This window comes from Arthrobacter sp. GW460-12-1-14-TSB2 (genome assembly GCF_059423525.1).
On record NZ_JBWKYC010000001.1, the window covers coordinates 427,707 to 482,529 of the forward strand.

57 protein-coding genes and 1 riboswitch (2 of these 58 only partly in view) are annotated in these 54,823 nt (G+C 65.7%); of the genes, 31 read left to right on the plus strand and 26 right to left on the minus strand.

Going from position 1 to position 54,823, the window contains the following annotated elements:
- A protein-coding gene (gene pdxT / locus AC07YR_RS02020; RefSeq protein ID WP_436057785.1) for a pyridoxal 5'-phosphate synthase glutaminase subunit PdxT crosses the window boundary here: on the minus strand, nt 1–458 show its 5' portion. 253 nt of this gene lie to the left of the window's left edge; the window shows 458 of its 711 coding nt (coding positions 1–458); the start codon lies at nt 456–458; its stop codon lies beyond the left edge, outside the window.
- A gap of 90 nt (nt 459–548) precedes the next feature.
- On the opposite strand from pdxT, the gene AC07YR_RS02025 reads away from it, so the two are divergent.
- From AC07YR_RS02025 to AC07YR_RS02050, 6 genes are all read left to right on the plus strand, one after another.
- Nucleotides 549–1,838, plus strand: coding sequence for a Mur ligase family protein (locus tag AC07YR_RS02025; RefSeq protein WP_055803335.1), 1,290 nt, complete (start codon nt 549–551; stop codon nt 1,836–1,838).
- Nucleotides 1,835–2,575: a type 1 glutamine amidotransferase gene (locus AC07YR_RS02030; protein ID WP_436057787.1), complete on the plus strand. Its 741-nt coding sequence runs from the start codon at nt 1,835–1,837 to the stop codon at nt 2,573–2,575. The genes AC07YR_RS02025 and AC07YR_RS02030 overlap by 4 nt, the downstream gene beginning before the upstream one ends.
- Before the next feature lie 87 nt (nt 2,576–2,662).
- Entirely contained in the window at nt 2,663–3,172 is a 510-nt protein-coding gene (locus tag AC07YR_RS02035; protein ID WP_055803340.1) for an NUDIX domain-containing protein, read from the plus strand.
- 110 nt (nt 3,173–3,282) lie between these two features.
- Complete coding sequence (locus AC07YR_RS02040) at nt 3,283–4,266, plus strand: S1C family serine protease (protein ID WP_436057788.1); 984 nt, start codon at nt 3,283–3,285, stop codon at nt 4,264–4,266.
- 611 nt (nt 4,267–4,877) lie between these two features.
- Nucleotides 4,878–5,207: a hypothetical protein gene (locus AC07YR_RS02045; protein WP_494732875.1), complete on the plus strand. Its 330-nt coding sequence runs from the start codon at nt 4,878–4,880 to the stop codon at nt 5,205–5,207.
- A 158-nt stretch (nt 5,208–5,365) separates the two neighbouring features.
- On the plus strand, nt 5,366–5,800 hold the full coding sequence (locus AC07YR_RS02050) for a protein-tyrosine phosphatase family protein (protein ID WP_494732876.1): 435 nt from the start codon (nt 5,366–5,368) through the stop codon (nt 5,798–5,800).
- Between the two features lie 171 nt (nt 5,801–5,971).
- Here the strand turns inward: AC07YR_RS02050 and AC07YR_RS02055 are convergent, their stop codons facing one another.
- Nucleotides 5,972–7,258 carry a CapA family protein gene (locus AC07YR_RS02055; protein WP_494732877.1) on the minus strand — a complete coding sequence of 429 codons (1,287 nt, stop codon included), beginning with the start codon at nt 7,256–7,258 and terminating at the stop codon, nt 5,972–5,974.
- A gap of 82 nt (nt 7,259–7,340) precedes the next feature.
- Here AC07YR_RS02055 and AC07YR_RS02060 point away from each other — a divergent pair, with 82 nt between their 5' ends.
- Complete coding sequence (locus AC07YR_RS02060) at nt 7,341–9,353, plus strand: M3 family metallopeptidase (protein ID WP_494732878.1); 2,013 nt, start codon at nt 7,341–7,343, stop codon at nt 9,351–9,353.
- Between the two features lie 150 nt (nt 9,354–9,503).
- On the opposite strand, the gene pdxS is transcribed toward AC07YR_RS02060, so the two are convergent.
- From pdxS to AC07YR_RS02095, 7 genes are all read right to left on the minus strand, one after another.
- Entirely contained in the window at nt 9,504–10,430 is a 927-nt protein-coding gene (gene pdxS, locus AC07YR_RS02065) for a pyridoxal 5'-phosphate synthase lyase subunit PdxS (protein WP_011692158.1), read from the minus strand.
- Nucleotides 10,431–10,595: 165 nt separating this feature from the next.
- The gene (gene pgsA, locus AC07YR_RS02070) at nt 10,596–11,219 is read right to left on the minus strand and encodes a phosphatidylinositol phosphate synthase (protein WP_494732879.1); all 624 of its coding nucleotides are present in this window, start codon (nt 11,217–11,219) and stop codon (nt 10,596–10,598) included.
- Nucleotides 11,212–11,802 carry an HIT family protein gene (locus AC07YR_RS02075; RefSeq protein ID WP_055803721.1) on the minus strand — a complete coding sequence of 197 codons (591 nt, stop codon included), beginning with the start codon at nt 11,800–11,802 and terminating at the stop codon, nt 11,212–11,214. Before AC07YR_RS02075 ends, pgsA begins: the two co-directional genes overlap by 8 nt.
- Nucleotides 11,803–11,824: 22 nt before the next feature.
- The gene (gene thrS, locus AC07YR_RS02080; RefSeq protein ID WP_494732880.1) at nt 11,825–13,834 is read right to left on the minus strand and encodes a threonine--tRNA ligase; all 2,010 of its coding nucleotides are present in this window, start codon (nt 13,832–13,834) and stop codon (nt 11,825–11,827) included.
- 143 nt (nt 13,835–13,977) lie between these two features.
- A complete protein-coding gene (locus tag AC07YR_RS02085) occupies nt 13,978–17,478 on the minus strand; it encodes a DNA polymerase III subunit alpha (protein ID WP_494732881.1) in 3,501 nt (1,166 codons plus the stop codon).
- Nucleotides 17,475–17,801 carry a DUF6504 family protein gene (locus AC07YR_RS02090; protein WP_436057795.1) on the minus strand — a complete coding sequence of 109 codons (327 nt, stop codon included), beginning with the start codon at nt 17,799–17,801 and terminating at the stop codon, nt 17,475–17,477. The genes AC07YR_RS02085 and AC07YR_RS02090 overlap by 4 nt, the downstream gene beginning before the upstream one ends.
- 194 nt (nt 17,802–17,995) lie before the next feature.
- Nucleotides 17,996–18,565: a GNAT family N-acetyltransferase gene (locus tag AC07YR_RS02095; RefSeq protein WP_494732882.1), complete on the minus strand. Its 570-nt coding sequence runs from the start codon at nt 18,563–18,565 to the stop codon at nt 17,996–17,998.
- Between the two features lie 173 nt (nt 18,566–18,738).
- Here AC07YR_RS02095 and AC07YR_RS02100 point away from each other — a divergent pair, with 173 nt between their 5' ends.
- The gene (locus AC07YR_RS02100; protein ID WP_055803370.1) at nt 18,739–19,125 is read left to right on the plus strand and encodes a hypothetical protein; all 387 of its coding nucleotides are present in this window, start codon (nt 18,739–18,741) and stop codon (nt 19,123–19,125) included.
- A gap of 40 nt (nt 19,126–19,165) precedes the next feature.
- On the opposite strand, the gene AC07YR_RS02105 is transcribed toward AC07YR_RS02100, so the two are convergent.
- On the minus strand, nt 19,166–19,492 hold the full coding sequence (locus AC07YR_RS02105) for a chorismate mutase (protein ID WP_055803374.1): 327 nt from the start codon (nt 19,490–19,492) through the stop codon (nt 19,166–19,168).
- Nucleotides 19,493–19,506: 14 nt separating this feature from the next.
- On the opposite strand from AC07YR_RS02105, the gene AC07YR_RS02110 reads away from it, so the two are divergent.
- The gene (locus tag AC07YR_RS02110; protein ID WP_494732883.1) at nt 19,507–19,929 is read left to right on the plus strand and encodes a VOC family protein; all 423 of its coding nucleotides are present in this window, start codon (nt 19,507–19,509) and stop codon (nt 19,927–19,929) included.
- Nucleotides 19,930–19,950: 21 nt separating this feature from the next.
- Here the strand turns inward: AC07YR_RS02110 and AC07YR_RS02115 are convergent, their stop codons facing one another.
- The gene (locus tag AC07YR_RS02115; RefSeq protein ID WP_082506873.1) at nt 19,951–20,697 is read right to left on the minus strand and encodes an SOS response-associated peptidase; all 747 of its coding nucleotides are present in this window, start codon (nt 20,695–20,697) and stop codon (nt 19,951–19,953) included.
- A 170-nt stretch (nt 20,698–20,867) separates the two neighbouring features.
- Between AC07YR_RS02115 and AC07YR_RS02120 the strand changes: the two genes are divergently transcribed.
- The gene (locus AC07YR_RS02120; protein ID WP_011692168.1) at nt 20,868–21,125 is read left to right on the plus strand and encodes a mycoredoxin; all 258 of its coding nucleotides are present in this window, start codon (nt 20,868–20,870) and stop codon (nt 21,123–21,125) included.
- On the opposite strand, the gene AC07YR_RS02125 is transcribed toward AC07YR_RS02120, so the two are convergent.
- The gene (locus tag AC07YR_RS02125; protein ID WP_055803383.1) at nt 21,122–21,874 is read right to left on the minus strand and encodes a lipoate--protein ligase family protein; all 753 of its coding nucleotides are present in this window, start codon (nt 21,872–21,874) and stop codon (nt 21,122–21,124) included. The genes AC07YR_RS02120 and AC07YR_RS02125 overlap by 4 nt on opposite strands.
- 16 nt (nt 21,875–21,890) lie before the next feature.
- Between AC07YR_RS02125 and AC07YR_RS02130 the strand changes: the two genes are divergently transcribed.
- Nucleotides 21,891–22,280: a DUF2177 family protein gene (locus tag AC07YR_RS02130; RefSeq protein WP_436057798.1), complete on the plus strand. Its 390-nt coding sequence runs from the start codon at nt 21,891–21,893 to the stop codon at nt 22,278–22,280.
- 29 nt (nt 22,281–22,309) lie between these two features.
- Here the strand turns inward: AC07YR_RS02130 and AC07YR_RS02135 are convergent, their stop codons facing one another.
- Nucleotides 22,310–23,113 (minus strand): thioesterase family protein, encoded by an 804-nt coding sequence (locus AC07YR_RS02135; RefSeq protein WP_494732884.1) that lies wholly within the window; start codon nt 23,111–23,113, stop codon nt 22,310–22,312.
- A gap of 137 nt (nt 23,114–23,250) precedes the next feature.
- Between AC07YR_RS02135 and AC07YR_RS02140 the strand changes: the two genes are divergently transcribed.
- The 7 genes from AC07YR_RS02140 (at nt 23,251) to AC07YR_RS02170 (ending at nt 31,135) form a co-directional block, all read left to right on the plus strand.
- Nucleotides 23,251–24,225, plus strand: coding sequence for a phosphodiester glycosidase family protein (locus AC07YR_RS02140; RefSeq protein WP_494732885.1), 975 nt, complete (start codon nt 23,251–23,253; stop codon nt 24,223–24,225).
- Between the two features lie 9 nt (nt 24,226–24,234).
- Nucleotides 24,235–25,329, plus strand: coding sequence for a GtrA family protein (locus tag AC07YR_RS02145; RefSeq protein WP_436057801.1), 1,095 nt, complete (start codon nt 24,235–24,237; stop codon nt 25,327–25,329).
- 75 nt (nt 25,330–25,404) lie between these two features.
- Nucleotides 25,405–26,091: a DUF4956 domain-containing protein gene (locus AC07YR_RS02150; RefSeq protein ID WP_436057802.1), complete on the plus strand. Its 687-nt coding sequence runs from the start codon at nt 25,405–25,407 to the stop codon at nt 26,089–26,091.
- The gene (locus AC07YR_RS02155; RefSeq protein WP_494732886.1) at nt 26,088–26,876 is read left to right on the plus strand and encodes a polyphosphate polymerase domain-containing protein; all 789 of its coding nucleotides are present in this window, start codon (nt 26,088–26,090) and stop codon (nt 26,874–26,876) included. Before AC07YR_RS02150 ends, AC07YR_RS02155 begins: the two co-directional genes overlap by 4 nt.
- 73 nt (nt 26,877–26,949) lie before the next feature.
- Complete coding sequence (locus AC07YR_RS02160; protein WP_494732887.1) at nt 26,950–28,533, plus strand: carbohydrate-binding domain-containing protein; 1,584 nt, start codon at nt 26,950–26,952, stop codon at nt 28,531–28,533.
- A gap of 179 nt (nt 28,534–28,712) precedes the next feature.
- Nucleotides 28,713–29,411, plus strand: coding sequence for an endonuclease/exonuclease/phosphatase family protein (locus tag AC07YR_RS02165; protein WP_055803404.1), 699 nt, complete (start codon nt 28,713–28,715; stop codon nt 29,409–29,411).
- A 32-nt stretch (nt 29,412–29,443) separates the two neighbouring features.
- A complete protein-coding gene (locus tag AC07YR_RS02170; RefSeq protein ID WP_494732888.1) occupies nt 29,444–31,135 on the plus strand; it encodes a SulP family inorganic anion transporter in 1,692 nt (563 codons plus the stop codon).
- Between the two features lie 5 nt (nt 31,136–31,140).
- On the opposite strand, the gene AC07YR_RS02175 is transcribed toward AC07YR_RS02170, so the two are convergent.
- The gene (locus AC07YR_RS02175; RefSeq protein ID WP_494732889.1) at nt 31,141–32,853 is read right to left on the minus strand and encodes a DUF5671 domain-containing protein; all 1,713 of its coding nucleotides are present in this window, start codon (nt 32,851–32,853) and stop codon (nt 31,141–31,143) included.
- Entirely contained in the window at nt 32,850–33,332 is a 483-nt protein-coding gene (locus AC07YR_RS02180) for an LpqB family beta-propeller domain-containing protein (protein WP_082506874.1), read from the minus strand. Before AC07YR_RS02180 ends, AC07YR_RS02175 begins: the two co-directional genes overlap by 4 nt.
- A 95-nt stretch (nt 33,333–33,427) precedes the next feature.
- On the opposite strand from AC07YR_RS02180, the gene AC07YR_RS02185 reads away from it, so the two are divergent.
- Together AC07YR_RS02185 and AC07YR_RS02190 are read left to right on the plus strand one after the other, a co-directional pair.
- Nucleotides 33,428–34,873, plus strand: coding sequence for a DUF5129 domain-containing protein (locus tag AC07YR_RS02185; protein WP_494732890.1), 1,446 nt, complete (start codon nt 33,428–33,430; stop codon nt 34,871–34,873).
- Nucleotides 34,874–35,074: 201 nt separating this feature from the next.
- The gene (locus tag AC07YR_RS02190; protein ID WP_055803417.1) at nt 35,075–35,452 is read left to right on the plus strand and encodes a cupin domain-containing protein; all 378 of its coding nucleotides are present in this window, start codon (nt 35,075–35,077) and stop codon (nt 35,450–35,452) included.
- Between the two features lie 73 nt (nt 35,453–35,525).
- Here AC07YR_RS02190 and AC07YR_RS02195 read toward each other — a convergent pair whose 3' ends face one another.
- A complete protein-coding gene (locus tag AC07YR_RS02195) occupies nt 35,526–35,720 on the minus strand; it encodes a DUF1918 domain-containing protein (RefSeq protein ID WP_055803420.1) in 195 nt (64 codons plus the stop codon).
- Between the two features lie 133 nt (nt 35,721–35,853).
- Here AC07YR_RS02195 and AC07YR_RS02200 point away from each other — a divergent pair, with 133 nt between their 5' ends.
- Complete coding sequence (locus AC07YR_RS02200) at nt 35,854–36,459, plus strand: hypothetical protein (protein ID WP_494732891.1); 606 nt, start codon at nt 35,854–35,856, stop codon at nt 36,457–36,459.
- 109 nt (nt 36,460–36,568) lie between these two features.
- Here the strand turns inward: AC07YR_RS02200 and AC07YR_RS02205 are convergent, their stop codons facing one another.
- Nucleotides 36,569–37,321 carry an NlpC/P60 family protein gene (locus AC07YR_RS02205; protein WP_494732892.1) on the minus strand — a complete coding sequence of 251 codons (753 nt, stop codon included), beginning with the start codon at nt 37,319–37,321 and terminating at the stop codon, nt 36,569–36,571.
- A gap of 3 nt (nt 37,322–37,324) precedes the next feature.
- Nucleotides 37,325–37,517: riboswitch (cyclic di-AMP (ydaO/yuaA leader) on the minus strand.
- 340 nt (nt 37,518–37,857) lie between these two features.
- On the opposite strand from AC07YR_RS02205, the gene AC07YR_RS02210 reads away from it, so the two are divergent.
- Both AC07YR_RS02210 and AC07YR_RS02215 read left to right on the plus strand, forming a co-directional pair.
- Complete coding sequence (locus AC07YR_RS02210; RefSeq protein WP_494732893.1) at nt 37,858–39,396, plus strand: polysaccharide deacetylase family protein; 1,539 nt, start codon at nt 37,858–37,860, stop codon at nt 39,394–39,396.
- Between the two features lie 58 nt (nt 39,397–39,454).
- Complete coding sequence (locus AC07YR_RS02215; RefSeq protein WP_494732894.1) at nt 39,455–39,709, plus strand: hypothetical protein; 255 nt, start codon at nt 39,455–39,457, stop codon at nt 39,707–39,709.
- Here AC07YR_RS02215 and AC07YR_RS02220 read toward each other — a convergent pair.
- Nucleotides 39,676–40,194: a DNA alkylation repair protein gene (locus tag AC07YR_RS02220; RefSeq protein ID WP_494732895.1), complete on the minus strand. Its 519-nt coding sequence runs from the start codon at nt 40,192–40,194 to the stop codon at nt 39,676–39,678. The genes AC07YR_RS02215 and AC07YR_RS02220 overlap by 34 nt on opposite strands.
- A 134-nt stretch (nt 40,195–40,328) precedes the next feature.
- Here AC07YR_RS02220 and AC07YR_RS02225 point away from each other — a divergent pair, with 134 nt between their 5' ends.
- Nucleotides 40,329–41,378, plus strand: a complete 1,050-nt coding sequence (locus AC07YR_RS02225; protein WP_494732896.1) for a ribonuclease Z — start codon at nt 40,329–40,331, stop codon at nt 41,376–41,378.
- Here the strand turns inward: AC07YR_RS02225 and AC07YR_RS02230 are convergent.
- The 5 genes from AC07YR_RS02230 to AC07YR_RS02250 all read right to left on the minus strand — a co-directional run bounded on the left by AC07YR_RS02230 (nt 41,274) and on the right by AC07YR_RS02250 (nt 45,505).
- The gene (locus AC07YR_RS02230) at nt 41,274–42,119 is read right to left on the minus strand and encodes a CPBP family intramembrane glutamic endopeptidase (RefSeq protein ID WP_436057816.1); all 846 of its coding nucleotides are present in this window, start codon (nt 42,117–42,119) and stop codon (nt 41,274–41,276) included. The genes AC07YR_RS02225 and AC07YR_RS02230 overlap by 105 nt on opposite strands.
- Nucleotides 42,112–43,098, minus strand: a complete 987-nt coding sequence (locus AC07YR_RS02235; RefSeq protein ID WP_494732897.1) for a dienelactone hydrolase family protein — start codon at nt 43,096–43,098, stop codon at nt 42,112–42,114. The genes AC07YR_RS02230 and AC07YR_RS02235 overlap by 8 nt, the downstream gene beginning before the upstream one ends.
- A gap of 111 nt (nt 43,099–43,209) precedes the next feature.
- Nucleotides 43,210–43,995 (minus strand): amino acid ABC transporter ATP-binding protein, encoded by a 786-nt coding sequence (locus AC07YR_RS02240; RefSeq protein ID WP_494732898.1) that lies wholly within the window; start codon nt 43,993–43,995, stop codon nt 43,210–43,212.
- Nucleotides 43,982–44,647, minus strand: a complete 666-nt coding sequence (locus tag AC07YR_RS02245) for an amino acid ABC transporter permease (RefSeq protein ID WP_494732899.1) — start codon at nt 44,645–44,647, stop codon at nt 43,982–43,984. The genes AC07YR_RS02240 and AC07YR_RS02245 overlap by 14 nt, the downstream gene beginning before the upstream one ends.
- A gap of 36 nt (nt 44,648–44,683) precedes the next feature.
- Nucleotides 44,684–45,505, minus strand: coding sequence for an amino acid ABC transporter substrate-binding protein (locus AC07YR_RS02250; RefSeq protein WP_494732900.1), 822 nt, complete (start codon nt 45,503–45,505; stop codon nt 44,684–44,686).
- 122 nt (nt 45,506–45,627) lie between these two features.
- On the opposite strand from AC07YR_RS02250, the gene AC07YR_RS02255 reads away from it, so the two are divergent.
- Entirely contained in the window at nt 45,628–46,338 is a 711-nt protein-coding gene (locus AC07YR_RS02255) for a maleylpyruvate isomerase family mycothiol-dependent enzyme (protein WP_494732901.1), read from the plus strand.
- Between the two features lie 44 nt (nt 46,339–46,382).
- Here the strand turns inward: AC07YR_RS02255 and AC07YR_RS02260 are convergent, their stop codons facing one another.
- Entirely contained in the window at nt 46,383–46,703 is a 321-nt protein-coding gene (locus AC07YR_RS02260; protein WP_436057822.1) for a putative antibiotic biosynthesis monooxygenase, read from the minus strand.
- A gap of 85 nt (nt 46,704–46,788) precedes the next feature.
- Between AC07YR_RS02260 and AC07YR_RS02265 the strand changes: the two genes are divergently transcribed.
- The 6 genes from AC07YR_RS02265 to AC07YR_RS02290 all read left to right on the plus strand — a co-directional run bounded on the left by AC07YR_RS02265 (nt 46,789) and on the right by AC07YR_RS02290 (nt 53,098).
- Nucleotides 46,789–47,379 (plus strand): TetR/AcrR family transcriptional regulator, encoded by a 591-nt coding sequence (locus tag AC07YR_RS02265; protein WP_494732902.1) that lies wholly within the window; start codon nt 46,789–46,791, stop codon nt 47,377–47,379.
- A 166-nt stretch (nt 47,380–47,545) separates the two neighbouring features.
- Nucleotides 47,546–48,655, plus strand: coding sequence for a cytochrome P450 (locus AC07YR_RS02270; RefSeq protein WP_436057824.1), 1,110 nt, complete (start codon nt 47,546–47,548; stop codon nt 48,653–48,655).
- Between the two features lie 865 nt (nt 48,656–49,520).
- On the plus strand, nt 49,521–50,186 hold the full coding sequence (locus tag AC07YR_RS02275) for a peptidase dimerization domain-containing protein (RefSeq protein WP_436057826.1): 666 nt from the start codon (nt 49,521–49,523) through the stop codon (nt 50,184–50,186).
- A 191-nt stretch (nt 50,187–50,377) separates the two neighbouring features.
- Complete coding sequence (locus AC07YR_RS02280) at nt 50,378–50,776, plus strand: nuclear transport factor 2 family protein (RefSeq protein ID WP_436057827.1); 399 nt, start codon at nt 50,378–50,380, stop codon at nt 50,774–50,776.
- Nucleotides 50,777–50,857: 81 nt separating this feature from the next.
- Nucleotides 50,858–51,382, plus strand: a complete 525-nt coding sequence (locus AC07YR_RS02285) for a DUF2087 domain-containing protein (RefSeq protein ID WP_436057828.1) — start codon at nt 50,858–50,860, stop codon at nt 51,380–51,382.
- A 78-nt stretch (nt 51,383–51,460) separates the two neighbouring features.
- Nucleotides 51,461–53,098, plus strand: coding sequence for an HNH endonuclease signature motif containing protein (locus tag AC07YR_RS02290; protein WP_494732903.1), 1,638 nt, complete (start codon nt 51,461–51,463; stop codon nt 53,096–53,098).
- Nucleotides 53,099–53,136: 38 nt separating this feature from the next.
- Here the strand turns inward: AC07YR_RS02290 and AC07YR_RS02295 are convergent, their stop codons facing one another.
- Together AC07YR_RS02295 and nrdF are read right to left on the minus strand one after the other, a co-directional pair.
- Nucleotides 53,137–53,964 carry a VOC family protein gene (locus AC07YR_RS02295; RefSeq protein ID WP_494732904.1) on the minus strand — a complete coding sequence of 276 codons (828 nt, stop codon included), beginning with the start codon at nt 53,962–53,964 and terminating at the stop codon, nt 53,137–53,139.
- Between the two features lie 240 nt (nt 53,965–54,204).
- Nucleotides 54,205–54,823, minus strand: partial view of a class 1b ribonucleoside-diphosphate reductase subunit beta gene (nrdF, locus tag AC07YR_RS02300; protein ID WP_028269034.1) — the 3' portion only. Its footprint extends 356 nt past the window's final position; 619 of the gene's 975 nt are visible here — the last part of the coding sequence; its start codon lies beyond the right edge, outside the window; its stop codon occupies nt 54,205–54,207.

A 54,823-nucleotide genomic window follows, 5' to 3' on the forward strand; every position in this document is an offset into this window, starting at 1 on the left:
GCGCCCGTGTCACTGAACTCAAGCCCCTTGAATTCGAGGTCGGTCTCAAACGATTCCCGCTGGCGGCCGAACGCGTTGCGGCGGACCGTGATGTCCAGGCCGCCGAACGTCTGCTGCGGGTTGCCCGCCAGGTCGGTGGCGGGGTCCGCGATTTCGTCGGCGAGCAGGATCATGCCGGCGCAGGAGCCGTAGACGGGCAGGCCGTCGGCGATGAGCTTGCGCAAGGGGTCGGCGAGTTCAAAGGCCCGGGCGAGCTTGTCGATCGTGGTGGATTCGCCGCCGGGAATGATCAGGCCGTCGATGCCGTCAAGTTCGGACGGGCGCCGGATTCCGACGCCCGTGGCGCCGGTTGCTTCTGCCGCACGCAGGTGCTCCCGGAAGTCGCCCTGGAGCGCCAGGACACCGATTCGCAGGCCTGCGCCCGCGCGGGAATAGTCCGTGGAAGGGGGGTTGGTCATCCAATCAGCATAGTGCTCCCCATGGCCGGAGGCTTGCCGAACCCGGCCGGCCGGCCGGGTTCCATGCCGTGACTGGGATATATTCAGAGCATGCTTTACTTCAGCGTTCCGCTCGGCAAGCTCGTCCGCCGGGTTTCCCGGCTCAGGGGCGGAGGCTCTGCCCTCCCCGGCCTCGTAGTGGAGAAAATCGACCCCGGTTTCATGCAGCGGACGCTGTCCACGCTGCCCCTGGGTGTAGCCGTGGTCAGCGGGACGAACGGCAAGACCACCACCACCAAAATGGTGGTCGAGCTGCTGGAGAGCCAGGGGCTGAAGGTCTTCACGAACCGCACCGGAAGCAACTTCACGCGCGGAGTCGCCGCAGCCCTGCTGGGCGACGTGGACTGGCGGGGCCGGCTCGACGCGGACATCGCGGTGCTGGAACTCGATGAGGCGCACGCAGTGCACTTCGTCAACAGGGTTCCGCCGCGCTACAGCCTGTTGCTCAACGTGCTCCGTGACCAGCTGGACCGCTTCGGCGAGATCGACAAAACCGCCCAGCTCCTGCAGCACATCGCCTCCAAAACCACGGGAACGGTCGTCCTGAACCGGGAGGATCCGCGCGTCGCCCGCATTGCGGACACCCTGGACGGACCCGAGGTCCGCTATTTCGGCCTCGACGATTCCCTGCTCAGCACGTTCCCGAACGACGACGACCTCCGCGCCGGGCCCGGCAGCCCGGTGCCGGCGCTCCCCGCAAAGCCGCACGCCGACGTCGTGCTGCGCCGGGTGGGCACCGATGACGCCGATTTTGAGTACGACGGCGCCACGGTCACCACCGGGATGAAGCTGCGCGGCGTCTACAACATCTTCAACGCTGCAGCCGCGCTTGTCCTGGCACGCTGCATCGCCGGGAACGGCGCCGCGCCGACGGATCATGACGGCTTACTCAAGGCCCTGTCCGAGGTTGCGCCCGCCTTCGGCCGCGGCGAGAGCCTGGTGGTTGACGGGCTGCCGCTGGATCTGGTGCTGGTCAAGAACCCCAGCGGCTTCCGGCTGGGCCTGAAGTCCTTCCCGGCCGGCGGCTACGCCACGATGGTGGCCATCAATGACAACTACGCCGACGGCCGCGACATGTCCTGGCTTTGGGACGTGGAGTTTGATTCCCTGCGTGAAGGCGGCGTGGACCAGTTGTCCGGTTCCCGGGCCTACGACATGGCCCTCCGGCTGCAGTACGACGAGGTGGCAATCGGCGCGGTAAACCCGGAGATCGCGCCGGCACTTGCCGCGTTCATCCAGGGCGCCAAAGACAAGCCCAAGCGTATTTTCTGCACCTACACGGCAATGCTGGCCATCCGCCGCGAGCTGTCCAAAATCACCACAGTGGAGGTGGTCTCGTGAGCCCGGCGTCCGAAGAAAGCAAGGGAACCATCCGGGTCCTTCAGCTCTATCCCCGCGACATGAACATCTACGGTGACTGGGGCAACGCCCTGGTGCTCCAGCAGCGCCTCCGCTGGCACGGCTACACCCCGGAACTCCTCGAATACAACGTCGGCGACGACTTTCCATCCGACGTGGACCTGATCGTGGGCGGCGGCGGGCAGGACAGCGGACAGCTGGTGATCCAGGACGACCTGCTCTCCCGTGAATCGACGCTCAAGGAGCTGGCCGAAGGCGGAACGCCCATGCTGCTGATCTGCGGGCTCTACCAGCTTTTCGGACGGTTCTTCAAGACCCGCACGGGATCGGTCATTCCGGGCATCGGCGTGCTGGACGTCGAGACGCACGGCACCGACGAACGCCTGATCGGCAATGTCACGGTGTCCTCTCCCGAGTTCGGGGACATCCTGGGCTACGAAAACCACAGCGGCCAGACAACGCTGGGCCCGGGTGTCCAGCCACTGGGCACCACCCCCAAGGGCACCGGCAACAACAGCAGCGACGGGAAGGAAGGGGCGCGCTACCGGAATATCGTGGCGAGCTACCTGCACGGATCACTCCTGCCGAAGAACCCGGCCATTGCCGACTTCCTGATCCGCACCGCCGTCGAGCGCAAGTACGGAAGCTTCACCGCCGGCGCGCCGGACGACCGTTACGCCGTACTGGCGCGGGAACACGCCGCCCGGCGGCCCCGCTAGAACCCTACGGTTCTTCCACGCACCTGCAACGACTTACCGGTGACGCTTTGTGACCGACCGGACAACGGACCGTGGGAAACTGGTCCCATGGACACTGCAGCCGCCAGCCTCCCGGAACACCTCCGCCACCCGTCCGGCCCGCGCGATCCTGGCGATGCCTGGGTCGAAGGCGCAGTGGGCAAATTCTGGGGCCGCTTCGGATCAGCCGGCCTACTGGTCCAGGATCCTGCCAAAGGCATCCTGTTGCAGCACCGGGCCGCGTGGAGTCATCATGGCGGAACCTGGGGCCTGCCCGGCGGTGCCCTCCACCACGGCGAAGACGCCATCACGGGCGCCCTGCGCGAAGCCCACGAAGAAGCCGCCGTGCCCCCGGAGAACGTCCGCGTGCTGTTCACGTCTGTGTTCGACGTCGGGTACTGGTCCTACACCACGGTGGCCGTCCGCGTCGTTGAATCCTTCGACCCGGCCATCAACGATGCAGAGAGCATCGAGCTGAAGTGGGTTCCGGCAGGTTCCGTTCAAGACAGGGACCTGCACCCGGCGTTCGCAACGGCCTGGCCGGACCTCTGGCGGCGGCTGCAGCGGGACCACCGCTGATTCCTCAGGCGGATTCCCCTGACGGATTTCTCTGAAGGCGTAGCAGCAGCCGGAGTACCGCCGGGTGCCGAACCGTTGACATAGGTAAGCATCTTCTCAGGAGGCGCACCATGGAGGCAGTCAGCAGCGGATTCAACGGAGCGAACGCTACCGAAGACCCCCTGGATTCCTATTCCGCCACGGTTATCCGCGTGGCCGAAACCGTCACCCCGCACGTGGCCGCCGTCGAAATGACCGGCAATGGGCGCAACGGCCGGTACCGCGCGGGCGCAGGCTCGGCAGTCCTGTTCACGTCCGACGGCTACCTGGTGACCAACGCCCACGTGGTGGGCTCGGCGGGAAAGGGCCACGCGGTCTTTGCCGACGGCACCCGAACGGCCGTGGAAGTGGTGGGCGCCGATCCCCTGTCCGACCTCGCTATCGTCCACGGCAAGGCACCGATTGCCCAGCCGGCCGAATTCGGCGACGCCGAACTCCTGAAGGTCGGTCAACTGGTGATCGCTGTGGGCAACCCGCTCGGGCTTTCGGGCTCCGTGACGGCGGGAGTCGTCAGCGGCCTGGGACGTTCCATACCGGTGTGGTCCGGACGCAACCGCCGCGTGATCGAGGACGTCATCCAGACCGATGCCGCGCTAAATCCCGGCAGCTCCGGAGGGGCCCTGGCAGACGCCCGCGGCCGGATCGTGGGCATCAACACGGCCGTCGCCGGTGCCGGACTGGGGCTTGCGGTACCGATCAATGCCACCTCGCGCCGAATCATCGCCTCGCTCCTCTCGGACGGACGGGTCCGGCGCGCCTACCTCGGACTGGTGAACACCCCGGTGCAACTTCCGGTGAGCTCGGTGGTCCGGACCGGTCACCGTGATGGACTCCTGGTGGTGGAAGTCCTTCCGGGATCGCCTGCCGACCGTGCAGGCCTCCGCGCCGGGGACGTGCTGCTAAGTGTCGGCCGGAAGTCAGTTTCGAACGCGGAGAGCCTCCAGAAGTTGCTCTTCTCGGAAGCCATCGGGGCGCCGTTGGACATTTCGGCACTCCGGGACGGAACGGAACTGCACGTAGTGGCCGTCCCGGAAGAAATGACCGACAAGGGCTAGGCCGAAACAATGGGAGCGGCGACGGTCATATTCCCGTCCCGCTGGGTGCAGTGTCGCATCGCGCGAAACACGGATGCCGCAGGGGGCGTTAGAGGCGCGTCCCAGCAAGGAGGCAGTGCTATTTGCGCAAAAAATAACCCATTGCGCCTATTCTGATTTCGGCCATCGCGCTATCGTTGTTGGTGAACAAGCCCTCCAATCACACAGACGTGGCAGACGGGTTTTGTTCAAGAACTACAGACCGGCCGCCGGACTAGAGTTGCCGGAGCCGGGATTGTGGATATTGGGGTAGGCACGGGGGGTGCCCTCATATCGTTCTCCGTGCGCTTATCACACGCACCGTGGGGCACGGAGGTTCCCAAATGCGGCTGGGGCTCTGCGCCGCCGCTTGAATCAGTCACTGCAAAAATGGGGCAATGCGCCGATTCACGGAACGTATCGCCGCTTAAATTTGGGGCCATCAACCGCAGACAACGTTCGACTGGAATCCTATCCGTCGCCGCCATCAGCGTGGCGCGCTGGAGCCCACACACTGATCGACTATGGGCGATTCCGCATGCCCGCCATCTGCGGCCTACACCTGGGAATGAACCACAAGATAGGAAGATCTCATGAAGAGGTCAATGGGATTGCTCGCATCCACCCTGCTGGCCGCAGGACTCGGTGTTGGGGGTACGGCAATGGCTGCCGGACCTGCCGCAGCGGATACGGGACTGAAGTCCGTCACGATTTCGGCTGAGAACTACCAGGGTTACACGGACCACTACAACAGGGACTATGACCACAAGTACAAGGACAATGATTTCAAGAAGAAGTGGCGCGAGAATTGTGAGAAGCGCGACCACGACAACTATGGTGGCCACAACCGCCACGCTGGCTTCTGGTTCCACGGAAAGTGGATACGGTGTGACAGCGACAATGGGCGACGCGGCTGGCACTAAGCCATCAGCCGCCGCCTGACCAACCGGTCCGCAAGAACCGGTGCGAGGCGGCAGGGAGGGGCATCGCTCGCCGCGATGTCCCTCCCTTTATGCCCCTTTTCGCCCGCCTCGGGCAGTACGCCCTTCCCGTGCCGGCAATCCGATGCCAGAGTCAATCCATGAGCACATGGGATCCAGGTGATGACGGCGTCGTCAGTTTTCCCTCTGGCCGGCGAATCCGAGGCCGGCCACTTCGCCGGCCAGTTCCACCGGGTCCCGACCCCGACTTCGCGGTCTACCTCCTTGGCAGGCGCCCGGCCCGGACCCCGTGGGAACAACGGTGGGTGCGCTGGCCGGACTTCTGGTTACCCCTCAACGAAGACGACGCCATGGATGCCCTGGGGGAAGCATGGGTGCGGGCAGAATCGGAGCGCGTTGAAATTGCCTGCCAGGGCGGCCACGGCAGGACCGGCACGGCCCTTGCCTGCATCGCCATCATCGACGGCGTCGCACCGGGACAGGCTGTGTCCTACGTCCGGCAGCACTACGGGCCGGCGGTGGAGACCCCCTGGCAGCACTGGTACGTCAGGCATGTTGCCCGCCGGATCACGTGAGACGGATCACGTGAGACGCTGCCCGCCTTCGGACAGCCGCTTGAGGTTGGCGGACTGCCGGGCCTGCAGCCCGCAACGGTTTTGACAGCCATAGGGGCTACTATCGTCCCGGCCGGTGGGCGGCACAATGTTGGCCCGTGCCACGGCTAACCAATCCTGCTGCGGCTGCCTTCACGGTTTGTTGGAAAGGATCAGTTCCCGGGCACCCGCAGCGGCTGCGCCCATGGATTCCACGACGGTCCTCGTGCGCAGGCGCGTCGCTGCATCGGCCTCCGCCCCTGCACACGGCCCCTGCGGCGCGTCGGCCGCCACGGAACACCACCGGTACGGATTCCGGACTATGACAGATGGCACCCAGGCGAGGTCGGAGGCCGACCATTTCCCGGCCGGGTCCTGGCTGAACTGGGCCCGCACCAGCAGGCCCTCATTGTTTACCTGGTACCACGGGGACAGTTCCGTGACGCCATTGCCCAGCCCGTAAACAATCCACGTCCCTTTGTAGTTCTCAACGGGCAAGACCGAGTGCGTGTGGTGGCCGTAAATCATGCTGAACTCGCCGCTGTCCACCAGGGCATGGGCCGTGTCCTGCTGCTGGGCATTGGGGACGCCGGCATACTCGTCACCGGCGTGCATGGCTCCGAGCACGATGTCCGCACCCAGCGCCCTCGCCTTCTTTGCCTTGGCGACCATGTCCCCGACGTCCAGCATGTCCACCTGCCAGGCGTACTCGGGATATTGCCCGTTTAGGCCATACGTGGCTTCGATCACCGCAATATTGGCAGCTTCCGTCTGCAGGAGCAGGATCCCCTGCGATTCCGCCTCGGTCCGGTAGGACCCGGTGTGCTTCAGACCCGCTGCGTCCAGGGCATCCAGTGTACGAACGAGGCCGCCGGTTCCCTGGTCGATGGTGTGGTTACTGGCGGTGGTGCAGGCCTGGTAGCCGACGTCCTTGGCTGCCGCGGCGATCTGCGGCGGCACGTTGAAGGACGGATAGGCCGAGAAGGGACCGTCTGGGTCCGCGACCGGAGTTTCCTGATGGCAGATGGCGAGGTCGCTTTCCCCGATGTACGCCCGCTGGCCCTCGAGCAGCGGGCTGAAGTCCAGGCCCGGCTTTCCGAGGGCAGCGGCGTCGGCGCGTGCCTGGTCCCACAGCTGGGCGTGCACCAGCATGTCCCCGGTCACCAGGACCGACGTGCACCGGACCGCAGCGCAGGCCGGGCCTTTGCCCGGCGTGGGTTCCGGTGTGGGTTCCGCAGAGGGGGCCGGCACCTCCGGGACAGTTGACGACGGCGGTGCCACGGCCGTCGTCGTGCGTGCTGCGCCGGCTGGGCGCTGGCCGGTGCCCTGTTCGGCGATGACGCCGCACGACGTCAGGCTGAACAGCAGGACGGCCGCGGCGAACGCCGTGGCTCCCCGTCCCCGGTGGATTTTCGGTACCATCCTCGCGAGTTCCCCCATAGGCGCCATCCTACGGCGGCCAGTCCCGGCAACCCGTCAAATCACCATTGAGAACCGTCCGGTTACATGAAAGTGTTGCTTCATGACCAACCCCCTCCTGACTCCCAGTCCTTTGCCGTTCGGGCTCCCCCCGTTTGCCAAGATCGACGAGGCCGACTATTCCGAAGCGGTCCGGTCCGGCCTGGCGGAACACCTGGCTGAAATTCAGGCCATTGTGGACAACACCGAACCTGCCGCCTTCGAAAACACTGTCCTGGCGATGGAACGCTCCGGGCAGCTCCTCCAGCGCGCCGCCGCTTCGTTTTTCACGCTGGTCTCGGCGGATGCCTCCGACGGCATCCGCGCCCTTGAGACCGAGCTGTCCCCGGAGTTTTCCGCCCATCAGGATGCCGTTTACATGAACCGGCGGCTCTTCGACCGGTTCGCCGCCGTGGACACTGCCGGGCTCGATGATGAATCAGCCAGGCTCGTGGAGGAGTACCTCAAGGAGTTCCGCCAGTCCGGCATCCAGCTCGATGATTCCGGCCAGGACCGGCTCAGGGCGGTGAACGCGGAGCTGTCCCGGCTGGGCACCGAATTCGGGCAGCGCGTCAAGGAAGCCATGAAGACTTCGGCCCTGCTGCTCGACGATGCCGCAGAGCTGGCCGGGCTGCCGGCGGACGACGTCGCCAGCGCCGCCGAGGCAGCTCGCGAGGCCGGGCACGACGGGAAATACCTGCTCGCGCTCATCCAGCCAAGCAATCAGCCGGCCATGGCATCCCTGGAAAACCGCGACGTCCGGCGCCGCCTCTACCAGGCGTCGATCAGCCGCGGAAGCAGCGGCGGCAGCCTCGACGTCCTGGATCTGGTGAAGTCCATGGTTGCCCTCCGCGCCGAGAAGGCCCGGCTTTTGGGGTTCGCCAACTACGCCGAGCTCACCGTGGACCGGCAGACGGCCCCCGATTTCGAAGCCGTACAGTCCATGATGAACCGGCTGGCGCCCGCCGCAGTCCGGAATGCCGACGCCGAGGCGGCCGCCCTTGCAGAGGTTGCAGGCCATCCTCTCGAGGCCTGGGACTGGGCGTACTATTCCGCGAAAGTGCGGCGGGAACGTTACAGCGTGGACGAGCAGGCCCTACGTCCGTACTTCGAACTGGACCGGGTCCTTCGCGACGGTGTCTTCTTCGCCGCGACGTCCCTCTACGGTGTCACCTTCCACCAACGGCCCGACCTCAAGGGCTACCACCCCGACGTCCGGGTCTGGGAGGTCCGCAACGAGGACGGCTCCGAACTGGGCCTGTTCCTGGGCGACTACTATGCACGCGAGTCCAAACGCGGCGGTGCCTGGATGAACTCGCTGGTGGATCAGTCCGCACTGCTGGGTACGAAGCCGGTGGTGATCAACAACCTGAACATTTCCAAGCCTCCGGCGGGCGAGCCCACGCTCCTGACCCTGGACGAACTCCGGACCGCGTTCCACGAATTCGGCCATGCCCTGCATGGACTGTTTTCCAACGTGACCTTCCCCCGGTTCTCCGGTACCGCCGTTCCACGCGATTTTGTGGAATACCCCTCGCAGGTCAACGAAATGTGGATCATGTGGCCTGAGGTGCTGGCCAATTATGCCCGCCACCACGTGACCGGCGAGCCCCTTGCCCAGGACATCGTGGACAAGCTCAACGAATCGCAGCTGTGGGGCGAAGGGTTCGGCACCACGGAGTACCTGGGCGCGGCGCTCCTGGACCTCGCCTGGCATGTGCTGGACGAATCCGGGGTCCCGGCGGATGTCCTGGCGTTCGAAGCCAAGGCCCTCGCAGCGGCGGGGGTGGCCCACAACCTGATTCCGCCGCGGTACCGGACCGGCTATTTCCAGCACATCTTCGCCGGCGACGGCTACGCCGCAGGCTATTACTCCTACATCTGGAGCGAAGTCCTGGATGCGGACACTGTGGAGTGGTTCAAGGAAAACGGCGGACTCAGCCGGACCAACGGCGACTTCTTCCGCAATGAACTGCTCTCCCGCGGCAACAGCCGCGAACCGCTGGACTCGTTCCGCTCCTTCCGCGGCCGCGACGCGAGGCTGGAGCCGCTGCTAAAGCGCCGCGGGCTTGAGTAATTCCCCTCCCCTCCCCTCCCCAACTGACTCGCAATTAACGTCGTGAAAAGCGCGTTTGGGGACGTTAAGTGCGAGTCAGTTGGGTTAACAAACGACGCCGGGCGGTCACCAACAAGGTGACCGCCCGGCGTCGTACTGCTTGTGAAGCTGTTACCAGCCGCGCTCGGCGAGGCGGTGCGGCTGCGGGATCTCGTCCACGTTGATGCCCACCATGGCTTCGCCCAGGCCGCGGGAGGCCTTGGCGATGACGTCGGGGTCATCGAAGAAGGTGGTGGCCTTCACGACGGCGGCGGCACGCTGGGCCGGGTTGCCGGACTTGAAGATGCCGGAGCCGACGAACACGCCGTCAGCGCCGAGCTGCATCATCATCGCGGCGTCGGCCGGGGTGGCGATGCCGCCCGCGGTGAAGAGCACAACGGGGAGCTTGCCGGCAGCGGCGACTTCCTTGACCAGTTCGTACGGGGCCTGCAGTTCCTTGGCCGCGACGTAAAGCTCGTCCTCGGGCAGGGCCGCGAGCTTGGCGATTTCGGAACGGATCTGGCGCATGTGGCCGGTGGCGTTGGAGACGTCGCCGGTGCCGGCCTCGCCCTTGGACCGGATCATGGCCGCGCCCTCGTTGATGCGGCGCAGGGCCTCACCGAGGTTGGTGGCGCCACAGACGAAGGGAACCTTGAAGTTCCACTTGTCGATGTGGTTGACGTAGTCGGCCGGGGTCAGGACCTCGGACTCGTCGATGTAGTCCACGCCGAGGGACTGCAGGACCTGGGCTTCGACGAAGTGGCCGATCCGGGCCTTGGCCATGACCGGCACGGACACGGCTTCGATGATCTTGTCGATCATGTCCGGATCGGACATGCGGGACACGCCGCCTTGGGCCCGGATATCTGCCGGAACGCGTTCCAGCGCCATCACGGCCACGGCACCGGCGTCTTCGGCGATGCGGGCCTGTTCGACGTTGACGACGTCCATGATGACGCCGCCCTTGAGCATCTCGGCCATGCCGCGCTTGACGCGGTTGCTGCCCGTGACGCTGTTGGCGGACGAGCCGGCTTCGCTGCTTACATCAGGTGTAGACACAAAAACCCCTATGGGTAGCTAGATGTTACGTAGATCCGGTCTCTCGGTCCCGGCGCAGGCGGCAGCACGGACGGGAAGCCCACGCCGCGCGCACACCGGATTACCGGATCCAATGACCAGGTACAGCTAATACTAGTCCCACGCTGCGACGCTGCTGAATTCGGGTTACCCCGGCAGTCCCGTCTCTTCCAGCGACTGCCGGTGCACGGTGGCGATCCGCTGGACGACGGTCACCAGGCTGGCGGCAGCCAGGAGGGTCAGCGTCACCAGCAGGACCACACTGGGGAGCCCGAGCCCGGTGAATCCGGTGACCACCAGAACAGAAACCAGCCGCTCTGCGCGCTCGGCAATGCCCACGTTTGCGTGGAAGCCGAGAGCCTCGGCCTTGGCCCGCGCATAGGAGACCACCATGCCAAGCACCAGGCATACGACGGCGGCGACGGCGATCGCGCGGTCCGCACCCCCCGTGAAGTACCAGACGGCAAGTCCGGCAAACAGGGCACCGTCAGCTACCCGGTCCAGGGTGGAATCCAGGAAGTTGCCCCAGCGCCCGCCCCGCTCCTGCATCCGTGCCATGATGCCGTCAAGGACGTCGGAGAAAATGAAGGCCGTAATGAAGAGCGTCCCCCACCACAGCTGACCCAGCGGGTAGAACACCAGTGCGCCCACCACCACGCCTGCCGTTCCCACGATGGTGATGGCATCCGGCGAAACACCGATCTTCAGGAGCCAGCGGGCCAGCGGGGAGAACAGTGCGGTGAAAAACCCGCGGGCATGCCGGTTAAGCATGCTCGTCCTCCGGCCAGGCCTCGGCGACCTGCTGGCGGACTTCGCCGAGCGTCTGCGTGATTGCTTTTGTCTGGGCGATGATGGGGAAAAAGTTGCCGTCCCCGCCCCAGCGCGGAACGACGTGCTGGTGCAGGTGGCCGGCGATCCCGGCACCGCCCACAACGCCCTGGTTCATCCCGAGGTTGAAGCCCCCGGGGTTGGACACCTTGCGCAGGACCCGCATGGAGGTCTGGGTCAGCGCTGCGAATTCCGCGGTTTCCTCCACGGTCAGGTCCGTGTAATCGGGAACGTGCCGGTAAGGGCAGATCAGCAGGTGGCCCGGGTTGTAGGGAAAAAGGTTCAGGACCACGTATGCGGTGCGCCCGCGGTAGACAATCAGGGAGTCTTCGTCGCTGCGGGCAGGGGCCACGCAGAACGGGCAGTCATCCTCGTTCTTGAACTGGTGCTGCCCGCCCTTGATGTAGGCCATGCGGTGCGGGGTCCACAGGCGCTGGAAAGCGTCCGGAACTCCGGCCAGACCGAATTCATCGGTCACGTCGCCGTCGCCCGGATGTCCTCCGCCAGCGCCTGTGTTCTCCTGCACGTCGCCTGCCATTCCGCTTCCGCTAGCTGGTCCGGTTGCGGACGGCGTCGACAATCCTCTGGACGGCTTCGGCCACCGGCACGCCGTTGTCCTGGCTGCCGTCGCGGAACCGGAAGGAGACTGCCCCGGCCTCGGCGTCCTCGCCGCCGGCAATCAGGACGAACGGAATCTTGTCCTTGCTGGCGGTGCGGATCTTCTTCGGGAACCGGTCGGAGGAGATGTCCACCTCCGCACGGATACCGGCGGCCTTGAGCTGGCCCACGACGTCGAACATGTAGTCGTTGAAGGCCTCTGCCACGGGGACGCCCACCACCTGCACGGGCGCCAGCCATGCCGGGAAGGCGCCGGCATAGTGCTCAGTCAGCACACCCATGAACCGTTCCACGGAGCCGAACAGGGCACGGTGGATCATCACCGGGCGCTGGCGGGTGCCGTCGGCGGCCTGGAATTCGAGTTCGAAGCGCTCGGGCAGGTTGAAGTCCAGCTGGATGGTGGACATCTGCCAGGTGCGGCCGAGGGCGTCCTTCGCCTGGACAGAGATCTTCGGGCCGTAGAACGCGGCTCCGCCCGGATCCGGAATGAGCTCCAGACCCGAGGCTTCAGCAACTTCGGCGAGGGTGCGGGTGGCTTCCTCCCAGGTGGCGTCGTCGCCCACGAACTTGTCTTCGTTCTTGGTGGAGAGCTCCAGGTAGAAGTCGTCCAGGCCGTAGTCCTTGAGCAGGCCCAGTACGAAGTTCAGCGTGGTGGTGAGCTCGTCCTTCATCTGCTCGCGTGTGCAGTAGATGTGGGCGTCGTCCTGAGTCATGCCGCGCACACGGGTCAGGCCGTGCACCACGCCCGACTTTTCGTAGCGGTACACCGAACCGAATTCGAACAGCCGCAGGGGAAGTTCGCGGTAGGAACGTCCGCGGGAGCGGAAGATCAGGTTGTGCATCGGGCAGTTCATCGGCTTCAGGTAGTAGTCCTGGCCGGGCTTGCGCACGGTGCCGTCCTCATTCAGTTCCGCGTCGATGTGCATCGCCGGGAACATGCCCTCCTTGTACCAGTCCAGGTGGCCCGAGACTTCGTAAAGGTGCCCCTTGGTGATGTGCGGGGTGTAGACGAACTCGTACCCTGCATCCACGTGCCGCTGGCGGGAGTAGTCCTCCATGGCCTTGCGGATGATGCCGCCCTTGGGGTGAAACACCGGCAGGCCGGAGCCCAGCTCGTCCGGGAAGGAGAACAGGTCCAGCTCGGCACCGAGCTTGCGGTGGTCGCGGCGTTCGGCCTCGGCGATGCGCTCCTGGTAGGCCTTGAGTGCGTCCTTGGTGGGCCAGGCAGTGCCGTAGATGCGCTGCAGCTGCTGGTTGTTCTGGTTGCCCAGCCAGTAGGCGGCCGAGGACCGGGTCAGGGCGAAGGCGTTGGAGATGAGCTTGGTGTTGGGCAGGTGGGGCCCGCGGCACAGGTCGCACCAGACGCTGTCCCCGCTCTTGCGGTCCACGTTGTCGTAGATGGTGATATCGCCGGCGCCGACCTCAACATTCACACCTTCACCGGCGTCTGCGGCGTTGTTTTTCTTGCCCAGCAGTTCCAGCTTGTAGGGCTCGTCCTTCATGGCGTCGCGGGCTTCGTCCTCGGAGACGACGCGGCGGACGAACTTCTGGTTCTGGTTGATGATCTTGAGCATCATCTTTTCCAGGGCCTTCAGGTCTTCCGGGGTGAACGGCTCGGCGACGTCGAAGTCGAAGTAGAAGCCGTCAGTGATGTAGGGACCGATACCGAGCTTGGCGTCGGGGCGAAGCTGCTGCACGGCCTGGGCCATCACGTGGGCAGTCGAGTGCCGGAGGACGTTAAGGCCGTCCGGGGAATCGATGGTGACCCCTTCGATGTCCGCGCCCTCGGGGAGCGGCTGGTCGAGGTCCTTCAGTTCGCCGTTTACTCGGGCAACAACGACGTCGCGGCGCTCAAAAAAGAGTTCCGCGCCGGTGGTCCCGGTAGTCACCTTGGTCTCTTCGCCGTCGACGATGAGGGTGATCTGCTGGGCATCTGACACGGGTGTCTCCTATTCAAAGTTAAGGCTTCGTAGCTTGTGGCGTACGGGGACCACAGCCAGCCTCGTCCATGCTATCGGTTGGGAGAGAGGCCGACCAAAGCGGCGCGGCCGGCCAGCGCACCTGACCCATCCGGAGTTGAGGTTCAGCTGCCAAGGCCCGTGATGGCCAGGCTGCGGCTGATTCCGTCCAACGGCCCCCGTAGTTGGAGGTCGGGTTCCCAGGTGTCGGTGGATTGCTTTTCCGGGTACGGCAGGGTCTCGGTGCGGCTGAGGTCCCAGGCCATGGTGGCGCTGATGCTGATCCCGCGGGGACCGGTCCTGCGGGTGTTGCCACGGATCAGGAGCAGGCGGGTGCCGAACAGCAACGGTCCTGCCAGTTCCTGGGCCTCATGGAAGAATACGGAGTCCACACAGCCGGTTCCGTCGTCGATGCTGATGAACACCACCCGGCGCCCGCCGCGCATCGGCGGTGTCTGCGTGGCAATCCGGACCCCGGCCACCAGCACTTCGGTGCCGTTCCGGAGCCCCAGGAGCTTGTCCGCGGTGGTGACGCCCAGCCGGTCGAGCAGGGGCCGGTGGCTTGCCATCAGGTGTTCGCTGACATCCACCGCCATCAGATCAAGTTCTGCCCGCACGTTTTCGATCATGCTCGGAGCTGGAAGTTCGGCCTTCAGGTTCTTGAGTTCAACATCACCCAGGGGCAGGGACAGCTGGCCCTCGATGACCTCAATGCCTTTCTTACCGGGGCGGTTCTGGAGGGCCTGGAGGTGCTGGACGAGGTCTGCCCGGTTGGCGGCTCCGCCGGATTCCCGGTGCAGCGCGTCGAATGCTCCGAGCTGGGCAAGCCGCTTGATGCTGGGCTTGCTCAGCCTGGAGCGGGCCCTCAGGTCTGCCAGCGAGTCGTAGGGCTGGCCGGCAACGATCCTTTTGAGTTCGGCCCCGGAAAGCCCGTAGATGCCGTTCAGGCTGAGCCGGATGCCCAGCTTCCCGCGGTCGGGCCCGGATCCGACCCGCTCCACCCGGTACTCTGCCTGGCTCCTGTTGATGTCCAGGGGCAGGATGGGGATCCCCAGCCGCCGAGCTTCGGCCACCAGGAGCCTCTTGGGATACATGCCGGGATCGTGTTCCCATAGCCCGGCGAGGAAAGCTTCCGGGTGGTGGGCCTTCAGCCAGGCCGACTGATAGGTGGGCACGGCGAAGGCTGCTCCGTGTGCCTTGCAGAAGCCAAAGCTGCCAAAGGCCTTGAGTGTTCCCCAGACCTTGTCCACGACCTCCGGGGTGTAACCCCGCGCCCGGGCTTCCCTGCGGAAAAATTCCTCCACTTTGGGTTCAAGGAGTTCATTCCCCAGGGCACGCCGGAATTCATCCGCCCGGGCCAGGCCGCACTTGGTCATGACGTCGAACGTCTTCAGGATCTGTTCGTGGAAGACCGTCACGCCGTGGGTTTCCTGAAGCACAGGTTTGAGGTCCGGATGCGGATAGACCTCCGGCGCGAATCCATGCCGGTGTTCGAGGAAGGGCCGGACCATGTCCGATTTCATGGGCCCCGGGCGGAACAGCGATATGTCGATAATGAGGTCGTTGAATTCCCGCGGTGCCATTTTGCCGATGAGTTCCCGCTGGCCGGGAGATTCGATCTGGAAACAGCCAAGGGTATGCGTGCTCCGGATCAGCTCGTAGGTTGGTTCGTCATCGAGCGGTACGGCGTTGAGGTCGATGTGCCCGTCTGCCGAGATGAAGTCCGGCCCCGTGCCTTCCGGTCCGGGAGGATGTGCACCGGCAGCCACCACCTCTGCCTTTGAGGGGTGCAGCCGGATGACCTCACGGACGGCAAAGGCCATGGCGCTCTGCATTCGGACGCCGAGGACATCCAGTTTGAGCATCCCCATCGGATCCATGTCGTGTTTATCGAACTGGCTCATGGGCAGGCCAAGGCCGCTGGGCTGGACGGGGGTCCGGTCCAGCAGCGTGGCGTCGCCAAGGATTACGCCGCAGGGGTGCATGGAGATGTGCCGTGGCAGGCGGTCGAGCCTCTCTGTCAGGTCAACGAGCAGGTCGAGTTGCTGGTTTTCCGCGAATTCGCGTTGCTCCACCCTTCCTGCGAATTCCTTCAGTTCGGGTTTTTCCACCAGGGCTTCACGGAAGTTCCTTGCCGAGAACCGCCACAGCTGCTTGGCGATCTCGCCGATGTCGCCGTCGTCCATGCCCAGTGCGTGGCCGGCGTCCCGGACGGCACCGCGAGCGCGATAGCCGTTCTGCATGCTCATGAGCGTGACGCGTTCCGCCCCGAAGCGGTCAAAGATCCGGCGGTACACGTTGTGCCGCTCGGCACTTTCGACGTCGATGTCGATGTCCGGAAGCGTTGCCCTGTCGCGGGAAAGGAACCGCTCGAAAATGAGGTCGTGCTGCAGCGGGTTCACCTGGCTGACATCGATCAGGTAGTTCACCAGGCTGGAGGCCCCGGAGCCCCTCGCCGCGGCCCTGACCTCCATGTCCAGGATCATCCGGGACACCTCGGCCACCGTGAGGAAGTAGGAAGCGAAGCCAAGGTTGGCGATGATCCTCAGTTCGTGTTCCAGCCGTGCCCGCATTTCCGCCTCGGGCCGCCCTGATATCCCCGGGAACCGCCGGCTGATGCCGGCCTCGCAGCGCCTGGTCAGCTCAACCAGCGGATCGCCATCAATGCCGATGACCGAAGCTTCGGGAACCACCGGCTGCTTCCACCCCATGTCCGCGACCGGGTCCATCCGGCAGCGGTCCGCGAGCGCCTCGGTTTGGCCGAGCAACCTGGTGAGGTCGGTGGCGCCGTAGCCCGCGGCATGGATGACCTCCTTGCCGAGTTCGAGCATTTGGGCGGAGGTCTTCAGCCACCCCCGGCCGTTGGGCTGAAGCAACGGCTCCTCAGTCAGTTCGGTCAGGGATTTCAAGGTGCGGGCAGAATCCAGCACATCCGCCGTTGCAGCCCCGTCTTCCGCGCAATACCGCACGGCGTTGGTCAGGACGGCCGGAACCCCGTGCTCGGCAGCAAGCTTAAGCATGCGCACGGCATGGGCAGTGCTCAGCGGCTCCCCGGGAGCGCTGAGGTGGGACACCACTTCTGCTGCCACGGTTCCCTTCGGCATGCTGTCCAGCCATTGTTTGAACAACGTGCGGGGGCGAAGGTACCGGCGGCCGCTCATTGCCCTGCCAACGTCTGAATCCGGCCCCACCAGCACAGTCAGCACCGGTTCCAGTGTTTCCGGATGCAGCGCCCGGGAAGCGATTTCGGCGCGGGTCACCGCAACGGGCACCACTCCCCCGGCCTTGCCTGACGTACGGGCATGAGCATCTGAAATCAGGCGGCAGAGGGCCCGGTAGCCGGCACCTTTGTTGTGTCCGTGGGCAAGTACAACGACGCGGCCCGCGAGCTGGGTGCGGAGGTCGCCGTCGTCGTCATAGACCGCAAGGTCAACCCCGACGACGGGATCCAGTCCCGCCGCCATGCAGGCTTTGAGGTGTTTGACAGTGCCGTACAGGCCGTTCCTGTCAGTGCAGGCAAGCGCGGTGGCGCCGTCCGCGGCGGCCGCCTGGGCAAGCTCATCCGGCCAGGACACCCCATAGTGGGCGCTGAAGGCGGTGGAAACGTGAAGATGGGTGAAGCTCATGCTGATCGCGGCCTCAGGGCATCGTGGATCTTCAGCAGCCGCCACCGGCCGCTGCCGATGTTCCTGGTCAGGTCGAGGGTGAGGGCTTCATCCGGCGCCGCCTCCTCATCAGCGGGACGGACCTGGACGCGCCAGATCTCGTGGTCCACCAGTCCCGGGCCGGTTCCCAGTGGTGCGCGGGTTTCTTCGGCCCACCACTGCCTGCGCTCAAACCAGCGCACGGGCTCTGCGCAAACCGTGTATTGACGACCGGCCCAGGTGAGCGCCGAGGGCTGGCCGGCGGGCGTGCAGACGACGTCGACACCCTCGCTGAACAAGCCCATCGGCGCCTCCCGGAAGTGCACTCCCCCTGACCGCCACGCGTGGGCGCAACGGCGCAGGGGAAATCTGAAATGATTCGTTCGAAACAATTCTTTCGAATATATCTTCGAATAATCAAGTCTACGCCGGAGCCGGGACAAAACCTATACAGGCCTTCCCGAAGCAGGAGCCGGGAGCTTTGCGGGACAGCCGGGCTTCAGCGCCGCCAGCAGTACGGGGTGGTTGTTGACACCCGGAGAAACCCGTGGCGCTCCAGGATCGGCCGCGAGTATCCGGTCGAATCACTGTGGATGAGTTTCTTGCCCAGCTTCACTGCGGACTGAGCACGGGCCGCGGTGACTGCACGGTATATCCCTTGGCCGCGCCACTCTTCCCGCGTTGCCCCGCCCCAGATTCCCGCAAAGTCGGCACCCGGCACCGGCTCCAGGCGGCCCGCGCTCACGATCGACCCCTCCTCTTCGGGTTCGAATCCGCCGCCCAACAGCGCGTCATGGAGCCCGGGCGCATAGTCATGACCACGGGTTTTCCACTCCACCCGCACAACTGCCGGATCCCCGCGGAAGTACGCGAGCGCTTCCACCACCCACTGGTCAATCGCCCGGCAACCGGCTCCATCGAGATTTCGATACGTCACGAAACCCCGGCCGCCCGCGAAGGTGCAAAGCAGCAACGGCCCCAGCCGCTCGACGGCGAGCGCACCTTGGGCCTCCGCGTCCGTGCGGAGTTGCCGATCATATGCCGCCAGAAATTGGTCCGCAGAAGTCATAGGCCCCCACGGTACCGTCGCCGGCTTTGGACGTGAAGATCGACGGGTGATCCGAGCGCCCCGATGCCGCAAACATTCGAATGTATCTTCTAATGATTCACGTCTGCGCCGGAGCCCTGACAAAACCTGAATCAGGGGTGGACGGACACGGGCGAGGGGGGCAGGATTGAGCCATGAGCTCCCATGACGCACTCCTGAAGCACGTAGCCATCGCCGCCAAGGATTCCACCTTGGTGGCGACTTTTGATATAGACGGCAATATCCCCGGGGCGGGCGCCTATGTCGTTGGCCTCGTCGCAGCCACACCGGATCATTCCCATCAACGAAGAATGGGAATCGAGTTCATGAACGGCGAAGCTGTGTCCTTCTACTGCTTCAGCCACGACGGCACCGAGGAGAATTTCGACCTCAGCGGCGTTTCGCACTCCGGCAGCACCATTACCGGCAACTTTCCCATGAGCACGGTCCTGGGGCTGGAGAAGGGTCACCTGATGACAGCCTTCAGCGACGCCGACGGCCGGGAATACCAGGCGAACGTTCCCGTGGAGGAATCGCTCTGACGGAGGAACCGCTCTGAGCCGCTAGCTGCGCTTTGAACCGCTAGCTGCTGGCGTTGTGCACTTTCATCTCAAGCTCGGTGAAAGCCGTGATCATCGCACGGTAAGTCTTCTCCACAATGTCCGGATCGATGTCTTTTTTCTCGGCGGCGGCACGAACATGTTCGATGACTTTCTCCACGCGGCCCGGAGCCCTGACCTCGGCGTCATCACCCTTCAACGTGCCGGAAATCCGGATCAGACGTTCACGGCGGGCAATCAGGGTGACAATCTGCTCATCAACTTCATCGACGGCCACGCGGACAGCTGCGAGCTGCTCCCTGTCGGCCTGGGCGTCTTTGTCGTGTCCGTGATTTGTGGGCATGTGCATGACAGTATCTAAGAATGCAGCCTCGAGTCGACTTCATTTCATTAGGCGTCCGCAGTGTCGAGGCCTCCCGCGCCTTCTACGTGGACGGCCTGGGCTGGCCGGTCCACCGGGAAGTCCCCGGCGAGGTGGTCTTCATCCAGGCCAACCACGGCCTCATTCTTTCCCTCTGGGACGCAGGCCAGATGCAGGCCGAGGCGTCAGTGGGCAGCCCCGCCGGGGTCCCCTGCGTCACGCTGAGCCACAACGTGGGGAGCGCGGCGGACGTTGACCGGGTCATGGCGGAAGCAGAGGGGTCCGGCGCCACCGTGGTGGCGCCGCCGAAAACCCAGCCATGGGGCGGCTACACGGGGTACTTCGCCGATCCCGACGGCTTCCGCTGGGAAATCGCCTTCAATCCCACGTGGGCCGTCGACGCCGGCGGCAACGTCACAGTCTAGAGCCACGGGTCCGGAGGCCGGCTAGAACAGGCTGCCCACCGGCTGGATGAGCTCGGGCGAGTCATTTTTTACATTCCCGACGGCGGTGCCCACGGCATCAATGGTCCAGCCTTCGGCGACGTCGTGCGCACCCGCACGAACCAGATCCACCAGGCCGGCAGCGTCATCCGCCTGCGGATCCAGCCACGCCTGCATGGTCTCGCGGTTCATGGGCAGCGGCACCCTGTCGTGCAGTGCGGTGAGTTCGGCGAGCATTCCGCCGGCATAGCCCTCGGGCGGCGAGTCCGTAGTCATGATTGAGGTGGACAGCATCCACCGGTGCGGGTCGCCCTCGGGCTTGGACGGGTCCTTCCACCATTCGTAGAGTCCTGCGAACACCAGGGGCCGGCCGTCCTTCGGGTGCACATAGTAGGGCTGCTTGCCGCGCCCTTCACCCTTCCATTCGTAATAGCCGTCGGCCGGCACCGCGCAGCGCCGGGACCGGGTCGCTTTGCGGAAGGCCGGCTTCTCGAGGACGCTTTCGCTTCGCGCATTGATCATCTTCGAGCCGATGGAAGGGTCCTTGGCCCAGGACGGCACGAGCCCCCACCGGGCCACATGGAGCTGCCGGACCGGACTGCCGTCCACCAGCCGTTCCAGCACGATGGGCACATCGGCGGTCGGAGCAACATTCCACGACGGCGGAACCACCAGTTCCTCTTCCAGTTCGGCGTCAAACTCTGCCAGCAGGTCCCCGACAGCCCTGGCCATCACATAGCGTCCACACATGGCACCAGCATGCCACCGCCCCGATGCAGTGTCACCCGGCGTAACCCGAGGGGGCAGGGACAGGGGTGCGGTGCCCCGGCGCCCGGGGAATACCGGCCGACGGGTTACCGTTGAGTGGAAAGACAGCTGCTTTGATAACGACGAGCACTAACGATACTGAGGAGAACTCTGTGGATTTCACTCCCGAATCCGGCACCATCACCATGTTTTCGACTACCTGGTGCGGTTACTGCAACCGTCTGAAGAAGCAGCTGGACGCCCAGGGCATCGGCTACACCGAGATCAACATCGAAGAAGTCGAAGGGACAGCCGACCTCGTGGAGCAGCTCAACGGAGGCAACCGCACGGTACCCACCGTCCTCTTCCCGGACGGTACCGCTGCCACCAACCCGTCGGCAGCCGAAGTGAAGAGCCGGCTCGCCGCCTAGCCCGCTCGCAGGCTGGCGAAATCCGCGTAGTCCAGCTGCGCATACCCGGCATAGGTGTTGATGACCGCAGTTTCGATGGCGGCCACGTCCAGCCCGGGGACGAGGTCGTCAACGGCACCGGCAGTGGCCGGGTCCCAGTCAAGCCCGAGGGCCGCGTAGCTGGCTTCGAGGACCTTGCGGATCGGCGCGGAATTCTCCACCACGATCACCGAGCTGAACAGCCAGCCACCCGACACCACCCGCTGGGCGGTGCCGATCAGTTTGACCCGGTGCAGAGGATCTGCCGGGTCCAGGCCGTGGACGCTGAACTCCCCGGGGCAGTACTCCCCCGGGATTTCACCGACGGCGGCCTGGACTCCGGCGTTCCGCAGCGCGTCGGCCAGCATCCCGCCGAAAAAGGCAAAGCGCCCCTTGGCGCCGGCGATGGCATCGGCATGGGGCTCCACATGGTCCACGATCAGCGTTCCCTCGTGATACGCCGCAGCCCGGCCGCCGGCCTTCCGGACCAGCGGCTCAAATCCGAGCTCCCGGCACGCCTGCGCTGCCGCCTCAAAGCCGGGAAGGTGCGCGTCGCGCTGGCCAAAGGCGACCGTCGGAGCCGGGCGGTACAGCCTGAGCGTCGGGCCGATCCGCCCGGTCTTGGCCATGCCCAGCAGCTCAATGCCGAATTCCAGGTCACGCGCCGCGCCCAGCGACTGCTCCTGCCGGACAATGGTCAGCGTGGCGGGTGCGCCGGCCGTATGCTGCATCTTGCTAAGCTCCCTTATGGTCATTCTGCAATTCCTGGTCGTCGCCGCCGCCTTCGCCGTCATTGACGCCATCTGGCTCAAGACGATGAACCCCTTTTACCGCGGACAGATTGGTGAACTGCTGGCCGACCGGCCCAATCTAGGGTACGCGGTGGTCTTCTACGTGATCTACATTGCCGGCATTGTGTTCTTCGCCCTGCGACCCGCGCTCGACGGCGGCAGCTGGCTTAGCGCGGTGGGCTACGGTGCCGCCCTGGGCGCCTTCGCCTACGCCACTTACGACCTCACCAATGCCGCGACGCTGAAGACCTGGCCGCTGCAGCTGATCATCGTGGACATCCTCTGGGGCGCAGCGCTGACTGCCTTGGCCACCCTGGCCGGCTGGCTGGTGTTCCACAGGAACTAGCGGCCGCAGGAGCCACGTTCCGCGGAAGACTACGTCTTGCGGAGCGTCAGGATCTGCTCTGCCCGGCCGAAGGGCCCGTCCAGGTCGTGGAGCACCGTGGACGTCAGTCCGATGCCGTCGGCTCCGAAGGAGACGGCGTTGTCGAGGCCCAGCCAGTCGCCGGCGGGTTTCCGGTACATGTGGATCTGCAGGTCCAGGTTGGGGAACGCGTAGCTGTCCTTCCCCGGAGGTACCCGCGCCGCTATTCCGTTGGCGGTGTCCACCAGGCCCATGAGCCGCGCCAGGTCGCCACTATCGGCCTTGTCCGTCAGCGGGTGCGCGGTTCGGATCCAGACTGTCCCGGAGCCCGGGCGGTGTCCGTCGGCAACACGCATTTCCAGGGACCGGATGTAGCCTCCCGGCCAGACGCTCGCTGCGTCGTACGGAGAGCACTCTTCCGGTCCGGGAATGCAGGCATCTTCGACGGCGGCGACCGCCGAAGTATCGGACGTGATCATCCGCCACGCGGTGAGGCGGATGGCCACGCGCCCCCCAGCCACGAGTTCGGCCTGCAGCAGTTCGATGGTGCGGCCCGGACGGAGGGTGGTGGTGACGACCTCAAACTCGCCGCCGGGGATCAGTCCCAGGATCTCGTAGCTCAGGCGCGCCATCCTGACGTCGTCCCGCGGGGCATGCCGCTCCAGGCAGTCCGCCATGATCCCGGATGCGGGCGCCATGTGCTGCTCATGCTCGTTCCAGGCACCCTGGGCGTGGATCGTGGAACGGAACTGTCCGCCGCCCAATGACTCGTAGTAGAACTCCCCCTCGGCGAGTTCCGGAAGTGCTGCAGTCAACGTCGACCCTTTCGCATGGCTGGTGATGATCCCAGAACACACTATCGCTAGACGGCTCACAGCTTGCCTTTGTCCTCACAGCTTCCTCATAACAAGGCCTCATGGCCGGCATAAGTCCGAAGCCTAGAAATAAAGGCATGACTCCTCTCACGAACGAAAAACGCAAAGGCGGCCGCATCCGGCGCGCCGTCGTCGCCGGGGCCGTCGCCCTCACCCTTTCCGCCGGCGGAGCCACCGCCTGGGCGCTGGACCGCTTTGTAGTCCAGCACGTGCAAATCTCGGACGTCTCCGCCTACCAGGCAAGCCAGAGCAGTACCGCGGCCGACACCACGACCGAATCCAGCGGCACCACCGCCGCGGTCACCACCGACACGTCCTATGTTTCCGGCAGCTCCAACATCAGCATCTCCACGGTGACCACCGGCAGCGGCGACAGCACCGTCACGTACTATGTTGCCGACGTCGTACTGGACGACGCCACCACCCTCCAGTCGGCGTTCGCCAACGACAGCTTCGGCGAAAACATCACCGAGACCACGTCCGCCATCGCCGAGGCCAACAACGCCGTGTTTGCCATCAACGGCGACTACTACGGCTTCCGCGACACCGGCATCGTGATCCGCAACGGCGTGGTGTTCCGCGACGAGGGCGCCCGGCAGGGCCTGGCCTTCTACCGGGACGGCACCGTCAAGGTCTACGACGAGACCGCCACCACCGCTGAGCAACTGCTGGCCGACGGGGTCTGGAACACCCTCTCCTTCGGCCCGTCCCTGTTGAACGACGGCGAGGTCGCCGCGGGCATCGAGGACATGGAAGTGGACACCAACTTCGGCAACCACTCCATCCAGGGCGAACAGCCCCGCACCGCCGTCGGCATCATCGACGAAAACCACCTCGTCTTCGTCGTGGTGGACGGCCGGAGCCCCGGCTACAGCGCCGGCGTGACCATGACCGGGCTGGCGAAAATCATGCAGGGCCTCGGCGCCACCACCGCGTACAACATCGACGGCGGCGGGTCCTCCACCATGTACTTCAACGGGGAGCTGGTCAACAACCCCCTGGGCGAGAACAAGGAACGCGGCATCTCCGACATCCTCTACATCGCGCAGTAGGAGGCCGACATGATCATCCTGATCCCGGCTTACGAGCCTGACCGGCAGCTGCCCGACCTGATCCGCTCCATCCGAGACGCGGAACCATGGGCCACGGTGGTGGTGGTTGATGACGGCAGCGGTCCCGCTTACCGGGACGTGTTCGACGGCGTCAAGGCACTCGGGTGCCACGTCGTCGGCTACGCCACCAACCGGGGAAAGGGCTTCGCGCTCAAGACCGGCTTCGGTTTCATCGCCGACCACCTCCCGGGCCGCAACGTGGTCTGCGCCGACAGCGACGGCCAGCACACCATCGTGGACATCCTCAAGGTGGCTGCCGCGGTGAAACCCGGCTCACCGGCCATGGTCCTGGGCACTCGAAGCTTCACAGGCAACGTCCCGGCCCGCAGCAGGTTCGGCAACAACGCCACCCGGCTGCTGTTCACCCTCGCCACCGGCCAAAGGATTTCCGACACCCAGACGGGCCTCCGCGGCTACCCCGCCTCCATGCTCCCCTGGCTCCGGTCCGTCCACGGCGAGCGCTACGAGTACGAGCTGAACCTGCTGCTGGAAGCCAAACAGGCCGGGTACGCGATCAACAGCGTCGACATCGCGACCGTGTACCTGGACCACAACGCGGGTTCGCACTTCAGGCCGGTGGCGGACTCCGCCCGGATCTATGCCCCGCTGCTGAAGTTCCTGGCGTCCTCCTTCACTGCGTTCCTGGTGGACACCCTGATGTTCCTCCTCCTCACCGCGGCCACCGACTCCCTGCTCCTTGCGGTGGTTGGCGCCCGGGCCGTAAGTTCGGCCGTCAACTTCGCCGTCAACCGGCGGTTGGTGTTCCGGCGCGGCCGCGAGAAGCCCGCCGCCCGGACCGGCGTCCGCTACTTCGCCCTGGTCGCGGTGCTGCTGGCCGCCAACTTCGGGTTGATCGCCGCCTTTGAAGCGCTGTCCCTGGCCATGCTTCCCGCCAAAATCCTTGCCGAAATCGCCCTGCTGGCCACCAGCTACGCGGTGCAGCAGCGGTTCCTCTTTGCCGGGAAGAATGCCGGGAAGGTCAACGGCAAAGCCGCGGCGGAAACAGCAGATGAACTCCCGGCAAACACTCATATTCCGGCCTAGGTTCCGCCACAGCACCTGCACAGTTTGGCCGTGGATCGTGAAAACCAGTCCACCAATCAGATTCCGGAGAATCCCATGACACCCCTCGTCCTCATCGCCGCCGACCTGGCCGCCATCAGCATCCTGACCTTCGCCCTGTACCTCCGCCGGCACCGGCGCCGCGACCTGGTGGTGTCCTACCTCGGCATGAACGTCGGCGTCATGGCAGTTGCGGCCGCACTCTCCGGCTCGGCCGCCGGCGTGGGCCTGGGCCTCGGCCTCTTCGGTGTCCTGTCCATCATCCGGCTGCGCTCCACCGAACTGGCGCAGCACGAGGTGGCCTACTATTTCTCAGCACTGGCCCTGGGCCTGATCGCCGGCCTCGGCATCGACCCCGTGTGGCTGCCACTGGCGCTGATGGCCATGATCCTGCTGGTGATGTTCGTGGGAGACCATTCCCGCGTCCTGCCCGCGTACCGCCACCAGACAGTGATCCTGGACCGCGCCATCGCCGTTGACGAGGAACTCTACGCCCGGCTCGAAGAAGTGGTCCACGGCAAGGTCCACTCGGCCACCGTGCAGGAGCTGGACCTCGTCAACGACAAGACGGTTGTTGATGTTCGCTACGCCTACGTCCCTGCAACCATTCCGGCTGCAACCTTCCCGGCCGCAACCTTCACCGCAGCGTACCCGGAGGCCATTCCCGGAACCGTCCCGCCGCTGTCCGACCCCGTCTCCGCTCCGGCTTCCGCTCCCGTCCATGCCTCGGCCGGTGCGGCATGACCGCCCCGGCGCAGGCCGGCGTCCTGGACTCCCTCCGCTTGCTCCCGTCTATCGGGCTGGACCAGCTGAACGCGGCGGCCGCACTGCAGACCCGCGTGGACCGGAAGTACGTGGTCCCCGAGGCACAGGCACAGGAGCTGCTGACCACATTCGACGCCGATGTCCGGGTCCTTGAGATGGACGGCTGCCGCTGCTTCGCGTACGACTCCGTCTATTTCGACTCGGCCGGGCTGGACAGTTACCTCCTGGCCGCCTACGGCCGCCGACGCCGCTACAAGGTCCGCACCAGGACCTATGTGGACAGCGCCACCAGCTTCCTGGAAGTCAAGACGGAAGGCGCCCGCGAGGCCACCGTCAAGGAACGCATCCCCTACGAACTCACCGACCGCGCCCGGCTGACGGCAGAGGGCCTGGACTACGTCCGCGAGACCCTCACCGCCGCAGTGGGCTGCGTTCCGGACAGCCCCCTGGGCCCGGTGCTGGAAACGCGCTACCACCGCACCACCCTGTACCTGCCGGACTCCGGCAGCCGGGCCACCATCGACACGGACGTCACCTGGCAGCGGCCCGGGGAACAGGCCTGGGTCCTGGATGGCGCCGTGATTTTAGAGACCAAGTCCGGGTCGACGGCGGGTCCGCTGGACCGGCACCTCTGGGCCCACGGCGTCCGGCCCTCCAGGATCTCCAAATTCGCCACAGGAATGGCGGCCCTCTGCCCCGAACTGCCGGCCAACCGCTGGAACCGCACGCTACGCCGGACTCTGGCCCTCCGCCCCGCCGCCTGAACCCTTCCCGGGCAGGCTTCCCCCGCCGACCTCCCCCGCTTCACGCACATACTTCACCGAAGGAACACACACCATGAAAAGCTTCCGCACTTACCTCTCCGTCACCGCACTGGCCATTGCCGTGGGCCTGGCTGGCTGCTCCGCGGCCGGCACCACCTCCACCGGAACCTCGATCACCGGCGCCACTTCCAACTCAACAACGTCAGGGTCGTCCGGAACGGCCGAGGCCGTCTCCCCGGATACCCTCTCGGCGGACACCCACTACGACGCCGACGACCTCACTTGGGACGCCGCGTCCGAAGTCGCCGTGACCCTGGCGGACGGCGCCAGCGCTGTTACATCAGATTCGTCCTCCGCGGTAAAGGTCGACGGCGATACTGTCACCATCAGCGCTGCCGGAACCTACCGCCTGAGCGGTTCGCTGACGGACGGGCAGGTGGTGGTTGCCGCCGGTGAAGAGGACGTAGTGCGCATCATCCTGGACGGCGCGGACGTGACCAGCTCCACCGGATCCCCGTTTGTGGTGCAAAGCGCCAACGAAGCAATCGTCTTCCTGGCAGAGGGCACCTCCAACACCCTGGCCGACGCCGCCAGCTACACCGACCAGGGCGACGATGCACCCAACGCCGCGCTGTACTCCATGGCCGACCTCACCATCGCCGGCAGCGGCTCACTGACCGTGGACGGCAACTACAACGACGGCATCTCCGCCAAGGACGGCCTGGTGCTGGCCGCGGGCAATGTGACCGTGGACGCCAAGGACGACGGGATCGTGGGCAAGGACTACGCGGTCCTCCTCGACGGCGCCTACCAGGTCACGGGCGGCGACGACGGCTTCAAGTCGGACAACGAAGAGGACGAAGGCCGCGGCTGGGTCCTCATCAACGGTGGAACCCTCAACGTCAGCGCCGGCGACGACGGCATCAAGGCCTTCAACACGCTCTCCATCGCCGCCGGCACCGCCACGGTGAAAGAGTCCGAAGAAGGCCTGGAAGCCCAGCACATCGTGATCTCGGGCGGTACCGCCAGCGTCACCTCCAACGACGACGGCGTCAACGCTTCCGGGGGCAGCACGGGCACCACCTCGCAGGGCGGAATGGGCGGCGGCATGGGTGGCGGCGGCGGAGAAATGGCCGCAGGAGACTACACCGTGGACATCAGCGGCGGCTCACTCACCATCAATTCGCAGGGTGACGGCCTGGACTCCAACGGCAGCGCCACCATCACCGGCGGCACGGTAGTGATCAACGGCCCCACCAACGATGGCAACGGCGCACTGGACGTCAACGGCGAACTCGTGGTCAACGGCGGAACGGTGGCGGCCGCGGGAAGCTCCGGCATGGCTGTCACCCCGGGGACGTCCTCGGCGCAGTCCGGCGTCCAACTGACCTTCGGTTCGGCCCTTCCGGCCGGCACCACCATCCAACTGGCGGACTCCAGCGGCGCAGTCGTGGGGACGTTCGTGACCTCCAAGCAGGCAGCTTCGCTGGTCTACTCCTCCGCAGCCATCACGGCCGGCGAGGAATACACGGTGTACACCGGCGGGACCGCCAAGGTCACCGCCGGCCTCGGAGAAGGAACACTTGACGGTGCCCAGGAGCAAGGCACCGTCACCGCCGGCGAATACACCGCCGCACGCGGTCCCGGCGGCCGCTAGGGGCAATACGCAGGCGGGGGACGACGGCGCGGCCGCGCCCCCCGCCGTCATGCCTGGCCGCTTTCGCCCGCCGCCCTTCCGTGCCGTCCTTCCGCGCGGGCCTTCTGTGCTCGGCACCATGTACGGACTAGACTCAGGAGTCGGTTCTCCTTACTACGCTCGGAAGAGGTATTCCCCTGATACGAGTCATCAGCTACAACCTTCGCAAGCACGCGGCGGTCGGTGAACTGCAGGATCTGGCCAGCGACTTCGGGATAGATGCCTTGTGCCTGCAGGAGTGCGACACCACGGATCTGCCGGACACACTGGGGCCGCTTCACCTGGCCGATTCAACCAAGGGCAACAGGCTGGGGCTCGCCATCTACTACCGGATGGACCGCTTCACAGCCTTTGAAACCAACACTTTCGCGTTGAAGAAGTCATTGCACGACCGCGTCCTCGCCCCGGCCCATGAGCGTCTGATCGGCACCCGGGTGGTGGACAACGAAACAGACCATGAGCTGGTGATCGCCTCATTCCACGCGGCGCCCCTGACGGCCTCCAATTCGCTGCGCCGCAAGCAGATCAAGGCGGCCCACGCGGAGCTCCTCGGGATGGGCAGCGGGCTGATGACGCTCATGGTGGGTGACTTCAACTACCCGTTCTTCACCAAAAATCTCAACGAACACATGAAGAACTCCGGGTACGAGCTCTCCCTCAGCGACCGGCGGACTTACACGAGGTACAAGGTCTTCAAGGGGCATTTCGACTTTGCCACTTCCCTCGGCCTGGACATCGAAAGCGTGGAAACCCTGCCACGCGGCGCCTCGGACCACCTTCCCATCCTGGTCTCGGCCGAATACGGCCAGGATTACGGCCCCATCCAAGGCACGCCGTAACCTGACGCCGACCACCAGCCCGGGAGGCCCCAATGCACCGCGATTGGATCCTGAAAGCCGTTCCGGGCATCCAGCTGGCCCGGACATACCAGCTGCCCTGGCTCAAGTCCGATCTTGCCGCGGGAGCAGCCCTTAGCGCGGCGCTGATACCCGCCGGCATGGCCTACGCCGAAGCGGCGGGGCTGCCCGCGGTCACGGGGCTGTACGCGTCGGTGGTGCCCATGCTGTTTTACGCGGTTTTCGGACCCGCCCGCGTGATCATCGTGGGACCTGATTCATCGCTGGCACCCATGATCGCCGCCGCACTGCTCCCGCTCGCCGGACGGGATCCGGCCCATGCCGTGGCGCTCGCCGGCGTCCTGGCAATCCTGATCGGAATCTTCCTCGTCGCCGGCCGGATCTTCAGGCTGGGCTTCGTCACCGGGCTGCTGTCCAAGCCGATCCGGGTGGGCTACCTCAATGGCATCGCCCTCGCCATCATCGTCAGCCAACTGCCCAGGCTGCTCGGGATCACAGTCTCCGGCGACACGCTGCCGGCGAAGGCGACGGAGACCGTCGAAGCCGTCCTGCGTGGAGCCGCCAATCCCGTGGCGCTGCTGTTCGGGGTCGCCACAGTGGCCATCATCGTTGCCGGCCGTTTCCTTCCCTGGAAGGTTCCGGGCGTACTGCTGGCTGTGGCAGCCTCCATTGCAGCGGCCGCCGCCCTGGACCTCAAGGACGCCATGCCGATGGTCGGAGCCCTCCCGCCCGGCCTGCCGGCACCGGCGCTTGCAGGCATCACCATGCACGATGTTGCCGGGCTAATCGGGCCGGCGGCCGGCATCGCCCTGATCGCATTTGCTGATACGTCCACTTTGTCCAAAAGCCTCGCCGGACGACGCGGCATCCACACGAGCGGCAACCAGGAAATGGGGGCACTGGGGATCGCCAACGTGGCCAGCGGAATGCTCGGCGGCTTTCCGGTCTGCGGCAGCTCTTCCCGGACGCCGATCGCGCTCGACGCCGGAGCCCGCACGCCTTTCAGCGGCATCGTCGCCGCGCTCCTGGTGGTGGTCTTTATGGTGGCGGCGCCCGAGGTGACGGCATTCCTCCCCACCACCACGCTGGCCGCCGTCGTCATCGTGGCTGCAGCCTCGCTGGTCGACGTCAAGACCATGCTCCGGCTGGTCCGGATGAGCCGGATGGAAACGGCCCTCCTCATTGCCACGTTCCTCGGGGTCGCGTTCGTCGGCGTGCTGCAGGGCATCGTCATTGCCATCGGGCTGTCGCTCATCGCGTTCGTCCGGCGGGCGTGGGATCCGTACCGCACTGAGCTTGCCAGCCTGGAGGACGTCCCTGGCTACCACGACCTCAGCCGGCACCCGGAGGGCCAGCGTGTCCCGGGCCTCGTGATCGCCCGCTTTGACGCCCCGCTCTTCTTCGCCAACGGTGCCGTGTTTGCGGAGCACATCCGCCATCTTGTGGCGAAGGCCCCGGGACCGGTCAAATGGGTGATTGTGGCATCGGAGGCCATTACGGACCTGGACACCACCGCCCTGGACGACCTTGTGGAACTCGACGACGAACTGGCCGGCCAGGGCATCAGCCTGGTCTTCGCCGAGTTGAAGGGCCCCGTCAAGGACCGCCTGCTCAAGTTCGGGGTCAGCAGCAGGTTCGGCCCGGACCACTTCTTCCCCACGGTCAACAACGCGGTGCGGACCTATAAGCGGACGTTCGGAATCTAGGCCCGTCAGTCCGAACCCAGCGGGATCACTTCGATCCGGGTCCCCGGGCCCGTGATCACCAGGACACGGTCCGCCGCGACACCTTCCAATGCCCGGGCGAGCTGTTCGGACAACCCGCCCGCGGCTTCCTCGGTGGGGCCGGACGAAGCAGTGCCGGAAGACGCCGTACCGGACGCCACCGCGTCGGAGGTTCCGGCGTCGGCCTTTTTCCACACAGTGACAGCCGCACCGGTGACCTCCGCTGCCACCCGTACCAGCGGCTCCGGATCTCCCGCGGCCACCAGGATCAGTTTCCGGACCGTACGCTTCCGGGGCGCGGCAGCAGCAGTGAGCGAACGGTCGTGACGCCAGACCGCGAAGTGGTACCCGGCAGCGAGCCCCGTCGCCACCAGCAGGCCCAGCGGCGCCCGGGTGCGGTCCACCAGGCTTCCGCCGCTGACGTCGTCGAGCAGGAATTCGAAGACCCGGTATCCGATCACCAGGAGGGTGATGACGGCGACGATCGCGCTCAGGCCGAACACGGCGATGAGATACACCCGCCGGCCGCGGCGTCCGAGTTCGGTCGGCTCGGGCGGAACCCCGGGTTTCCAGGTGAGCCACCAGAGAGGTCCACCAACTGCCAGCGCGCTGATTCCGCCCAGCAGCAGGGTACGGATGCCGTCGCCGGCCAGTGGCGTCGCCGCGATGCTGAGGGCGGAGTTGACCACAATGCCGATTCCGGTGGCGGCGGCCGCCAGGCCCACCCCTGACGTCACAAGCTTCGCCGCCTGCAGCGTGGTGCCCGATCGTCCTGCGGAGACGGCCCGGTGGTACGCCCAGACGAGGGAACCCACTGCGCCGGCCGCAATCGCCGCGCCGAGCGGCTCCAGAATTTCACTCACCGGGTCCGTGCGGTCAAAGGCAAGCCTGAGCAGGACAAACAAGACAGTACCGAAGCCGCCCACCGTCAGGAGGACAGCACCCAGGATTCCAATAACTACCAGGGCGACGCCGGCGAAATCAGTCGTCAGCCGGCGTCCGCCGTCGTGAATCCAGTGCCACCACCAGATGGCGACGCCACCGAGACCCCAGGCGAGCGCCTGAAGCACCAGCTTCCACCACGGATCCCCGAGGGACGCGGACGCGGTGAAGCCCTGAATCGCGGTGTCCAGGAGATTCGCGAGCGCTGTGATCGAGCCGCCCACACCGATGATGAGCCCGAAAGCCGCCCCCACAACCGTGGGAACGTCCGGAATCAGCGAGGGGCTTTTCCGCGGATGGCGCCACATCCAGCGGTGCCACGCCAGCACGGCGGCCCAGACCAGTCCGTTGGACAGTGACAGCTGCCAGCCCAGCCGTTCGCCCCCGATGACCGCGGCCACGGCACTGAGCAGCGCTGTGGCCGACGTGATGAGCGAGACCGCATACATGCCCGTCAGGTACAGCCCCCAGCCCGCGGACGACCGCTCAATGGCGTCGTCGAGCCGCCGCCACACGAACCACCAGAGCGCGGCAGCCATGGGGCCGCCGATCAGGGTGAACGCCAGCGAGCGGGCCAGGCCTGCCACGTCACCTGAGACGAGCACCGTTCCCGCGCCAAGGAGCCTCCCCAACAGCCCGCTCAGGCCGATGGCGGTCACCACGACCAGGGCGAAAAGAAGCGTGTAAACGATGAGGCGCCGGACCGTCGGCTGGGCGGATCCGGCTGCGGGCGCAGGCACCGTCTGGGCAGCGGTCACGGCTTCACTCCGCGGTTCGTGCAGACCCGGAGCTGCCAGGGAGCGGAATCGATCAGCCACTTGCCGTCCGTTTTGACGAGATCGAACACGTCCTCGGTTTCGTACTCCGAGTTCCCGAAGGGTCCGCTCCCGTTGGACACCACCATCAGCACCCTCACGTCCGCGGACGACGCCCGTTCAGTGGTGGACACCAAGGTAACGCGCAGGTTTTCCGTGGACGACCGCTCAAAGTCGACGCACTGGGTCCGGGCGGTTTCCGTGAGGTAGGCAGTGGCCGCCGCCTCATCGCCGTCGATGACAGCTGCAGAGTAGCGTTGCACCACACCCTGGGGCGTGGACTCATCCAGCAGGGCCGGTTCACCCCGCGAGAAGACCACGGCGAGCGCAGCCACCGCCAGCACGCCAATAATTGCCAGGATCACCACGAGGATCCTGTTAGGTCTTCCCGCCGCCGCGTTCATGTGGTCAGTATGGCGCACGGCCCACCCCCTAGCTACGGTACTTTCGGCCCTATCACCGGTGGTGGGCATCAACAAGGCTGGAGACAAATGTTGCTCCACGGGAAAAGGGAATCATGCGCAGGCTCCTGGCTGCCGTACTGCTTGTCCTGCTCGGCCTGCTCTGCGGTTCCGCCGCCGCCCTGGCGGAACCGCCGGTGGAGTTCGTGGTGGAGGACCGCGCAGGCGTGCTGGACCGCAGCCGGCTGGTCCCGGCGGTGGAAGCCATCGACTTCTACGAACCCACCCGCGTTGCGGTCTTCACCTACCGCGGTGCGGCGGCGGACAACCTCAACGAGGAAGTCCTTCGCTTCGCCCGCGCCGAACATCCGGAATGGATCAGCACGGACGGCCAGAAATGGGCGGATGGTCTCTTCATCTTCGCCTTGGATCCGGTAGGCCGCCATGTGGGCACGTACATGGGCGAGGACCGCAAGGTGTCCCTGGAACAGCGGGAGGAAATCCAGAACGCTTCCAAGGATTTACTGCGGGATGCCCAGTGGACCGACGGAACCATCGCCGGCATCCGGCGCGGAGCGGAACTGATCAACCAGCCCTGGTACCGGTCAGCGGCGTTCCTGGTCACGGCCTGGAGCGCCGTGGCAGCGGCTGTCCTTGGCGCCGCCACCTGGCTGATTGTGCGATGGCGGACCAGGGTGGACAGCCGCCGGGAACTCGCCCGCGGGGACGCCAGCTACGCCAACGTGAGCATGGACCTGCAAGTCACCGAGCTGAACGCCGGCACCATCCCGGAGTCCTCGCGGTACGGCAGCACGGTCCTGGAGAAGCACCGCACTTTCCTGGCCAAGTACAACGCGGCCACCCAGCTGTCCAACCAGGCGCACGCGCTGACTCCGCGGGCCATGGGACGGCGGCCCAACCTGAAGCTGGTACGGAATTATGCCGACGCGTCTGCGGAACTGGATGCGCTCGATGACGTCATAGCCGACACCAACGCCCTGCTGAACCGCGGATCGGCGTGGGCACCTGCGTGGGACCGGCAGCTGGCGCCGTTCCGCAGCGACCTGGCCGCCATCGAACAGATGCTCAGCAAGCGCCATGCCGAGGGCGACTCGGCGACAGCTGCGGCGCTCCGGTCCTTCCGCGAGCAGAGCCAACCTGACATCGAGCGCTGGTCGGCCGAACTCGCCGAGGGCACCATCAGCCCCGAAACTGCCCTGGACCGGTTGCGTGATGCCCGGACGCATCTGACCGAACTGCTGAAGAACCACGCGGACACCGTTATTGCAGGCTTCGCGAAGAACGAGCGGGAAGCCAAAACGATGCGCGAGGAAATGGAAAACGCCCAGGCGGGCACCAAGGCCAAGCACGGCCGCGCTTACGAGCCCAGCATCCTGGGCACGGTCTATCCGTCGTACTACTTCTTCTCGGTCCCGGCCTTCAACACCGGATTCAGCACAGGCGTGGGCAGCGTCAGCACGGCCCGCGGCGGCGGCAGCACCACCGGCTATGGCGCCAGTGGCGGCAGTTTTTCCGGGTCCGGAAGTTCGTCCAGTTTCTAGGTCGGGGCTGCCGGCGGGCGGCCGGCTGCGTTCCGCCACGGGGTCTCGACAAGAATCCGGGATCGGAGGAAGCTGGGCATCGTAAGACGATCGCTACATCGGTTCGCCGCGCGGGTTCAAGCCTGGCAAGCCGACTCCGCTGGCCGGTCGCCGTTGCGGCCCGGACAGCCCCATCCGCAATTCTGATTGATGGAGAGAGCCATGACCACGAATGTTGTCGCTCAACTCGCAGTTAAGTCCCACAATTCTCCGGACGAACAGCGCCGCCCCGATAAGACGGAAGTGGATCTTGTATCCGTCGACGCCTACACCATCGGAAGATTCAAATTTGAACCCGGCTGGCGCTGGTCCGAGTGCATCAAGCCCGTCGTTAAGACCGAGTCATGCCAGCTCAGCCATGTCGGTTTTTGCGTTTCCGGCAAACTCGTGGTCCAGACCTCTGACGGCAACCAGATCAACATCGCCGCTCATGATTCCTACAGCATCCCGCCAGGCCATGACGCGTGGGTCGAAGGCGACGAACCCTTCACCGGGGTGGAGTTCGTCAGCGCCGCGGTGTTCGCCAAGTCCCCCGAGTAACCGGCCGCGCCGAAGCAACCGAAGCGGCCGGGCGGACAACAGCCCGGTTGGCTGCGGGGCCACTACTGCGGGTTCACTGCTGCGGGTGGATCCTGTCAATCACGAAGTCCCCGCCGGGGATGACAGTGGTTTGATGGCCGTCGTCGAATCGCACCACATACGGCGGCGCTCCATCAGCGCCGTGAACCTCAACGATCTGGCCGTGCCGCTCCGACGATCCGACCGTCTTGCCCCGGATAGTGATCCGGTCTCCCTGGGTTGCCTTCATGGCAATCACCTCCAAGAACCAGAGTACGAGTCTCGGGGCGGGGATAACAGGGCCGTTGCGCACTGGAAGTTCGAGGGTGTACGGCCGGGATACGACTGAACTGACCTTGACACGGGACCCAGGGGGAACGGCTATGGCGGAGGAAAAACCCAACAACTGGTGGGCTACGCTGCCCGGCCTGCTGACCGCTGCAGCAGCTGTGATCACCGCTGTGACGGGGCTGCTGCTCGGCATGGGGCAACTGGGGATGTTCGACGCCGGCCGTCCCGCCGCTTCGACGGCGAGCGCCTCCGGTACGGGTTCCCCGGCCGCTTCCACCGGCGCCGCACAGCCGGGCGCTGGTGCGTCGACGTCCGCCCCCGGGTCCGGCACAGGTAACCGCGCGGAGTGGAAGGTAGCCCTGCCAGCCGAACGCACGTACCGGGCCGCCGACGTCGAATATGAAATTCTCAACGCCACTGCGCGCCCCGATGTGTCCGGCAAAATCGCACTGACCCTCACGCTCAGGTGCACCAACCACGGCCGGTATGACCTGAACTTCTGGGACTCAACGTTCAGGCTGAACGTCGGTGGCGTCAGTTACTCCCCCGATCCCGGCCTGAACGAGTTGGTCGCGGGCGATTCGAGCAAGTCGGGTGGCGTCCGCTTCACCCTTCCGGCGGACACCCGCGACGCGCTGCTGCGCATCAAATTCGCGGAAGGCGAGATCACGGCCCAGCTCACCATCTCGCCGCCCTGAGGTACCCGTGTGCGCCGTTGTGCCACGAATACGCGGAAGGCCGGCGACCTGCTGCCCCCAAGGCAGCTGATCGCCGGCCGTTACGCCCGCTTGAAGAAGGGCGGGGAGGCTAGGCTCCGGCGCGGACGAAGGTCACGCCGCCGGTGGCCGTCAGCCAGGACAGCGGGTGCGTGACGGTGGCGTTTACGCCGTTCATTCCGCCGCTGATCACCTGGCCGTCGCCGATGTAGATGCCGACGTGGCCGGACTGCACCACCATGTCGCCGGGCTGGGGCTCCCCCACTACGGAGCCATAGTTCATAAACTGCATGGGTCCCAGGTCCCCGACCGGAATGCCGGCTGAGCCAAGGGCCTTTTCCACCATGGCGGTGCAGTCCTGGGTGATGCCCAGCTGCGCGTAGGCGGCAGAAACCATGGCGGCGTTGACACCGCCGGCAACAGGCGCCGGGGCGGGAGCGGGCACCGCAGCCTGGACCTGCACGGAAACAGCAGGAGCGGCAGGCGCCGGAGCCGCCGCGGCGGCTGCCGCCACTGCCGGGACGGGCTCTTCGACCGATACCTCCACGGGGGCGGGGGTGGTGCTGACGTCCGGACGTTCGTAGCTGATCCTGACATGGGAATCAGCGCTGAGCGGGGCACCCACTTGGGCATTGATGTCGGGGGCGGACGCCGGAGCTGAGTCACGTTCCGCCGGGGCTTCAGCGGCCTGGGCCGCCATGCCGCTGGACAGGACCAGGCCCGAGGCAGCGGCTATGACCGCAGCCTGCCGGCCGGCCCTGCTCCGGCCCCCGGCCGATGTGGACCTGGAGCGCCCCGCGGGCGCGGTTGACCGATGATGAGCGGGCAGTTTGCGTGAAAGCATGAATTAACCTCTCCCGATGCCTGCGAGGTTAGCTGTCGGATTCGGATGGGAGACACCCGGCCGCAGCGCCCTTCCGCGTTGCGGATGGCGTGCGGCTTCACCCCGAAGACCAGCACGAACTCTGCCGGTCAATAGTGGTTTCCCCGTCCCTGCCGGATGGTTTCGATCGGATCCCGGACCGCGGCAGGGTTAGGCAATCCGCCCGGGAGTGCCGGTATCTGAGACAACGGGCACCGTTCCACCGTACGCGGGCCACCGTTGGGATGTCACATCAAGGTAACGGGGCCGTCGGGCCCTCCCCCGGCACCGCTGTGGCCCGGCTCGCGCTGCTACAAGCAGGTAGCGGCACGCTACATATACTTGGATCTGCGGTTTGTCAAATTCGAGTGTTTTCCATTGACGCCGCGAGGCGTAGTCTACGTGCATGTTCTTGCGGGGGGACTCACACGCCTGGAGGAATCATGCGTTGGTCAAATCGTTCTGTCCACAACCAGCCACGTCATGTCGCGGAACTCCCAGAGCCTACGGCCGGGGGTATGCACGGCCGGCGTTGGGTCGCCATCCTGGGAGCGCTGTTGCTGGCTGTCAGCACGGTGGCGGGTGTCGCCGGCACATCGAAGGCCGCGGGGCCGACCATCGTCAGCCTGACGTTCGACGACGGCCTCGGCAGCCAGCTGGCCGCCGCGCAGGAGCTCAAAGCCCACGGTCTGGTGGGAACCTTCTTCATCACCACGTCCTTTGTGGACCAGTCCGGGTTCCTGACCCGGGCGAACCTGCAGACTCTGGCCGCCGGCGGCAACGAGATCGCCGGCCACAGCGTAACCCATCCAGACATGACAACGCTCAGCGCAGCAGCCGCGAGCGCGGAGGCCTGCAACAGCAAGTCGACCCTCGAAGGCTGGGGCTTCACCGTCCGCAACTTCGCCTACCCCTTCGCTGCGGTGAATGCCACGGCCCAGTCCGCAGTCAGCGGCTGCGGGTACGCCAGTTCCCGGGGCCTCGGCGACATCCGATCTCCTGCCAGCTGCGCCGACTGCCCTGTGGCCGAAACGCTACCGCCGCAGGAACCCATGGTCACCAGGGCACCGGACCAGGTGGCCGCCACGTGGAGCCTGGCGGACCTGCAGGCCACCGTCACCAACGCGGAGACAACCGGCGGCTGGCTGCAGCTGACCTTCCACGAGATCGCCAACGGAACGGACCCGTCCCTGTCGATCAGCCCCGCACTGTTCAAGGAATTCGTCACATGGCTGGCCGCACGGACAGCAAACGGTACGACGTCGGTCCGCACAGTCGCACAGGCATTGGGCCAGTCCCCGGTATCGCCTTCTCCCTCACCGTCGCCTTCTCCCTCACCCTCCCCCTCCCCGTCTCCCTCGCCCTCTCCGTCCCCTTCGCCGTCGCCCTCTCCCAGCGGACCTGTGGTGGGCGGCGCCATCGGAGCAGCCTGGCTTGCCCAAGGCTCAGGCGGCGGGCTTCTCGGTTCCCCGCTTACGAATGAAATCGCGGGGCTCAAGAATGGCGGCGCCTACCAGGTCTTCCAAGGCGGCCAGATCCACTGGTCACCCGCAACCGGAGCCCACAGCACCAGAGGTGCCATTGGTGCAGCCTGGGCCGCGCAGTCCTGGGAAAACGGAAAACTTGGCTACCCCCTCACAAACGAGGTCGCCGGACTGAAGGGCGGCGGCGTCTACCAGGTCTTCCAAGGCGGCCAGATCCACTGGTCGCCAGCCTCGGGGGCACACGCCACCCTCGGAGCCATAGGATCGGCCTGGTCCGCGCAAGGCTGGGAAAACGGAGCGCTGGGTTACCCGGTCAGCGACGAGATCCCGGGACTCAAGAATGGTGGCGTCTACCAGGTGTTCCAGGGAGGCCAGGTCCACTGGTCCGCGGTCACAGGTGCCCACAGCACCAAGGGCGCCATCGGCGCCGCCTGGGCAGCACAGCGCTGGGAAAACGGCCAGCTCGGGTATCCAACCAGTGACGAGTACGTCGGCGCCGGTGGTGTCGTGGCCCAAAACTTCCAAGGGGGAATCGTCACTTGGTCACCGTCCCGTGGAATCCGTATCACATAGGAGGCCGGACGGTGGACCGGAATGAACGCACCGACCGCGCCGGATCTGTGGGCGAAGAGTGAAACACTATTGCGTGGCGATCTGCCAGCTGAGCGATCAGCCGCAGGAGGACTTCGACGTCAATACCGAGCTCCTGATCCTTGAGGGAAAGGAGCTCCATGTGGCGACGTGGGACGCGGAGCCGCGGGACGGCGGCTTCGACGTCCTGGTCCTCAACGACCGCGTCAGCGCCCTCGGGTTCATGGTGGTGACGGACTGGGAGTTCCTGGAGGGCAAGGCCTACGGGGTGGTGGAGCGCCGGGCCGGCGGCTGAGGGGCGTCCGCCCGCGACAGCTCGGCTGCCCGCCTCAGCCACGGATCCGGATCCCCCGCCCAGCGGTCCAGCACAACGTCCGCCCGTGCCCTTGCCTGCCCTTCCAGGCCTGCGATCAAGGGACGGACGACGTCGGTTGCGAGGGGGTCCGCCAGCCCACCCAGCTGCGCCTCCCGCACAAAGCCCTCGATCCGGGTGAGGTCGGAGTTGTCCAGAAGGGCAACCCGGGACTGCAGCAGGACAACCGCCGCCAGCCGGCGTTCGAAGACGGGCACCGACCACAGTTCGGTGCTGAGCGCGGTAATGTCATCGTGTGTGAGGTCCCGGTGGCGGCGCAGCATGTCGCGGATGGTCCCCCGCACAGCACCCACGGAGGCGCCGTAGTACTGGAGCCCGTCGCCCAGCCGGGCTTGTGCTTCTTCTGCCCGGAGCCAGGAGCTCTCGCGCTGGAGCGAGGCGTCCACGAAGTCACAGGCGTCGGTCATCCCACTATTCTGCCGTTCCCGCGGGCGGAGGATCGAACTCCCTAAGGCGTTCTGTGCGGTATAGCTGGAGCAGCCCCGGCGGAATGCCGTCGTCGTGTAGTCCTCCGGTACTGCGGCGTGAGATGCTCGGTCCCATGCGTGAACTGGTCGTTCTCGGCACCGCGTCGCAGGTTCCCACGCGGAACCGCAACCACAACGGGTACCTGCTTCGCTGGGACGGCGAGGGCATGCTCTTCGATCCCGGCGAAGGCACCCAGCGGCAGATGATCCACGCCGGCGTCTCAGCCAGCCAGGTGACGCGGATCTGCCTGACCCACGTTCACGGGGACCACTGCTTCGGACTTCCGGGCGTACTGTCGCGAATGGTGCTCGATGGTGTGCAGCACCCGGTGGACCTGCATTTTCCGGTCTCCGGCACCGAGGTGGTCCGCGCCCTCGTGTCCCTCGCCTCCCCCGGCCTCGAACTGCGGCTGCACCCGCATTCCGCACCGGGGCCGATCGCGCCCGGCCTGGAGGTGCGGCCCTTGCGGCATCGCATTGAGACTTTCGGCTACCGGCTGGTCGAGCCCGCCGGCCGCACGCTGCTGCCCGATCAGCTTGCGGCGGCGGGAATCTCAGGAAGAGACGTCGCACGGCTGCAGCGGGAGGGAAACCTCAACGGGGTACGGCTGGAAGACGTGAGCGTTCCGCGCCCCGGCCAGAGCTTCGCGTTCGTGATGGATACCGCGGAATGCGACGCCGCCGGGGAGCTCGCCGAAGGCGTGGACCTCCTCGTGGCGGAGTCAACGTTCAGCGACGACGACGCCGGGCTGGCCTCCCGGTATCTTCACCTCACTGCCGGGCAGGCCGGCGATCTGGCCTCCGCTGCCGGGGCCGGAATGCTGGTCCTCACGCATTTCTCGTCCCGGTACGGGGACGTCGGCGTGTTGGCGGAACAGGCCGGTGCCCGCGCAGGCCGGGCCGCCGTCGTCGCCGCAGAGGACCTGGACAGGATTCCCCTGCCCAGGCGGGAGCGGGCTTCCTGGCTTGCGGGCGGGGCTCGGCCCGCGATTGGTACGCCGCGCCCGCTCGCTGCACCGTCAGTAGACGAAGATGTCGATCCAGGCGCGGTTGTGGGCATGCAGCAGGACCAGGAACAGCACGAAATCGAACAGCAGGTGCACGGCCACGATGTAGGACAGTGACTTTGTCCGGGTGAAGATGAACGCCTGGAGCAGGGCGAAGGGAAAGATGAACACCGGCGCCCAGGCGTGGAACCCCAGTTCCCAGAGGAAGGACGTGAACAGGACGGCCTGCAGCACGTTGGCCTGGGCCAGAGGCAGGTGCCGGCGCAGGAGGATAAAAACGGTGCAGATAAAGAAGAGCTCATCCCAGATCCCCAGCACGTTGGTGCCCAGGAAAAGCCGGAAGATCCCCTCCGGGTCCGACACCGCGGGCCAATTGCTGTAGACACCGGTGTTGACCATATACGCCGGAAGCACCGCGTAACCCATCACGACGACGGCGGCCAGGTACCATTTCTCCGCCCGAGTCCAGGGGTGGCCGGTGAGCACAGGAAACTTGACCGCGTGGTCCTTGTAGACAAAGCGCGAAACTGTGTAAGGAACGCCCACCGCGAGGATCATGGCCGTGCCCATGACGAGCATGTGCTCGGTGCTGATGTCCGTGGTGATCGGCACCAGGCTGATGGCCACGAGCCCGGCGGCGATCAGGGCCAGGTCGCGCAGGAGCGCGCGGTCGATCAGTCCCGCCGTGATGAGGGCCAGCGCCAGGAGGCCGTACCCTGGGATTTTCTGTTCCAGGACGAACAGGACAAAGCCGGAGAGCGACACCAGTGCCGCCGGGAGCAGTTTCATCGAGATGCCGCTGCGGACGCTGACTCCGGCTCCTGCTCCCGTTCCGGCCGCGGGCGAACGGTTAGACATACTTGCTGAACCACGCCAGTGTGTCGTTCCACGCGGCGGTGGCCTGGGTCTCGTTGTAGCGCTCGCCGGTGTCGTTGTGGAACGCATGGTCGACGCCGGGATACACCTTCAGCTCGTGCCGGACATCAGTGGCGGCAAGGGCATCGCGGAAGGCCGGCATCGCCCCGGTGATGCGGTCATCGAGTTCAGCGTAGACGCCAAGGACGGCCGGTTTGATGGCCGGGACCTTCTCCAAATCCGGGGCGGGCCCATAAAAGGCCGAGGTGGCCTTCAGCCCGGACAGTTCCGTCGCCGCCTGCCAGGTGATGCCGCCGCCGAAGCAGTAGCCCGTCATGGCAATCCGCCCGGAATCGACGAAGTCCTGTGCCTTCAGGTAGTCGAAGGCTGCCGAGAAGTCCCCGACGTGGCGCTTCGCTCCGGCCTGGGTCAGTGCACCCGGGACGGCGTCCCGGTCCAGGCTCGCCGTTCCTCCCTCCCTGCTCAGCAGGTCCAGGGCCAGGGCAGCGTAGCCTGCTTTGGCGAAGCGTCGTGCCACGTCCTGGATGTGCGGGGTCAGCCCGCGGTTTTCATGGCAGATGAGCACGGCGGGTCCGGGCTTGCCGCCTTCCGGCCGGGCAAGGTAGGCGCTGATGTCGGTACCGCCGGCAGGGAACTGCACGGTTGCGGTGACCAGGCCGGGAGCGCCCTCGGGAACGGACAGCGGGCTCTTGGCGCCGGGCACCGCGCCTGCGGATGCCGTGCTTGTGCCGGTGCCGTTGGACGCCGCGGACGGGGTGGGCGTCGGCATCGGATCGGTGCTGCGTGGAAGCTCCTGCGGCGTGCAGCCCACCAGTGCCATGGCGGCCCCAGCAGCGGCCATGCTCCCGGTGATGAACGCCACCCGGCGCGTGAACGTGTGCCGGCTCATGGCACCGGCACGGTAATCGTCGAAGAATTCCTCGATCAGGTATTTCTCAAATTTGCCGAGCTGCTGGGTCATGGAGAGCCTCCTGCCATTTGCCAATTATCCTCCCCTGCGGTCAATCCTGGGGCAAGGGCCCGCTGGGTTTGCCCCAGGATTGACCGCAGCGCTGTGGCTCAGGGCGTTGCCCTAGAACGGGTTGAGCAGCCGGTCCACGAACTGCCGGGTGCGTTCCTCCCGCGGGTCGCGCAACACGGTGTCCGGGTGGCCGCGTTCGACGACGACGCCCCCGTCCATGAAGATGACTTCGTCGGCCACCTGCCGGGCGAACGCCAGCTCGTGGGTGACCACCACCATGGTCCAGCCTTCGTCCGCCAGCTCCTTGATGACAGTCAGTACATCGCCCACCAGCTCAGGGTCCAGGGCCGACGTCGGCTCGTCGAAGAGCAGCAGCTGCGGCCGCAGAGCCAGGGCACGCACGATGCCCACACGCTGCTGCTGCCCGCCGGAGAGCTCGAAGGGGTAACTTTTCTCCTTGGCGGACAGCCCCACGCGGGCAAGCAGCTCCCTGGCCTCAGCGATGGCTTCGGCCTTGGGGCGCTTCTGCACCTGGACCGGGCCTTCGATGATGTTCTCGAGGACGGTCTTGTGCGGGAAGAGGTTGTAGTGCTGGAACACCATGGCGCTCCGGTCCCGGAGCGCGGCCAGCTGCTTCTTGGTCACCGCTGCGGAGAAGTCGACGGCGAGCTGGCCCACAAAGTCCACCACGCCGTCGTCGGGTATTTCGAGGCCGTTGAGGCACCGCAGCACGGTCGTCTTACCGGACCCCGACGGCCCGATCAGGGCGACGACTTCGCCGCGCCGGACGGTCACGTCCACGGATTTCAGCACTTCATGGCTGCCGAATGCCTTGCGCAATCCCCGTACGGTCAGCAGCGCGGCATCGTCCGGGAGGGCGGAATCAGTGGGCGACATAACGGTCCAATCTCTTCTCCAGGGCGGACTGCCCGCCGGCAAGGACCAGGCAGATGATCCAATAGATGACCGCGGCCTCCAGATACAGCAGCATGAATTCCTGGCTGAAGGCCGCCACCTGCTGCGCCTGGCGGAAGAGCTCGGTGACAAGGATCAGGGAGGCCAGGGATGTGTCCTTGACCAGGCTGATGAAGGTGTTGGACAGGGGCGGCACCGAGACCCGGGCCGCCTGCGGCAGGATGATCCGCACCAGCGACTGGCGGCGGGACATGCCGATGGTATGGCCCGCCTCCCACTGCCCCTTGGGAACGGACAGGATGGCCGCACGGATGACCTCGGCCGCGTACCCGCCCACGTTCAGGGAGAAGGCGATGATGGCGCTGGGCCACGGGCTGATGGTGACCCCGATGGACGGAAGCCCGTAGAAGATGACGAACAGCTGGACCAGCAGGGGCGTGCCGCGGATGACCGAGATATACATCCGCGCAACGGTGGAGAACACGGGGTTCCGGCTCAGCCGCATCAGCGCGATCAGCAGGGCCAGCAGCAGCCCGAGGACGAAGGACGCCAGGGCCAGCGGAATCGTGCCCGTTACCGCGCCGATGAGGATGGGCCCCAGTGAGCTCCAGACGAGGTCCCAGTTGATAGTCATACGCTGAAGCTGCGCTCGCCGTCGGCCTCCACCCCGCTACTTCGTGACGTCCGCGTCGAAGTACTTCTGCGAAATCCTGGTCAGTGTGCCGTCGGCCCGCAGTTCGCCGAGGGCCTTGTTCACGGCTTCGGCCAGACTGGTTGATCCCTTGCGGAAGGCGAGGGCGCTGAGCGATTTGTCCGTGGTCTCGGCGGCGATCTTGATGCCGCTGTCCTTCGCGGTCTTTTGGTAGTCCAGGTACGTCAGTTTGTCGTTGATGGTGGCGTCAACGCGGCCCTGCTTGAGCAGTGTGACCGCCTGCGCCCAGCCTTCCACAGCCTCGACGTTGGCGCCGCTTTCCTGAGCCAGTTTGTACCAGTTGCTGGTCAGTGACTGCGCGGTGGTCTTGCCCTTGAGGCTGTCGAAGGAGCTGACGCTGCTGTCGTCAGCCTTGGTGACGATAACGCCGGTGCTCACCGTGTAGGGTTCGGAGAATTCGTACTTCGCCTTGCGTTCGTCGGTGATGGAGACCTGGTTGGCCACGACGTCGAATCTCTTGGCTTCCAGCCCGGCGAAGATGGCGTCAAACTGGGTTTCCTGGAAGGAGGGTTTGACTCCGAGCTTTTCAGCGACGGCGGTGATGATCTCGACGTCGTACCCGGTCAAGTCGCCACTGCCGTCGGCGTGGAACGAGAAGGGCTTGTACGTGCCCTCGGTGCCGATCTTGAGCTCACCTGCGCTCTTGACGTCGCTGAGGGAGGTGTCCGCGCCGCCCGCCGGCGTCGAGCCGGACGGCGTGGTGGAGCCGGAGCCGCAGCCGGCAAGGGCAAGGGCTGCAGCTGCCATGAGGCCGATGGCGGAAAGACGTGTGCGCTTCATGATGAACCTTCGTCCTGTAGCCGGAAGGGCTCGCCAGCTGCACCGCAGGCCGGCAGTCCACCTCCGACGATAGCAACATCTGCCTTGGGGAGAACAGATGCCCGGCGGGTTAGGCTCATGCCATGTCGCCCGATCGCTACCTCGCCGAGCTGGCCCGCTGCCTCGAACGCCTCACCGGGCTCGCCCGCCAGCCTGACGACGTGTTGTCCCGTCCGGTACCGGCGTGCCCAGGGTGGACGCTGGAACAGCTGTTCGGGCACCTTGGCTCGATTGAACGCTGGGCGGCCGCGGTGGTTCGTGGCGGGACATACGTCGAGGAACCGGCGCCGCCGGCCACAGGTGCGGCCGCGTGGTTCATCGAGGGCGCCGAACCGTTCCTCGCGACGATGGCGTCCGTGGATCCCGGGGCATCGTGCTGGAACTTCGGAGCGCCGCCGCGTACGGCAGGCTTCTGGCTCCGGCGCCAGGCGCACGAGCACGCCATCCATCTCATCGACGCCTGCCAGGCGTCCGGACGGGCGGCGCCGGCTTTGAGCGAGGACTTCATGATCGACGGCGTTGACGAGGTCCTGGCGATGTTCACGCCGCGCCAAGTGAGGCTGGGGCGGATGCAGCCGCCGGAGCAGGCAGTTTCGTTCCGTGTGCCCGGCTTTCATGTTCCCGGCTCGGGAAGCTGGACAGTGGGCGGCGGCACCGCTGCGGCATCTGTCACCGCGGCGCTACCGGACATGTACCTCGGCCTCTGGGGCCGGTCCAGCCTGCAGGAGACGGCAGCCATCGACGGCGACGCAGGCCTCGCGCTTCGTGTTCTGCGGGAGCCTCTTACGCCGTAAGGCGGACAAGCGCCCAAGGCAACCAGCCGCCGTCGTGCGCCGGTTCAGGCCTGTGACTGCAGGCTTGCCACGCGGCGGAGCCTGCGCCTGCGCACCGCCCCGCCGATCCGGCCTTGGACCATCAGCAGCCGGGGAACGGCAAAGTAGACGGCCGTGGGGACCACCACCAGGGTCAGGACGAAGGCGCGAAGGACCGGAGGCCATTCCGGCGCAACGAGGCCCAATACGTACATTCCCAGCGCCGCCATGGGAAAGATCGCCACCCAGGTGATAAATGCCCTGGTGTGGATGGACGCCAGGCCGGGGGGTCGATGATGGTGCCCGTCCGTCTCATCTGCCGCCAGGGCCTTGCCATCGTGTTCCACTCAATCTCCAAACGTTTAGTTGGAATTGATGCTAGCGAGCCGTTCCCCGCAAAAGCAAACGAACGGTTGGAGATAGAATGACGCGATGGCCTGGGACACGGATGCGACGCGCGAGAAGCTGCTCGATGCCGCCATCGCCGAGTTTTCGGAGCGCGGCTTCGCGGGGGCACGAATCCACCAGATCTCCCTGGCGTCGGGGTGCAACCGCGAACGGATTTACTTCTACTACGGCGGCAAGGCGCAGCTTTTCGAAGCTGCACTCGGGCGGCAGCTCGTGACGGCATTGGAGGACCTCCCCGTGGTGGGCTCGGGTCCTGAGGCCATTGCCGACTTCGCCGGGAGGTACTTCGATTTCTCGACAAGCTTTCCCAGCCTGGCCCGGCTGACGTTCTGGGAAGGGCTGGAGCGCGGTGACCCCATTGACGCCGAACGGCGGGCGCTGCTGGCGGCGGACAAGGCGGCTGAGATCCGCCGCGCGCTCCCGGCCATCAGCGAGGCGGCGGCCGAAGACCTGCTGTTGACCATCGTGACGCTGTGCCACGCCTGGGTCGCCGTCCCGAACGTGCGTGCTGTGATCACCCCGACGGCGGACGGGGTGCGCCGGCGCACGTCGATCATGCGGACTGTTGAGCTGCTCTCCCGGGACGTCGAGAGCATGGGACCACTTAGCTACTGACGAGCCGTGCCTTCTTGGATATGCTCAGGGTCTCACGGGCCAATGGCCCACCCGCCCCGACGCTTCGGCCAGGGCCGAAAGACTGCCGGGCCGAGCAGAGAGGCCAGCCATGGACTTTGCAGCGGACTTTACCCAATCGCTTGACCCGTTTCCCCAGTACCGGGCGATGAGGGAGAATGCACCCGTCTTCCAGGACGAGCAATCCGGGAGCTGGCATGTCTTCCGGTACGACGACGTACAGCGGGTGCTGTCCGAACATGCCACTTTCTCCTCAAGGATGGGCGGGGACGATCCGTCGGAGACAGGCCAGCTGTTTGCGGCGAGCCTGATCACCACGGATCCGCCCCGGCACCGGCAACTGCGCTCGCTGGTGACCCAGGCGTTCACACCGAAGGCAGTGGATGCGCTGGCTCCCCGCATCTCAACCCTGACGGACGACTTGCTGGACGGGATCGTTGGTGCCAGCACTGCCGATCTCATTGAGGGATTGGCCTACCCGCTGCCGGTGATCGTCATTGCGGAGCTCATGGGTGTGCCCCCGGAGGACCGCGACCGTTTCAAGCAGTGGTCCGATGTCATCGTCAGCCAAACGAGGTCCGGGGCGGCGGATGCCGACCACCACGCCACCAACGTTGAGATGACCGGGTACTTCCTGGACCTGATCGAACAGCGCCGGACGCAGCCCGGAAACGACCTGATCAGCAACTTGCTCTCAGCCGAGATTGACGGGCAGAAACTCAGCGTGGCCGAATTGCTGGGCTTCTGCAGCCTGCTACTGGTGGCCGGCAACGAAACAACCACCAACCTGATCGGCAACGCTGCGCTTTGCTTCACCGAAGTGCCGGGAACCATCGAACGGCTCCTCGCCGAGCCGCAGCTGCTGCCGCAGGCGATCGAGGAAGTGCTGCGGTACCGTTCACCGGTCCAGTCCATGTACCGGGTCGCGGCTGCCGACACCGCTTTGGGCGATGTTCAGATTTCAGCCGGCGCTCCGCTGGTGGCGTGGATCGGATCGGCGAACCGCGACGAGCGGCACTTCACGGAACCTGACCAGTTCGACATCGATCGTGGCCCTTCCCGGCATCTCGCGTTCGGCCAGGGCATTCACTTCTGCCTGGGCGCCCCTCTTGCCAGGCTTGAAGCCAGAATCGCGCTGGAGGCTATCCTGTCGCGGCTGCCCGGCTTGGCGGTTACCGAAGGGACGCGACTTGAACGGATGGACAGCACCATCGTCTACGGACTCAAGGAGTTGCCGGTGACATGGGAGGCGGGCTGACTGAGTCGAGACACGTCAGCGGCCAACTTCCTCGGTCACTTCATTGAGCGAAGATGCCCCGCAACGCACAGTTCTTGGGGTGTGTTCGTCGACCTGTTGTCACACTGCCGACGCCTGCGTAGGCTCGGCATTCAGCCGGTTGTCACACCGGAAAAATCGGATTGTGTCGTCTACCGGCCCCGGTTCAGGCACAGTCCCGGTGGGGAAAGGGACAACGATGTCTGGTGTTTGGTTGGTGAGCTATGTCGGGAACTTACTTGATGCACGGCGAATTCAAAAAATCCGCGTTGGGTCCGGGGACCAGAATCGGAACCTCCTCGCTCAGCTCGCATGCGCAAGCGGATACGAATTAATCTTCTTTTTCGATGCTTATGAAAAAGGAATTCATCCCGACAAACTCAGGCTACTTCAAGCGGCAGAGGCCCGTTCGGCGCGTCTTGAGCTCGTTGTGGCCTTGGACGACGCTCGACGTCTCGCCACAACTTTGGATGAACCCCACACAGTGAGCTACGCCAAACACGAAAAACGTTGGCTAATCAACAACTTGGTCAAGCAGGGAATAAGGAAACCGATAGGCGACGTGTAGACCGACCGACCACCAGGAACTCCCCTGTGCGAAGGGGCTCCGGCGATTGTCGTCATCCTGGTTCCTCCGCGCTCTTAGGACTCGTCACATATCTTTCCTTGTTCTGCTAGTTGCGCCCGGATCGCCGGGATGACTGGAACGCTGGAAAGGTCATGGGTATGAGCAATTCCGACTAAGTCCTGGCAAACCTTGTTGCAGAGCTCGGCTGGGTGCGGGCGACGTGCACGTGAGCACGCTACTCGGACCCGCCAAGCCCGTGTTCCAGCCGGCTGGAGATCGGTGCCGGATCAGGCAATGGTCGACGACGGCCTGGTCGCCAGAGTGCCCCGGCCCGACGTTGCGCTGGCGCAGCACGTGATGCCGTTTGCCGCCGGGACGCTGGCCACCGCCGGCGGACCGGTCCTCTCCGCACGGGATTCCCTGAAGGTCACCGTCCACGGTAAGGGCGCACACGGCTCCATGCCGCACATGTCCGTGGACCCCGTGGTGCCGGCCTCATCGATCGTGCTCCGGCTGCAGACTGTCGTCTCCCGCGAAACCAAGCCCGGCGACTTTGCTGTGGTCACCGTGGGGGCGCTGAATGCTGGCACCACATCGAACATCATCCCGGACCATGCCACGCTTCTGCTGAACATCCGAACTTACGACAACCAGGTCCGGGCCACCGTGCTCGCCGCGATTGAACGGATCGTCAGGGGCGAGTGCGCCACCGTCGGATCGCCCCGGAAACCCGAGTTCGAGTACTATGACCGTTTCCCGCTGACCAGCAACAACCAGGCAGTGACAGCTAAAGTCATTGCAGCGTTCGCGGCGCACTACGGTGCGGACTCGGTTGCCCACGCCACGCCGCAGACGGCGTCGGAGGACTTCAGCCGTATTCCGGACGAGTTCGGCGTTCCGTACACGTTCTGGTTCATCGGCGGGGCTGACCCGGAAACGTACTAGGCCGCCGTAGTCAAGGGGACGGTGTCCCAGGACATTCCGGCGAACCACTCCCCCTCCTTCGCTCCGGTGATAGATCCGACGTTGTCCATTGGTGTCCAAGCCAACGTCGTGGCCGCGTTGTCCTAGCTGGGTACGGATGGCTAAGCCCAAAACTTATCGCCATCAGCACCGGGCCGGAGGCATACTAAGGTATGAGCGACGCCGACGACTTCCTGATCTGGGTGAAGTCCTCACTGCATGAGGCGGAACTGGCCCTCCATAACGGCGACTCGGCCCCGCGCCGGGCGCTTTGGTCGCGGCACGAGCCTGTGAGCATCCTGGGCGCGTGGCGGAATGCGTTTGGGCAGCAGGAGGTGGACGAGGCCTTCGCTGTCCTCGAGAGAGCCTTCTCCAACTGCACGTCCTACACTTTCGAACTGCAGGCCTACGACGTGGTCGGCGCCATGGCCTATACCGCCGGCTTGGAGCATATTTCCACCTCCGTCGACGGTCAGCCACGCAGTTACACCCTCCGCGCCACCCAGATCTATCGCCGCGAGGACGGCGAGTGGAGGGTGGCGCATCGGCACGCCGACACCGTGAACGGGTGACGATGATGTGTTTCTCGGCTGCCTTGGACCGCTGGCGGCACACAGGGCACCGCTGGCGGCACACAGGGTGAGGAGAAGGCCGTGACCGGAGGAACGAGGCATAGCGGACCGCACTGGCGGCGAGTTATGGCGGCCCTCGCCAACAACGACGCGCGGACCGTTTACGCCCGGATAGTGCTAGGCACCAAACTCCCCGAAGCTGACCCTGATCTGAAGGATCAGCGACGCAACCGTGCCGTCGACGCCCTTCTTGAGTCCGGGCTCGTTGACCGGAACGCGGCCGGTGAACTGGTGGCGTCCGAGGCGGTCTTCCGTGACCTTCTCACGCAGCAACCCCGGCGGCAGCCTGAGACGGGCGTGGCCCGGTTTATGCGTTTGGGCAGGATCGAGAGGTATCCGGTCAACAAGGCGGAGCGCCGGGACCTCCTGGCCTGGATCGTCGGCGATGCCATCAAGGCCGGCGAAGACCTCACAGAAAAACAGGTCAATGAACGGCTTCTCAGTTATACCGACGACGTCGTGTTGCTTCGTCGCTACATGGTCGACTTCGGCCTGCTGGAACGGACCCGCTCCGGGTCCTCGTATTCCCGGCCGAAAGAGACATAGTGCCCTTGTGCGGCAAGGGCTGCTGGTGATTCCAGGAACTGCATCAAGAATGTCGGTGCCTCCTGAGATGCTGTGGGTATGGACAGCAGCACAGCCTGGAGCGCGGAGAGCAGGGAGGCCATGGCGGCCGTCTCCGCCTCCGCTGCCGTCCTGGCGTCGTCTTTCGGCGCCGGCGCGGAACGCGCGGAACGCGCCGAGGTGCCCGACGCCGGCCTGCCGCCGGAGGCCGATCCGCTGCGGGATGTGGCTGATGCGTGCCTGGACGGACTGGCCGAACTGGGCCGGCTGGAAGCCCGGACCGCCGCTTTGAAGGTAAGGCTGGCCGCAGACTACCTGCAGGCGGCCACGGCCCTGACGCCGCCGGCGGTATCCCCGCAGGACTGCACCGCCCAGGAGATGGCCACCGTTGCCGAGCTCGCCTGCGTCCTGACCGTCACTGAACGCGCTGCCGGCGCCCTCCTGTCCGACTCCCTGACACTGACCACTACCCTGCCTTTGACGCTGGCTGCCCTGCAGGCCGGGACGATTTCCTGGCAGCACGCCCGGATCATCGTCGACGAAACCACCGGCCTGGATCCCGCCGGAGCGGCCGCCCTGGAAGCGCACTTCCTGGACCCCGACGCACCGAACCCGGCCCGCGGGTGCCCGGCCGGGGACCTTGTCCCGTCCCGGTTCCGCGCCAAAGCCCGCACCTGGCGCGAACGCCACCACCGGGTCAGCATCGAAAAACGCCACACCAAGAGCGCAGCAGACCGGCGGCTCGAGTACCACCCGGACCGGGACGGCATGGCCTGGCTTTCGGCCTACCTCCCTGCCGACACCGTCGCAGGGATCTGGGAACGGAGCACCACCGCCGCCCGCGCCCTCCAAGGCCCGGACGAAACCAGGACCCTCACCCAGCTCCGCGCCGACGCCGCGGCCACCTGGCTCCTCACCGGCCACACCGCTGGCGAGCACCCCGGCGCGGCCGGCACCACCGGCGGAACGGCCGACGGCGGCACCGGGTTGGGCGGGAATGCGGCCAGGGGTGTCCCGTCGCCGCGGGCCCAGGTTCTTGTCACTGTCCCGGTCTTATCCCTCCTGGGGGCCACAGACGAACCGGCCATGCTCGACGGGTACGGCCCGATCCCGCCGTCCATGGCCCGCCGCCTGATCGCAGACGGCGCCGACTCCTTCTACCGCGTCCTGACGGACCCCCGCGACGGGGCGCCCTTGGAAATCGGACGGACCAGCTACCGCCTCACGAAAGCCCAACGTCAGTGGCTCCGGCTCCGCGACGGGAAATGCCCGTTCCCAGGCTGCAACAACCACTCCCTGGACAACGAAGCAGACCACCTCCTGGCCTGGGCCGACGGCGGCACCACCGGAATCTCCAACCTCGGCCAGCCCTGCCCCAAACACCACCGCCTCAAACACAGCTCCGCATGGACACCCACCGCAGCCAGCAAGAACAACCCGCCAGGATGGACCTCACCGTCAGGGCGGCACTACCCAAGCGAACACCAGGACTGGGAACCACCCCGCTGGCCACACGACGTTCTGGCCACGGAAGAACCCTGCCTCGATTCCGAACCGGAGGTACCCCCGGACCCCTTCCCGGAATGGCACCTCTTCACGGCCGGACATCGACTTCTCACCGCGGACGCTGACGAGCACCCCTGGCCAGAGCCCTCGGACGAGTTCCTCCCGGAGGCGTTCCTACTTCAGGGCGCCTGATCGACAGTGTCCTGATCGACAACGTGTTGCAGGATCCTTCACCCCGCAGGGGGCGTGAACTGGCTGGCGGTAAACTCCGCGCCTTGGGGGTCCCGGATTAGTGCCGTGCGCGTCCACTTCGTCTCGTTCTGGCGAATGACTCGTGCGCCGAGTCGCTTGGCCTCCGATACCGTCCGGTCCCGGTCAGCGACGGTGAATGAGACGTGCCAGTGCGGCGGTTCGTCGGGGGCCGCGGTCGCGATCCAGGCGATCGCGTCCTCGAAGCCGGGTGGGGCGACCAGCCCGGACTGCCTCGCCCTGATGTCCGGATCGACTGTCGCTTCAAGGTGGTCACCATAACCGGGCCTGCGGATCATCATCGCGAAGCCGAGGTCGTCGACCTGCCAGTCGAACGCGCCCTGGTAGAACGCAATGGCCGCGCCGGGCTTGGCAGTGTGGAGGTCGCTGAAATTCCAGGCCCCTGGCAGATTGACCACTTGTGCCCCTAAGCGCCGTCTGGCCTGCCAGACGCGGAACTCGGCGCCCTCAGGATCGGTCAGCGCCGCACTGCGTCCGCCTTCACCGGCATCTGCGGGGGCCAATCGCACCGTGGCACCGGCGGCGACCAGCCGCCGTACGGCGGCATCCGTGTCCTCGACGGCTATGTAGGTGCTCCACACAGCCGGACCCTCCTGGGCGCTGGCCATCCCGCCGACGTCCTGGCCGTCCAGCTTTGCTATCAAGTAACGGCCAGGCGCTCCCGGCGGCATGACGTCCTCGAACGTCCAGCCAAAGAGTCCAGAGTAGAACTCGACGGCCGCCTCGACGTCAGGCTGCTCCGTATCGATCCAACTTGGGACGCCGTGCGGGTAGGTCCGTTCGGTCATATCTGGCTCCCGTCCATGGACAAAGCCTAACGAGGCAGGATCCGGCCGGGTACCCCCTGGAAGTCAATCGCATGCCGAAGCGGATGCTGGGGCGTGCATGTTCGCCGCGGGGTTCGACGACAACAAGGCCGGCGCTTTGGCACCCGGGCGCAAGCGCGGGAAAGGCCCCGCACGCGTCTGCATGCGGGGCCGTTCGAAATTTCTATTGGTGCAGCAAAGGAGAAGTACAGGCTGCTGAACCTAGAAGTCCCAGTCCTCATCCTCGGTGTTGACGGCCTTGCCGATCACGTAGGACGAACCTGACCCCGAGAAGAAGTCGTGGTTCTCGTCGGCGTTCGGGGACAGTGCCGACAGGATTGCCGGGTTCACGTCGGTGACGGACGCCGGGAACATCGCCTCGTAGCCCAGGTTCATGAGGGCCTTGTTGGCGTTGTAGTGCAGGAACTTCTTGACGTCCTCGGCCAGGCCGACGGAGTCGTAGAGGTCGTGCGTGTACTGGACTTCGTTCTCGTACAGCTCGAAGAGCAGCTCAAACGTGTAGTCCTTGATCTCCTGACGCTTCTCCTCGGAGACCTTCTCCAGGCCCTTCTGGAACTTGTAGCCGATGTAGTAGCCGTGCACGGCCTCGTCACGGATGATCAGGCGGATCAGGTCAGCCGTGTTCGTCAGCTTGGCCCTTGAGGACCAGTACATCGGCAGGTAGAAGCCCGAGTAGAACAGGAAGCTCTCCAGCAGCGTGGAGGCCACCTTGCGCTTCAGCGGATCGTCGCCCTGGTAGTAGTCCATAACGATCTGCGCCTTCTTCTGAAGGTTCGCGTTCTCGGTGGACCAGCGGAACGCCTCGTCGATCTCCTTCGTG

What these genes read in the sequence shown, in the direction of transcription:
- AC07YR_RS02110 (WP_494732883.1), top strand. Translation starts at nt 19,507, where the DNA reads ATGCAGCCTCGAGTCGACTTCATTTCATTAGGCGTCCGCAGTGTCGAG.
- AC07YR_RS02220 (WP_494732895.1), bottom strand. Translation starts at nt 40,194, where the DNA reads ATGACCGACGCCTGTGACTTCGTGGACGCCTCGCTCCAGCGCGAGAGC.
- AC07YR_RS02235 (WP_494732897.1), bottom strand. Translation starts at nt 43,098, where the DNA reads ATGACCCAGCAGCTCGGCAAATTTGAGAAATACCTGATCGAGGAATTC.
- AC07YR_RS02245 (WP_494732899.1), bottom strand. Translation starts at nt 44,647, where the DNA reads ATGACTATCAACTGGGACCTCGTCTGGAGCTCACTGGGGCCCATCCTC.
- AC07YR_RS02200 (WP_494732891.1), top strand. Translation starts at nt 35,854, where the DNA reads ATGGCGGAGGAAAAACCCAACAACTGGTGGGCTACGCTGCCCGGCCTG.
- AC07YR_RS02270 (WP_436057824.1), top strand. Translation starts at nt 47,546, where the DNA reads ATGAGGGAGAATGCACCCGTCTTCCAGGACGAGCAATCCGGGAGCTGG.
- AC07YR_RS02295 (WP_494732904.1), bottom strand. Translation starts at nt 53,964, where the DNA reads ATGACCGAACGGACCTACCCGCACGGCGTCCCAAGTTGGATCGATACG.
- AC07YR_RS02290 (WP_494732903.1), top strand. Translation starts at nt 51,461, where the DNA reads ATGGACAGCAGCACAGCCTGGAGCGCGGAGAGCAGGGAGGCCATGGCG.
- AC07YR_RS02160 (WP_494732887.1), top strand. Translation starts at nt 26,950, where the DNA reads ATGAAAAGCTTCCGCACTTACCTCTCCGTCACCGCACTGGCCATTGCC.
- AC07YR_RS02240 (WP_494732898.1), bottom strand. Translation starts at nt 43,995, where the DNA reads ATGTCGCCCACTGATTCCGCCCTCCCGGACGATGCCGCGCTGCTGACC.
- AC07YR_RS02170 (WP_494732888.1), top strand. Translation starts at nt 29,444, where the DNA reads ATGCACCGCGATTGGATCCTGAAAGCCGTTCCGGGCATCCAGCTGGCC.
- AC07YR_RS02050 (WP_494732876.1), top strand. Translation starts at nt 5,366, where the DNA reads ATGAGCACATGGGATCCAGGTGATGACGGCGTCGTCAGTTTTCCCTCT.
- AC07YR_RS02115 (WP_082506873.1), bottom strand. Translation starts at nt 20,697, where the DNA reads ATGTGTGGACGCTATGTGATGGCCAGGGCTGTCGGGGACCTGCTGGCA.
- AC07YR_RS02205 (WP_494732892.1), bottom strand. Translation starts at nt 37,321, where the DNA reads ATGCTTTCACGCAAACTGCCCGCTCATCATCGGTCAACCGCGCCCGCG.
- AC07YR_RS02155 (WP_494732886.1), top strand. Translation starts at nt 26,088, where the DNA reads ATGACCGCCCCGGCGCAGGCCGGCGTCCTGGACTCCCTCCGCTTGCTC.
- AC07YR_RS02025 (WP_055803335.1), top strand. Translation starts at nt 549, where the DNA reads ATGCTTTACTTCAGCGTTCCGCTCGGCAAGCTCGTCCGCCGGGTTTCC.
- AC07YR_RS02130 (WP_436057798.1), top strand. Translation starts at nt 21,891, where the DNA reads ATGGTCATTCTGCAATTCCTGGTCGTCGCCGCCGCCTTCGCCGTCATT.
- AC07YR_RS02255 (WP_494732901.1), top strand. Translation starts at nt 45,628, where the DNA reads ATGTCGCCCGATCGCTACCTCGCCGAGCTGGCCCGCTGCCTCGAACGC.
- pgsA (WP_494732879.1), bottom strand. Translation starts at nt 11,219, where the DNA reads ATGCTTAACCGGCATGCCCGCGGGTTTTTCACCGCACTGTTCTCCCCG.
- AC07YR_RS02280 (WP_436057827.1), top strand. Translation starts at nt 50,378, where the DNA reads ATGAGCGACGCCGACGACTTCCTGATCTGGGTGAAGTCCTCACTGCAT.
- AC07YR_RS02185 (WP_494732890.1), top strand. Translation starts at nt 33,428, where the DNA reads ATGCGCAGGCTCCTGGCTGCCGTACTGCTTGTCCTGCTCGGCCTGCTC.
- AC07YR_RS02055 (WP_494732877.1), bottom strand. Translation starts at nt 7,258, where the DNA reads ATGGGGGAACTCGCGAGGATGGTACCGAAAATCCACCGGGGACGGGGA.
- AC07YR_RS02265 (WP_494732902.1), top strand. Translation starts at nt 46,789, where the DNA reads ATGGCCTGGGACACGGATGCGACGCGCGAGAAGCTGCTCGATGCCGCC.
- AC07YR_RS02195 (WP_055803420.1), bottom strand. Translation starts at nt 35,720, where the DNA reads ATGAAGGCAACCCAGGGAGACCGGATCACTATCCGGGGCAAGACGGTC.
- AC07YR_RS02040 (WP_436057788.1), top strand. Translation starts at nt 3,283, where the DNA reads ATGGAGGCAGTCAGCAGCGGATTCAACGGAGCGAACGCTACCGAAGAC.
- AC07YR_RS02085 (WP_494732881.1), bottom strand. Translation starts at nt 17,478, where the DNA reads ATGAGCTTCACCCATCTTCACGTTTCCACCGCCTTCAGCGCCCACTAT.
- AC07YR_RS02230 (WP_436057816.1), bottom strand. Translation starts at nt 42,119, where the DNA reads ATGTCTAACCGTTCGCCCGCGGCCGGAACGGGAGCAGGAGCCGGAGTC.
- AC07YR_RS02250 (WP_494732900.1), bottom strand. Translation starts at nt 45,505, where the DNA reads ATGAAGCGCACACGTCTTTCCGCCATCGGCCTCATGGCAGCTGCAGCC.
- AC07YR_RS02090 (WP_436057795.1), bottom strand. Translation starts at nt 17,801, where the DNA reads ATGGGCTTGTTCAGCGAGGGTGTCGACGTCGTCTGCACGCCCGCCGGC.
- AC07YR_RS02105 (WP_055803374.1), bottom strand. Translation starts at nt 19,492, where the DNA reads ATGCACATGCCCACAAATCACGGACACGACAAAGACGCCCAGGCCGAC.
- AC07YR_RS02045 (WP_494732875.1), top strand. Translation starts at nt 4,878, where the DNA reads ATGAAGAGGTCAATGGGATTGCTCGCATCCACCCTGCTGGCCGCAGGA.
- AC07YR_RS02140 (WP_494732885.1), top strand. Translation starts at nt 23,251, where the DNA reads ATGACTCCTCTCACGAACGAAAAACGCAAAGGCGGCCGCATCCGGCGC.
- AC07YR_RS02035 (WP_055803340.1), top strand. Translation starts at nt 2,663, where the DNA reads ATGGACACTGCAGCCGCCAGCCTCCCGGAACACCTCCGCCACCCGTCC.
- AC07YR_RS02145 (WP_436057801.1), top strand. Translation starts at nt 24,235, where the DNA reads ATGATCATCCTGATCCCGGCTTACGAGCCTGACCGGCAGCTGCCCGAC.
- AC07YR_RS02190 (WP_055803417.1), top strand. Translation starts at nt 35,075, where the DNA reads ATGACCACGAATGTTGTCGCTCAACTCGCAGTTAAGTCCCACAATTCT.
- AC07YR_RS02225 (WP_494732896.1), top strand. Translation starts at nt 40,329, where the DNA reads ATGCGTGAACTGGTCGTTCTCGGCACCGCGTCGCAGGTTCCCACGCGG.
- AC07YR_RS02210 (WP_494732893.1), top strand. Translation starts at nt 37,858, where the DNA reads ATGCACGGCCGGCGTTGGGTCGCCATCCTGGGAGCGCTGTTGCTGGCT.
- AC07YR_RS02095 (WP_494732882.1), bottom strand. Translation starts at nt 18,565, where the DNA reads ATGACTTCTGCGGACCAATTTCTGGCGGCATATGATCGGCAACTCCGC.
- AC07YR_RS02150 (WP_436057802.1), top strand. Translation starts at nt 25,405, where the DNA reads ATGACACCCCTCGTCCTCATCGCCGCCGACCTGGCCGCCATCAGCATC.
- AC07YR_RS02100 (WP_055803370.1), top strand. Translation starts at nt 18,739, where the DNA reads ATGAGCTCCCATGACGCACTCCTGAAGCACGTAGCCATCGCCGCCAAG.
- AC07YR_RS02060 (WP_494732878.1), top strand. Translation starts at nt 7,341, where the DNA reads ATGACCAACCCCCTCCTGACTCCCAGTCCTTTGCCGTTCGGGCTCCCC.
- AC07YR_RS02125 (WP_055803383.1), bottom strand. Translation starts at nt 21,874, where the DNA reads ATGCAGCATACGGCCGGCGCACCCGCCACGCTGACCATTGTCCGGCAG.